At 64.9% G+C, this 56,247-nt stretch carries 51 protein-coding genes, 1 tRNA gene and 2 pseudogenes (1 of these 54 only partly in view); 25 read left to right on the forward strand and 29 right to left on the reverse strand.

Annotated features, from left to right (window positions below; all coding sequences use genetic code 11):
- The 10 genes and pseudogenes from C4S70_RS00005 to C4S70_RS00045 form a co-directional block, all read left to right on the forward strand.
- On the forward strand, positions 1 to 530 hold a 530-nt coding region (locus C4S70_RS00005), incomplete at its 5' end, for a DDE-type integrase/transposase/recombinase (protein ID WP_146064152.1).
- 914 nt (positions 531 to 1,444) lie between these two features.
- Complete coding sequence (locus C4S70_RS00010) at positions 1,445 to 2,209, forward strand: PDDEXK family nuclease (RefSeq protein WP_104006066.1); 765 nt, start codon at positions 1,445 to 1,447, stop codon at positions 2,207 to 2,209.
- Between the two features lie 110 nt (positions 2,210 to 2,319).
- On the forward strand, positions 2,320 to 2,745 hold the full coding sequence (locus C4S70_RS18455; protein WP_146064153.1) for a hypothetical protein: 426 nt from the start codon (positions 2,320 to 2,322) through the stop codon (positions 2,743 to 2,745).
- Positions 2,652 to 3,200 carry a hypothetical protein gene (locus C4S70_RS00015; RefSeq protein WP_146064154.1) on the forward strand — a complete coding sequence of 183 codons (549 nt, stop codon included), beginning with the start codon at positions 2,652 to 2,654 and terminating at the stop codon, positions 3,198 to 3,200. The genes C4S70_RS18455 and C4S70_RS00015 overlap by 94 nt, the downstream gene beginning before the upstream one ends.
- On the forward strand, positions 3,128 to 4,525 hold the full coding sequence (locus C4S70_RS00020) for a Mu transposase C-terminal domain-containing protein (protein WP_146064155.1): 1,398 nt from the start codon (positions 3,128 to 3,130) through the stop codon (positions 4,523 to 4,525). Before C4S70_RS00015 ends, C4S70_RS00020 begins: the two co-directional genes overlap by 73 nt.
- A gap of 25 nt (positions 4,526 to 4,550) precedes the next feature.
- Positions 4,551 to 5,558: a TniB family NTP-binding protein gene (locus C4S70_RS00025; RefSeq protein ID WP_160114827.1), complete on the forward strand. Its 1,008-nt coding sequence runs from the start codon at positions 4,551 to 4,553 to the stop codon at positions 5,556 to 5,558.
- Positions 5,559 to 5,560: 2 nt separating this feature from the next.
- Positions 5,561 to 5,917: pseudogene (locus tag C4S70_RS19440) on the forward strand (TniQ family protein); the annotation flags it as partial.
- A gap of 272 nt (positions 5,918 to 6,189) precedes the next feature.
- Positions 6,190 to 7,404: a hypothetical protein gene (locus C4S70_RS00035; RefSeq protein ID WP_235003626.1), complete on the forward strand. Its 1,215-nt coding sequence runs from the start codon at positions 6,190 to 6,192 to the stop codon at positions 7,402 to 7,404.
- A gap of 376 nt (positions 7,405 to 7,780) precedes the next feature.
- Entirely contained in the window at positions 7,781 to 9,169 is a 1,389-nt protein-coding gene (locus C4S70_RS00040; RefSeq protein WP_160114828.1) for a sensor histidine kinase, read from the forward strand.
- Positions 9,170 to 9,372: 203 nt separating this feature from the next.
- Positions 9,373 to 10,149, forward strand: a complete 777-nt coding sequence (locus C4S70_RS00045; RefSeq protein WP_104006073.1) for an acyl-homoserine-lactone synthase — start codon at positions 9,373 to 9,375, stop codon at positions 10,147 to 10,149.
- Between the two features lie 7 nt (positions 10,150 to 10,156).
- On the opposite strand, the gene C4S70_RS00050 is transcribed toward C4S70_RS00045, so the two are convergent.
- Entirely contained in the window at positions 10,157 to 11,512 is a 1,356-nt protein-coding gene (locus C4S70_RS00050; protein ID WP_235003627.1) for an MATE family efflux transporter, read from the reverse strand.
- A gap of 130 nt (positions 11,513 to 11,642) precedes the next feature.
- Entirely contained in the window at positions 11,643 to 12,668 is a 1,026-nt protein-coding gene (gene ppk2, locus C4S70_RS00055) for a polyphosphate kinase 2 (protein WP_104006075.1), read from the reverse strand.
- Between the two features lie 131 nt (positions 12,669 to 12,799).
- Here ppk2 (C4S70_RS00055) and C4S70_RS00060 point away from each other — a divergent pair, with 131 nt between their 5' ends.
- The 3 genes from C4S70_RS00060 (at position 12,800) to parE (ending at position 16,343) form a co-directional block, all read left to right on the forward strand.
- A complete protein-coding gene (locus tag C4S70_RS00060) occupies positions 12,800 to 13,705 on the forward strand; it encodes an alpha/beta fold hydrolase (RefSeq protein WP_235003628.1) in 906 nt (301 codons plus the stop codon).
- Positions 13,702 to 14,313: a glutathione S-transferase family protein gene (locus C4S70_RS00065; RefSeq protein ID WP_104006076.1), complete on the forward strand. Its 612-nt coding sequence runs from the start codon at positions 13,702 to 13,704 to the stop codon at positions 14,311 to 14,313. Before C4S70_RS00060 ends, C4S70_RS00065 begins: the two co-directional genes overlap by 4 nt.
- 71 nt (positions 14,314 to 14,384) lie before the next feature.
- On the forward strand, positions 14,385 to 16,343 hold the full coding sequence (gene parE / locus C4S70_RS00070) for a DNA topoisomerase IV subunit B (RefSeq protein WP_104006077.1): 1,959 nt from the start codon (positions 14,385 to 14,387) through the stop codon (positions 16,341 to 16,343).
- A gap of 198 nt (positions 16,344 to 16,541) precedes the next feature.
- Here parE and C4S70_RS00075 read toward each other — a convergent pair.
- The 6 genes and pseudogenes from C4S70_RS00075 to C4S70_RS00100 form a co-directional block, all read right to left on the reverse strand.
- Positions 16,542 to 16,759: pseudogene (locus C4S70_RS00075) on the reverse strand (transposase); the annotation flags it as partial.
- A gap of 77 nt (positions 16,760 to 16,836) precedes the next feature.
- Entirely contained in the window at positions 16,837 to 17,607 is a 771-nt protein-coding gene (locus C4S70_RS00080) for an FkbM family methyltransferase (RefSeq protein ID WP_235003629.1), read from the reverse strand.
- 48 nt (positions 17,608 to 17,655) lie between these two features.
- Positions 17,656 to 18,273, reverse strand: coding sequence for a TetR/AcrR family transcriptional regulator (locus C4S70_RS00085; RefSeq protein WP_104006079.1), 618 nt, complete (start codon positions 18,271 to 18,273; stop codon positions 17,656 to 17,658).
- A complete protein-coding gene (gene ppk2 / locus C4S70_RS00090; RefSeq protein ID WP_104006080.1) occupies positions 18,270 to 19,136 on the reverse strand; it encodes a polyphosphate kinase 2 in 867 nt (288 codons plus the stop codon). The genes C4S70_RS00085 and ppk2 (C4S70_RS00090) overlap by 4 nt, the downstream gene beginning before the upstream one ends.
- A gap of 94 nt (positions 19,137 to 19,230) precedes the next feature.
- Positions 19,231 to 20,148, reverse strand: coding sequence for a homoserine O-acetyltransferase MetA (metA, locus tag C4S70_RS00095; RefSeq protein ID WP_104006081.1), 918 nt, complete (start codon positions 20,146 to 20,148; stop codon positions 19,231 to 19,233).
- 56 nt (positions 20,149 to 20,204) lie between these two features.
- Positions 20,205 to 21,083 carry an ATPase gene (locus C4S70_RS00100; RefSeq protein WP_104006082.1) on the reverse strand — a complete coding sequence of 293 codons (879 nt, stop codon included), beginning with the start codon at positions 21,081 to 21,083 and terminating at the stop codon, positions 20,205 to 20,207.
- 78 nt (positions 21,084 to 21,161) lie between these two features.
- Between C4S70_RS00100 and C4S70_RS00105 the strand changes: the two genes are divergently transcribed.
- The gene (locus C4S70_RS00105) at positions 21,162 to 21,977 is read left to right on the forward strand and encodes a fructosamine kinase family protein (RefSeq protein WP_104006083.1); all 816 of its coding nucleotides are present in this window, start codon (positions 21,162 to 21,164) and stop codon (positions 21,975 to 21,977) included.
- A 7-nt stretch (positions 21,978 to 21,984) separates the two neighbouring features.
- Here C4S70_RS00105 and C4S70_RS00110 read toward each other — a convergent pair whose 3' ends face one another.
- Together C4S70_RS00110 and C4S70_RS00115 are read right to left on the reverse strand one after the other, a co-directional pair.
- Complete coding sequence (locus C4S70_RS00110; RefSeq protein WP_104006084.1) at positions 21,985 to 23,859, reverse strand: monovalent cation:proton antiporter-2 (CPA2) family protein; 1,875 nt, start codon at positions 23,857 to 23,859, stop codon at positions 21,985 to 21,987.
- Between the two features lie 19 nt (positions 23,860 to 23,878).
- Entirely contained in the window at positions 23,879 to 24,334 is a 456-nt protein-coding gene (locus tag C4S70_RS00115; RefSeq protein WP_104006085.1) for an Lrp/AsnC family transcriptional regulator, read from the reverse strand.
- Between the two features lie 151 nt (positions 24,335 to 24,485).
- Here C4S70_RS00115 and hppD point away from each other — a divergent pair, with 151 nt between their 5' ends.
- Positions 24,486 to 25,589 (forward strand): 4-hydroxyphenylpyruvate dioxygenase, encoded by a 1,104-nt coding sequence (gene hppD / locus C4S70_RS00120; protein WP_104006086.1) that lies wholly within the window; start codon positions 24,486 to 24,488, stop codon positions 25,587 to 25,589.
- 63 nt (positions 25,590 to 25,652) lie between these two features.
- Here the strand turns inward: hppD and C4S70_RS18590 are convergent, their stop codons facing one another.
- Positions 25,653 to 28,082 (reverse strand): hypothetical protein, encoded by a 2,430-nt coding sequence (locus tag C4S70_RS18590; RefSeq protein WP_160114830.1) that lies wholly within the window; start codon positions 28,080 to 28,082, stop codon positions 25,653 to 25,655.
- 170 nt (positions 28,083 to 28,252) lie between these two features.
- Here C4S70_RS18590 and C4S70_RS00130 point away from each other — a divergent pair, with 170 nt between their 5' ends.
- Positions 28,253 to 28,942 (forward strand): SIMPL domain-containing protein, encoded by a 690-nt coding sequence (locus C4S70_RS00130; protein ID WP_235003630.1) that lies wholly within the window; start codon positions 28,253 to 28,255, stop codon positions 28,940 to 28,942.
- A 144-nt stretch (positions 28,943 to 29,086) separates the two neighbouring features.
- Here the strand turns inward: C4S70_RS00130 and tkt are convergent, their stop codons facing one another.
- Entirely contained in the window at positions 29,087 to 31,108 is a 2,022-nt protein-coding gene (gene tkt, locus C4S70_RS00135; protein ID WP_104006631.1) for a transketolase, read from the reverse strand.
- A 270-nt stretch (positions 31,109 to 31,378) separates the two neighbouring features.
- Between tkt and C4S70_RS00140 the strand changes: the two genes are divergently transcribed.
- From C4S70_RS00140 to C4S70_RS00150, 3 genes are read left to right on the forward strand one after another with little or no spacing between them, the layout of a single operon-like run.
- A complete protein-coding gene (locus C4S70_RS00140; protein WP_104006088.1) occupies positions 31,379 to 32,092 on the forward strand; it encodes a hypothetical protein in 714 nt (237 codons plus the stop codon).
- Complete coding sequence (locus tag C4S70_RS00145; RefSeq protein ID WP_104006089.1) at positions 32,092 to 32,469, forward strand: cell division protein ZapA; 378 nt, start codon at positions 32,092 to 32,094, stop codon at positions 32,467 to 32,469. The genes C4S70_RS00140 and C4S70_RS00145 overlap by 1 nt, the downstream gene beginning before the upstream one ends.
- Positions 32,466 to 32,831 (forward strand): MliC family protein, encoded by a 366-nt coding sequence (locus C4S70_RS00150; RefSeq protein ID WP_104006090.1) that lies wholly within the window; start codon positions 32,466 to 32,468, stop codon positions 32,829 to 32,831. Before C4S70_RS00145 ends, C4S70_RS00150 begins: the two co-directional genes overlap by 4 nt.
- 36 nt (positions 32,832 to 32,867) lie before the next feature.
- Here the strand turns inward: C4S70_RS00150 and grxD are convergent, their stop codons facing one another.
- The 4 genes from grxD to C4S70_RS00170 all read right to left on the reverse strand — a co-directional run bounded on the left by grxD (position 32,868) and on the right by C4S70_RS00170 (position 36,838).
- A complete protein-coding gene (gene grxD, locus C4S70_RS00155) occupies positions 32,868 to 33,230 on the reverse strand; it encodes a Grx4 family monothiol glutaredoxin (protein ID WP_104006091.1) in 363 nt (120 codons plus the stop codon).
- 46 nt (positions 33,231 to 33,276) lie between these two features.
- Positions 33,277 to 33,513 carry a BolA/IbaG family iron-sulfur metabolism protein gene (locus C4S70_RS00160; RefSeq protein WP_104006092.1) on the reverse strand — a complete coding sequence of 79 codons (237 nt, stop codon included), beginning with the start codon at positions 33,511 to 33,513 and terminating at the stop codon, positions 33,277 to 33,279.
- A 79-nt stretch (positions 33,514 to 33,592) separates the two neighbouring features.
- Positions 33,593 to 35,752, reverse strand: coding sequence for a phosphoribosylformylglycinamidine synthase subunit PurL (gene purL / locus C4S70_RS00165; RefSeq protein WP_104006093.1), 2,160 nt, complete (start codon positions 35,750 to 35,752; stop codon positions 33,593 to 33,595).
- 87 nt (positions 35,753 to 35,839) lie between these two features.
- Positions 35,840 to 36,838 (reverse strand): LacI family DNA-binding transcriptional regulator, encoded by a 999-nt coding sequence (locus C4S70_RS00170; protein WP_104006094.1) that lies wholly within the window; start codon positions 36,836 to 36,838, stop codon positions 35,840 to 35,842.
- 165 nt (positions 36,839 to 37,003) lie between these two features.
- Between C4S70_RS00170 and gap the strand changes: the two genes are divergently transcribed.
- Complete coding sequence (gap, locus tag C4S70_RS00175) at positions 37,004 to 38,032, forward strand: type I glyceraldehyde-3-phosphate dehydrogenase (protein ID WP_104006095.1); 1,029 nt, start codon at positions 37,004 to 37,006, stop codon at positions 38,030 to 38,032.
- A gap of 1,300 nt (positions 38,033 to 39,332) precedes the next feature.
- Here the strand turns inward: gap and C4S70_RS00190 are convergent.
- Positions 39,333 to 39,806 (reverse strand): disulfide bond formation protein B, encoded by a 474-nt coding sequence (locus C4S70_RS00190; RefSeq protein ID WP_104006098.1) that lies wholly within the window; start codon positions 39,804 to 39,806, stop codon positions 39,333 to 39,335.
- 7 nt (positions 39,807 to 39,813) lie between these two features.
- Positions 39,814 to 40,392, reverse strand: a complete 579-nt coding sequence (locus C4S70_RS00195) for a YqaA family protein (RefSeq protein WP_104006099.1) — start codon at positions 40,390 to 40,392, stop codon at positions 39,814 to 39,816.
- A gap of 168 nt (positions 40,393 to 40,560) precedes the next feature.
- Here C4S70_RS00195 and C4S70_RS00200 point away from each other — a divergent pair.
- The 3 genes from C4S70_RS00200 (at position 40,561) to C4S70_RS00210 (ending at position 42,730) form a co-directional block, all read left to right on the forward strand.
- A tRNA-Leu gene (locus C4S70_RS00200) sits at positions 40,561 to 40,644 on the forward strand.
- A 126-nt stretch (positions 40,645 to 40,770) separates the two neighbouring features.
- Entirely contained in the window at positions 40,771 to 41,403 is a 633-nt protein-coding gene (upp, locus tag C4S70_RS00205; RefSeq protein WP_104006100.1) for a uracil phosphoribosyltransferase, read from the forward strand.
- A gap of 67 nt (positions 41,404 to 41,470) precedes the next feature.
- A complete protein-coding gene (locus C4S70_RS00210) occupies positions 41,471 to 42,730 on the forward strand; it encodes an SPOR domain-containing protein (RefSeq protein ID WP_146064158.1) in 1,260 nt (419 codons plus the stop codon).
- A gap of 204 nt (positions 42,731 to 42,934) precedes the next feature.
- On the opposite strand, the gene C4S70_RS00215 is transcribed toward C4S70_RS00210, so the two are convergent.
- The 3 genes from C4S70_RS00215 to C4S70_RS00225 all read right to left on the reverse strand — a co-directional run bounded on the left by C4S70_RS00215 (position 42,935) and on the right by C4S70_RS00225 (position 45,999).
- Positions 42,935 to 43,951, reverse strand: coding sequence for a hypothetical protein (locus tag C4S70_RS00215; RefSeq protein ID WP_104006102.1), 1,017 nt, complete (start codon positions 43,949 to 43,951; stop codon positions 42,935 to 42,937).
- A gap of 117 nt (positions 43,952 to 44,068) precedes the next feature.
- On the reverse strand, positions 44,069 to 44,260 hold the full coding sequence (locus C4S70_RS00220) for a YgaP family membrane protein (RefSeq protein ID WP_104006632.1): 192 nt from the start codon (positions 44,258 to 44,260) through the stop codon (positions 44,069 to 44,071).
- 113 nt (positions 44,261 to 44,373) lie between these two features.
- Positions 44,374 to 45,999, reverse strand: a complete 1,626-nt coding sequence (locus tag C4S70_RS00225) for a long-chain-fatty-acid--CoA ligase (RefSeq protein ID WP_104006103.1) — start codon at positions 45,997 to 45,999, stop codon at positions 44,374 to 44,376.
- Positions 46,000 to 46,173: 174 nt separating this feature from the next.
- On the opposite strand from C4S70_RS00225, the gene C4S70_RS00230 reads away from it, so the two are divergent.
- Both C4S70_RS00230 and C4S70_RS00235 read left to right on the forward strand, forming a co-directional pair.
- Complete coding sequence (locus tag C4S70_RS00230) at positions 46,174 to 46,821, forward strand: sulfotransferase family 2 domain-containing protein (protein ID WP_104006633.1); 648 nt, start codon at positions 46,174 to 46,176, stop codon at positions 46,819 to 46,821.
- A 224-nt stretch (positions 46,822 to 47,045) separates the two neighbouring features.
- On the forward strand, positions 47,046 to 47,750 hold the full coding sequence (locus C4S70_RS00235) for a Hint domain-containing protein (protein ID WP_104006104.1): 705 nt from the start codon (positions 47,046 to 47,048) through the stop codon (positions 47,748 to 47,750).
- Positions 47,751 to 47,833: 83 nt separating this feature from the next.
- Here C4S70_RS00235 and C4S70_RS00240 read toward each other — a convergent pair whose 3' ends face one another.
- The 8 genes from C4S70_RS00240 to C4S70_RS00275 all read right to left on the reverse strand — a co-directional run.
- Positions 47,834 to 50,035 carry a 3-hydroxyacyl-CoA dehydrogenase NAD-binding domain-containing protein gene (locus C4S70_RS00240; protein WP_104006105.1) on the reverse strand — a complete coding sequence of 734 codons (2,202 nt, stop codon included), beginning with the start codon at positions 50,033 to 50,035 and terminating at the stop codon, positions 47,834 to 47,836.
- Positions 50,028 to 50,519 (reverse strand): cupin domain-containing protein, encoded by a 492-nt coding sequence (locus tag C4S70_RS00245; RefSeq protein ID WP_104006106.1) that lies wholly within the window; start codon positions 50,517 to 50,519, stop codon positions 50,028 to 50,030. The genes C4S70_RS00240 and C4S70_RS00245 overlap by 8 nt, the downstream gene beginning before the upstream one ends.
- Positions 50,519 to 51,730 carry an acetyl-CoA C-acetyltransferase gene (locus tag C4S70_RS00250; protein ID WP_104006107.1) on the reverse strand — a complete coding sequence of 404 codons (1,212 nt, stop codon included), beginning with the start codon at positions 51,728 to 51,730 and terminating at the stop codon, positions 50,519 to 50,521. The genes C4S70_RS00245 and C4S70_RS00250 overlap by 1 nt, the downstream gene beginning before the upstream one ends.
- 10 nt (positions 51,731 to 51,740) lie before the next feature.
- Positions 51,741 to 52,379 carry a glutathione S-transferase family protein gene (locus tag C4S70_RS00255; RefSeq protein WP_104006108.1) on the reverse strand — a complete coding sequence of 213 codons (639 nt, stop codon included), beginning with the start codon at positions 52,377 to 52,379 and terminating at the stop codon, positions 51,741 to 51,743.
- 294 nt (positions 52,380 to 52,673) lie between these two features.
- The gene (locus tag C4S70_RS00260; RefSeq protein ID WP_104006109.1) at positions 52,674 to 53,831 is read right to left on the reverse strand and encodes an acyl-CoA dehydrogenase family protein; all 1,158 of its coding nucleotides are present in this window, start codon (positions 53,829 to 53,831) and stop codon (positions 52,674 to 52,676) included.
- Between the two features lie 22 nt (positions 53,832 to 53,853).
- Positions 53,854 to 54,066, reverse strand: coding sequence for a hypothetical protein (locus C4S70_RS00265; RefSeq protein WP_104006110.1), 213 nt, complete (start codon positions 54,064 to 54,066; stop codon positions 53,854 to 53,856).
- A 56-nt stretch (positions 54,067 to 54,122) separates the two neighbouring features.
- A complete protein-coding gene (locus tag C4S70_RS00270; RefSeq protein WP_104006111.1) occupies positions 54,123 to 55,904 on the reverse strand; it encodes an acyl-CoA dehydrogenase C-terminal domain-containing protein in 1,782 nt (593 codons plus the stop codon).
- A gap of 64 nt (positions 55,905 to 55,968) precedes the next feature.
- Positions 55,969 to 56,247, reverse strand: partial view of a MerR family transcriptional regulator gene (locus tag C4S70_RS00275; protein WP_104006634.1) — the 3' portion only. The gene runs 123 nt beyond the window's last position; 279 of the gene's 402 nt are visible here — the last part of the coding sequence; the start codon falls outside the window, past its right edge — the gene reads right to left on this strand; its stop codon occupies positions 55,969 to 55,971.

Genomic DNA, 56,247 nt, shown 5'->3' on the forward strand with positions numbered 1-56,247 from the left:
GCTGGGGGTGGTTCTATCTCTCGACCATCCTTGATGACTACAGCCGCTACATCATCGCCTGGAAGCTCTGCACCACGATGAAGGCCGCGGATGTCACCGATACGCTGGAACTGGCGCTGGACGCTTCGGGCTGCAACAACGCGACCGTGGCGCAGAAGCCGAGGCTCCTCAGCGACAATGGCGCGTCTTACGTGGCCGCCGATCTGGCCGAGTATCTCGAAGGCAAAGGCATGGATCATGTGCGCGGTGCGCCACATCACCCGCAGACCCAGGGTAAAATCGAGCCCTGGCACCAGACAATGAAGAACCGCGTGCTGCTGGAAAACTACTTCCTGCCAGGCGACCTGGAACGTCAGATCGGCGCCTTCGTCGACCACTACAACAACCATCGCTACCACGAGAGTCTGGAGAACCTGACCCCCGCCGATGTCTACCACGGTCGCGGGGCAAAGATCCTGAAGATGAGAGAGGAGATCAAGAAAACGACAATCCGAAAACGCCGGTTGCAACATCAAGCCGCTGCCGCCTAAACTCAGACAGAAACCGAACCAGAGCCTCCGTTACGAAACTGCTTGCGCTGTCCGAAAAACTCTGACGACGGACATAACATAGCATATAAGGTGCTGTCCGTGGGGGTACCCACCGGGCTTGTTCACTTTGACCGGCTCGGGAAGCAAGCTTGGTTGTTGACCGGCGAGATTGTAGCGTGTTGCGAAAAAATACACCCCTGGGTTGTTCGGGAAATAAAACGCGAAAAACGAAACTGCCCCTCTTGTATCCACCCACAAGATGAAGCACATGACGGGCGTCGACGGCGCGAAAGCGTCTAGGTAGTGGAGCACGCTACGGCAAAACAGCTCCTCGCCGAATGGACATCGTGATAAGAGAAACGTTCGAAAAGCAAACGGCCCAGCCGTTTCGAAGCTGCAAATGGCAGCCTCATAGCTGATGCGAATCTGATGCGGTGTCCTGGAAAAATCCCATGAGATTCGTGCCATACTGAGATGGCTTGGGCCAAATTGGCCTCAAATCGGCTTTGCTTTTCGGCAAGGCCGATTTTTTTTGGCGCTTTTTCTTGCGCCGATTTTCCTGGGTGAGAGGCAAGTTCTCGCCCCGATGCAACGAAAGGAAGCAAGATGTGGTGTCTGAGATTGCGACTAACGAAGAAGGCGGATTCTTCGCTTTTTCCATTAAAAACAGTGTGTTGACATAGTTCGGCGAGGGTGAAATCGAATTGGGCGTTGGTGCAAGCCGGCGAAACTGAAACCTGAACATAGGAGGGTAGAAAGAAAAAAGCGCGCCCCTGGCAGGACGCGCCCAAGTCAACGACCGCATGCGATCGCTTAGTCAAAGCAACACATAGACCCAAGAAAGGGCAGTTGCAACTCCGCATCCGGTCATCACGCAAATCAACTCGGAACGATGTTCCGGGAACGGAGAAGTCATGTTTGAGAAAACGAAACATAGTGCCGTCAGCGACCAAGAGCCGATCACGCTCCCCGGCGCGTCGCGGGCCATGCGCAATGTGCCGGCCGCTTCATCCGCGCACTGCACCGCGCATGTCGTCCTGGGAGACGGGGTCGGTCAGCGCGCGCAAGCGGAAAGCTGGTTGGAGCTCAGCGCGCTGTTTGTGCTGAACGCCATTCCGAATGTGGTCGCGATCCAGGAACAGGTCCGGTTTTTCTACGGGTGGAAACCCGAGGAACAGAGCCAGCATGTTTTCGATATCATCGCCACCCTGCGGGACGGCCGGAAGATCGGGTTCACGGTCAAGCCGGAGGCGCGTCTGGTTTCCGGGCGCTTCCTCGAGGAAATGCAGGAAGTTTCCTGGTGGGCGGTCGAGAAAGGATTTGTCGACGAAGTTCGGCTCATTACCGAACGAGACATCGACAGTACCGATCTGCGGAACGCAAAGGTGTTGGCCGCGGTACGGGAAGCTGATCCCGAGGCAGATGCCTTGGCGCTGTCGTTCATCGACGGCCTGCCGGAGGGGGCTGGTCAGAGCCTGCGTCGCCTCACCATCGATATCGGGATGCAGGGGCGGGGTTACCGCGCGCTCCTCCGGCTCATCCGGAACGGAATGTTGCGGCCGATGAGCCGGGGTCTGATCGGGCCGGAAATGGTCGTGGCCCGTACGGACGCCCGGCCCGAAGATCTGACCGTAGGAGACACGCACGTGGCGTCTGCCGACGAACTGATCGCCGCCTAACACCCCACCAAATCGAGAGAAAAACACCCGCGCGAAATTCTACGCGCGGGACCGGTACCGGCTTGCCCAACGGCAGGCTCCATCATGTCGCAACAAAAAGGATCGACACAATGCCCAGAGACTTCACAACCGAATTCGCAACTTTCAGCCTCGACATGCACCACATCTACAAGATGAACGGTGAGGAATGGCGTTTCGCCTACAAAAGCAATGGCCAGGCGATCTTCTCGCTGATTGATGATCCGGCCACCAAGGTGACCTACGAGTTGGGCACTCTGAACCGCATGAACGCAGCAGGACTGATTGACCTGAAACCTTTCGGCCTGATGCCGGAACATCTGCGGCCGGCGCCCGTTGAAGATTACGACGACGTTTTTCTTTCTGATTGTCACCGGCTCAACGCAACCGTGTCAACGCTCGGCACGCAATGGTGCGCAGCTTCATGGAGCTCTACGAAGCGAAGAAGATCAAAGGTACGGACCAGTCGATCACATTGGCAATGGAGGACATTGTCGACAACGCCGCTGCCTATCTGAAAAAGGAATTGCCGGACCCGGAGGAGGACCTGGCGATTAAACTTTGGAAAGAGAAAAAGGGCATTAAACCTAAGACCAAGGGTAGTGTGACACGCCCTGATGAGGTTGCTGCACGGACGCTGCGAAACTGGGTCCGCCTCTACAAAAAAGGAGGCAAGACCGCGCTGGTGGATAAGTGTGCGAACCAGGGGAATCGCAACAGCTATTTCACGGCTGAAGAAATGAAGTTGCTGGCTGAGGTTGTTCGTGACGAGTACCTGACCTTGCAGCGCAAGCCGGTTTCGGCGGTGGTTCTCGACGTGAAGCGTGTCTTCCGCCGGGAAAAAATTAGCGCCGTGAAGCTGCAAGCGAGGCAAAACTGCGGATCCCGGGGCGCGAAGCCGTGCGCCTTTTCATCAAGCGCCTCGACAAATTCCGCGTGTTGGTCGCCCGATACGGCGAACAGGAAGCCATGAAGACGATGCGGGCGGTCAAATCCGGCATCGATGTCTTGCGTCCGTTCGAACGGGTGGAAATGGACGAATGGAAGATCGACCTTCTGACCATCATGGCCAAGAGCGGCCTGCTCGCCATGTTTTCCAAAGAAGAACTGGAAGCCTTGGGACTGGACAAGCGCACCACGCGCTGGTGGCTGGTGGTGGCAATCGATTGCCGTACTCGGTGCATCGTCGGGATGACCCTGACCTCCAATCCCAAGACCAGCAGTGCCGTCAAATGCCTGCGCATGGTGACGAGCTACAAGGGACAGTTTGCCGACCAGGTCGGCGCCTTGGCGCCGTGGCCCATGATGGGCAAGCCCGAACTTCTGGCCGTCGACAATGGCAGCGCGTTCAAGTCGGATATCTTCACATCGACCTGTGCGGACCTGGGGATCACCAAACAGCAGACGATCGCCGGAGAGCCTTCGATGCGCGGCCGTATCGAGCGCGTCTTCCATACCCTGATCATGAGCCTTCTTCCGAGGCTTTCGGGGCGGACCTTTGGCGATGTCCTGGAGCGCGGGGATCATCCGTCCGAAAAGCGGGCGTGCCTGACCATCGAGGATCTGTCTTTCGCCCTGGTTCGGTGGGCCGTGGATATCTATCACAACACGCCCCACGAAGGGCTCAACGGGCGCACCCCGCTCCAGCAGTGGGAGGCCGATCTCGAGGACGGGAACTATCCTCTGCACAGCCTGCCGACCGCTCGCCAAAAGCGGATCGCGTTTGGCTTGCCGCTGAGCCGCGTTGTCCAGAAGGACGGCATTCGGGCCATCAACGTGCGTTATCACTCGAAGGAGCTTGCGCGCTGGTACCTGAAACACGGTGAGCGCCCGGTCAATGTGCGTTGGTTCGACGAGAATATCGGCAGCATCGAGGTCCAATTGGACGGAGTCTGGGTCGAAGTGCCGGCCGTGTCAGAGGCGTTCCACGATGTGGATGCGTCAACCTGGGCTGCGGCACGACGCGCCCTGCGGGCCAAAGATGCGAAACGGAAAGAATGGGAAGAGGAGGCCATCTTCCAGGCCATTTCCGACATCGAGGCAATGAACGCCGCCCGGCAGCTGTCTTACAGGATCACGGATCACGCCTGTACGGAAAAGCGTTTCAAGGCCGTCGAGAATGAGGCCGTTTCGAACTTCGAGGTGGTGCCGACCGCGCAGAAACTCGCCGACAACCCCGGGGGCATTGGTCGTTCCATCGCGCCTCGCAAACCGGTGAAGCCGTCGGCGGTGAAGGACGCGCTGGAGGAGTCCGCCAGCGAAACGCCGGCCAATGGTGGCTGGGATTTCGGTGAATAAGGTCAAGGGAACACGGAGAGTACCAATGTCAAAGACAGCCTACGAGATCGCCGCAACGCTCAAGATGCTGCGCAATCACCACGTCGTCACCGAGCGCGATCGTGACTTTGAAGCCCTGCTTGCCGACCTTCTCGAGGTCGATGAGCAGGGGCAACTCACCCATGTGCCAATCAGGGAGACAGGCGGCACGGAGACCCGCGGTATTACCCTGATCGAGGGGTCGGGTGGCGGAAAGACCACCACAATCCTGAGGGCATTGCGCGGGTGCCCTCCGCTTCAGAACAACCCCGAAACCGGGTTGCCTCGGTATCTGCACGTCAAGGTCGAAAGCCCGGCGACCCTCCGGAGCCTCGGGGCCGAGCTTCTGCGGAAGCTGGGTGTCGATACCGTCAGTGAGCGGGCAAAGGTCTACGAAATCCGGGCCATGGTCCGGCACAGGCTGGCAGTCATGGGGATCAGCGTTTTGTGGCTCGACGAGGCCCATGACATGTTCAAGTCCGCTACCTCGGCTGAGACCGACAACATGTTCAAGATGCTCAAGTCGCTTATGCAGGGGGAACACCCTGTCATCCTGGTCTTGAGTGGCACAGAACGTCTTTCTTTGATCACGTCGATCGATGCCCAGGTGAACCGGCGTTTCAGCAAGTTGCGGCCTGCGGAACTGAAGTTCGGCGTGGACAACAGCAGGCTGAAGTCCCTTGTCGAGTTCTACGCCCGGAAAGCCGAACTCAAGGCGGAGATCGACGAAGACACCGTTGTCCGCCTGATCCATGCAGGCCGCCATCGGTTTGGTCGCTGTGTCCGAATTCTGATCGGCGCAATCCGATGCGCCCTTCAGGATGGGTCCGACAAGCTCCGGCAGGAACATTTCGAAATTGCCTGGGGGCGTGAAGAAGGATGCGACATCGCGCAGAACGTATTCGCAGCCTCCGATTGGCAATCGATCGAGCTCGCGGATGTAGATGACGAAATCTACGAGCGCGAACGCGCGGCGCAGCAGAAGAAATCCAGAAAGAAGTCGAAGGCCGCTTGACCATGACGCTGCTCCCGGTTCTTCCCGTGCTTTCAGGCGAAAGCCTCACGTCCTACGTCAACCGCGCGGCCTACGCGCATGGCAATATCGACATCTTTCGTTTCCTGTCGTTTCTCGAGCTGCCGCAGGGTGCGATCATGTCTCCCAAGAGCGATCAGCTTGACCGGATCGCGCAGCTGTTCGGCCTGCCCGTTGAACAACTTGGGCGCATGGCGTTCCTTCCGGAAGGTGGACGGATGCGGTCCATCTGCGGAGAGAGGGTGCATGCGGAATTCGCCTATCTGAACAAGACCAGCTATTGCCCGGCGTGTTTGCTGGCCGATGCCGACCCGTGCGGTCCATCCCATGGGCGGCGGGTCGGTCGGATTGCCTGGCAGATCGAAGCTGTCAGGACGTGTCCGCATCACGGCATCGCCCTCTTTCGTCGCAAGAATACCGATCACTCGGAGAACTTGCAGATCATGTCCAGGGTGGCGCCCGGTGACGCGGAGCTTCGAGAGCAGGTGCATGCATCCATGCGCCGCATGCCGTCCAACCTTCAGACCTACATCGAGAGGCGGCTCTCGCGGGAGATCGCCAGTCTCCCTGGTTGGACAGTCAGCCGATCGATCTCGCATCCCGCGCCTGCGAAATGCTGGGCGTCGTCATCACGGCAGGAACTCATTGCGACCTGCGCAAGGTGTGTGATGACCAATGGAACGAGGCGGGGGACGTTGGGTATTCCTATGCCCATCGCGGGGAGGCAGGGATCCTCGAGGCGCTCGAAATCGTGCGCCAGGATGCGATCCGGCGCCGTACCAAGGGCGGCCCCCAGAAGGTCTTGGGTCGCCTTTACCAATGGCTGCAGTTCAACAAGAACAACAAACCACATGGTCCTATCCAAGGAGTCGTCAGGGAGTACATCCTGAATCATTTTCCGATCGAGGCCGGATCCCAGCTCTTTGGTGAAATCGTCGTGGAACAACGCGTGCACACGGTGCACAGCCTGGCCCGGAAGACGGGCGACCACCCCAAGACCATCAATCGCGCGGTCATCGCGGCGGGGCTTTGCGAGGGAGACCCGGATCGCGCTCAGGCGCTGGCGGTCTTCGACCTAGAAACAGGTGAACGGTTGATGAGCCGCGTCCGGAACTCGATCCCGGTCAGCGCACTTCCAGGATATCTGAACTGCAACCGGGTTAAGGCTCAGCAACTCGTCCACGGTGGGTTTATCCCGCGCCTGGTGCCGGAAAACCCGAACGCCACAGGTGTTCTGAAACAGGTCGCAGTCGAGGATGCCGATCGGTTTCTCGCACAATTCCTTGGAATGGCAAAGAACGTCAAGGTTGCGTCGGAAGGGCTTATGGACCTGGTATCTGCCGCGGAACTTTCCAGGTGGCCGGTGATCGACATCATTGCTGCTGTGCTGTCGGGCAGCTTGGGCCGGGTCGAAATCGTGGACCCGGCACTGAAGTTCAAGGGCGTGCTTGTGGACCCCACGGAGGTTCGGGAGGTGCTGTCGCGCCAGGGGCGTGAGGGTCTGGTCGGGCCGGACGAAGCCGGCAGGATCAGCGGATTGTCGCGCCCCGCGCTGAATTCCCTGACGCGCATCCGGCGCCCGAGCGGGCGGCCGTGGCTGACCGCGCACCAGATGGTCAATTCCAAAGGCGCGCCGGTTCGCTTGTATTCTGCGCAGGAACTCAAAGAGTTTCTGGACCGTCATGTTTCGCTGAGGGACTATGCCGCGCAACACGGGATCTCTGCAAAGGCGATGAAGCAAAGATTGGAGAGCTGCGGGATTGAACCCATCGCCGATAACCATTGCCTCGGACGATTCTACTATGAGCGGTCGGTGTTGAACTTGTAGCTCATCACCTGCCAGCGAACCCTCAAACGCCGCCCTTCGGGGCGGTTTTTTTGTGCCTTTGTGAACTTTCGCTGGCAGAAAATGGGTAGGTCAGGTGGCAGATTTGCCCGCCGAAGGAAATCGCGAAGACCTTTAAAACAAGGGCTTTGAGAAATTGGGTGGCAGTAAAATGCTTGGTTTTTCAGGTGAAGGCAAGGATCGGCTGCCCTTGCGGCCGATCCTTTCATTTTTCAGGATTCGACAGTGCCGCGAGCGGGCCGGGGCCGGACGTCGATCAGATCCGTTTGCCCAATATTCACCAGATTGCGGACCTACTGTTTCCAAACTGTCGATCTATCAAATTGGCAACACGACCCTCAGGGAAAGCGAGATTCGCATGGTGTATGTTGACAAGCTGTTGAAAATGAACAGCAAGTGGTTGCGTGGTGATCTGCTGGAACGGCAGCTGAAGGATTATTTCGCCAACACGAAGAACCTGATGCTGCAACGCCAATCGATTTTTTTCGCGGCGACGACCCTGACCGCCTTCTACTTCGATCCGGTCATTTCGTTCATGTGCTACGGTCTGGTTCTGCTGACCGAAGCGATCGATCTGTTCCTGACGCGTCGGGTCGACAAATGGAAGGACGGTGATCCGGCCAAGGCGCGCATGTTCCTTCTTTGGGCGGTGGTGAATACTGTCTTCAGCGCTGTTGCGATCTCGTTGTTCGTCATCCTGATCGCGGTTCAGGAAGGGGACGACGGGCACTTCACCCCCCTGTTCTTTCTCTTTGCCGCGGCGGTGTTCGCGGCCATGTACAACCATCAGCTCGTGCCGGCGCTTATTCTGCGGCTGTCCATCTATGCCGGTGCCTTTCTGTTCATCGCGCTTCTCGATATCTGGCGCTACAGCCCGCCGATCGATTCCGAACCCTGGCTGCGGTTCTTCACGGTCATCTTCGTGATGTATTTCGTGGTCGATTGTTCGTTCATGTTCCTGCAACTGTATCGGAGCAACCTGAGACAGATGGAACGGCTGCGCCGCGAACATCAGAAGGCGATGGCCGCCTACAAGGTCAAGTCCCAGTTCGTCTCCGTGGTCAGCCACGAGCTGCGCACGCCGCTGACCTCGATCAAGGGATCGCTGGATCTGCTGAACTCGGGCGCGATGGGGCCGGTGCCCGAGACCATGAAGCCGCTGATCGACCTCGCCGGCAAGAACAGCCAGCGCCTGGCCACGCTGATCAATGACATCCTCGACTTCCAGAAGATCGAGGCTGGCGAAATGACCTACAATTTCGATGCGCTGGAGGTGCGAAAACTGGTGGTCGACGCGGTCGAAACGAACAGGGGCTACGGAGATTCGCTGAACGTTTCGTTCAAGCTGGATCTGCCCGAGGAGGACGACGGCGCCAAGGTTCTGGGTGACGAGACGCGGTTGATGCAGGTTCTGTCGAACATCCTGTCCAATGCGGCCAAGTTTTCGCCTGAAGGCGGCGAGGTGACGGTGGGCTATCGGATCCTGGGTTCGACCGTGCGGATCTTTGTCGAAGATCACGGCGAAGGCATTCCCGAGAACTCCAAGCACAAGGTGTTCGACCGCTTTACGCAGGTGGACAGCTCGGATCAGCGCAAGGTCGGCGGCACCGGGCTTGGCATGAATATCTCGAAACAGATCGTCGAACAGCACAATGGCGAGATCGACTACGTCAGCGAACTGGGGGTCGGGACAGTCTTCTTCGTGACGCTGGATCTGCTGGAAGAAAGTGAGTCGCTCGCCGCGTGATTCCGCTGCGCGGGGAGAACTGCGAATTGTTCTCTTGCCACAACGACTTTGGGCGGAAAATTGCCGCTTTTCCCAAGAGTGTTGCGTCATTGCACGACTCGCGCCTTGATTGAGCGAATTTGGCGAAACTTTGGCAAAAACGGGTAGACATGGGGGCAGGGCTTCGGTTCTGATCGTGGAAAAGAACGCGATGAGAGCAGGCCATGAAGCATTCGAGGCAGCCGTCCGGGCAAGGGGCGGCAGCGTTGGCATTTCCGGAACTGACCCCGGTCGAACCTTCGGCGCGCCGGGCCCGAGGGCACCCGTTGGGCGAAAGCTCCGAGATCCGGGTGCGGCCCAAGGGCCTGCCCAAACCCGGTCGCCAGCCGGATTCCAAGATACGGGGACATCTGCGCGCCAGTGTCCTGTCGTTTACCAACATGCACGAATACGGCGAGTTGCTGGTCAACTACCTGCGGGCGCGACATGAGGTGTTCATCGAGCGGCTCAAGTGGAACGTTCCCGAAACCGAGGGCATGGAATTCGACCAGTATGACACGCCGATGTGCCGCTGGGCGATCGTCCACGAATATGGCGAGGTTCTGGCCGGCGTCCGCATGATGCCGACCACGGCGAAATGCGGCATCTACACCTATATGCTGCGCGACGCCCAGCGCGGTCTTCTGGAAGGCATTCCCAACGACGTCCTGTTCTTCGAAGCCCCCGTCGAAAATCGCGTGTGGGAAGCCTCGCGGCTGTTCATCACCGATGCTGTCCCGGCGCATCGGCGCCATGTGGTGCAGGCGATGCTGATGGAGCAGATGAGCAGCATCGCGCTGCAAAACGGCGCGACTCATGTGATCGGCATCGTTCCGGCCGTGTTTTCCCGCTGGTTGCGGCGGTTGGGGCTGGACGCCGTTCCGGTCGGCCCCCGGTTTCAGATCGACGGCACGTCCAGTCAGGCCGCATTGTTCGCGGCCAGTCAGATGGTCCTGAACTGAAGCGTTGTCACTCGGCCGGTATCGCGCCGACCAGGGGCAGGGCGAACCTCCAGAAGCGCAGGGACAGCAGGATGCCGGCACAGCCTAGGCCCAGAACGAGGCCCAGCCAGACTCCGATGCCGTCAAACCCGAAGGTGAACCCCAGAAGATAGGAGGCCGGGATCCCTACCGCCCAATAGGCCAGCGCGGCGATCACCATGGGCACGGCGGTATCCTGCACCCCGCGCAGCAGGCCCAGCGCGATGACTTGCGCCCCGTCCACCAGCTGAAACAGGGCCGCCACAGCCAGCAGTCCGACGCCGATGGCCAGGATTTCGGGGCGGTCCGGGTCGTCGGCATCCATGAACAGCGACAACAGCGTCTCGGGGATCGTGAGAAAGAGCGTGATCGTCGCCGCGGCCATGGCCAGGGACATGCCCGTCACCACTGCTGCGCCCCGCGCCATGTGTTCGCGGTCGCGGCGGCCATAGGCGTTGCCGGCGCGAACGGTTGCGACGTTGCTCAGCCCCAGATGGACCATGAAGGTGGTGCTTGCCAGCTGCACCGCGATGCCGTGCGCGGCCAGCGGGATCGTCCCAAGCCACCCCATCATCAGCGCCGAGGCGGTGAACAGGCTGGTTTCGCTCAGGCTGGTCAGGCCGATCGGCAGGCCCAGCCGGAACACCCGCGCCAGCATCTCGCCATCGGGGCGCCACAGGCGCCGGAACAGGTCGTGCTGGGGCAGGGCGCGCAGGGTGTAGGCCACGACCGCGATCAGCGACACCGCCTGGGTCACGATCGACGCAATCGCCGCCCCGGCCAGCCCCAGCCGCGGCGCGCCCCACTGGCCGAAGATCAGCGCATAATTCGCCGCCGCGTTGACCAGGGCGGCGATGACCATGATGGCCAGCACCGTCCGAGTCCGCTCCAGCGCCGCGAGGTAGGATTTCAGAACCATGACCAGCAGCGCCGGAAACATGCCCCAGCCGGCGATGCGCAGATAGTCGCCCGCCATCGCCGCGACCTGCGGTTTCTGGCCCAGCGCGCGAAGGATCGGTTCGGACCACCACAGCGCCGGCATCACCGCCACCGCATATCCGATCGACAGCCACAGCCCCATGCGAGTGGACCTGCGAATACTGGTTTCGTCGCCTTCCGCCTCGGCCGCTGCCACCAGCGGCATCACCGCCCAGCCAAAGCCCGAGCCCATCAGGAACAGCACGAAAAAATAGCTGCTGGCCAGCGTCACCGCGGCCAGCGCCTCGACGCTGAACCACCCCAGCATCACCGTGTCGGTCAGCCCGATCGCCAGCTGCGCCAGGTGTCCGCCGATCAGGGGCAGCCCCAGCGTGACGACTGCGCGCACATGCCCCAGATATGTCATTCGCCGATCCATCAGTCCCGATTACGGGCGGCGCGGCAGCGTGGCAAGAGCCGTTTGCCCTGGCCCGAAAAGACAGGCGGCGGTCGGCCCCCGGAGCCGCCGCCGCCTACCCCTCCCCGTCAGGGCCGGACTATCTGTTCAGCCGCTGATCCGGGTGCAGGGCCGCGCCGAGGATATGGTCGGCGCGGTGAATGACATGGTGAGCCTGTCCCACGATCAACGGGTCGGGCTGGCCCACGACCTCTTCATCCTTGTCCGGATAATCCAGCGATGCAAGGAAATGCTTCATGCAGTTGATCCGGGCGCGCTTCTTGTCGTTCGACTTGATGATGGTCCAGGGCGCGTCGGCGGTGTCGGTATAGAAGAACATCGCCTCCTTGGCCTCGGTGTAGTCGTCCCACTTGTCGAGGCTGGCCTTGTCGATCGGGCTCAGCTTCCACTGTTTCAGCGGGTCGGTCTCCCGGCTCTTGAAGCGGCGCAGCTGTTCGTCCCGCGTCACCGAGAACCAGTATTTGTAAAGGCGGATGCCCGAGCGCACCAGCATCCGCTCCAGTTCCGGGGTTTCGCGCATGAATTCCAGATATTCGGTCGGCTTGCAGAAGCCCATCACCCGTTCCACGCCCGCGCGATTGTACCAGGAGCGGTCGTAGAACACCATTTCCCCGCTGGTGGGCAGGTGGGTGATGTAACGCTGAAAGAACCACTGGCCGCGTTCTTCGTCGGTGGGCTTGTTCAGCGCCACCACGCGCGCGGTCCGGGGGTTGAGGTGCTCCATGAACCGTTTGATCGTGCCGCCCTTGCCGGCCGCGTCGCGCCCCTCGAACAGCAGCACGAATTTCTGGCCGGTTTCCTGCGCCCAGAGCTGGACCTTCAGCAACTCGGCCTGAAGCTTGGCTTTCTCCGCCTCGTATTCGCGGCGGCCCATTTTTTTCTTGTAGGGGTAGACGCCGTTCTCAAAGGCCTCGCGGACGAATTCCTTGCTCGGTTTCGGCTCTTCGTCCGACTTTTTTCTGGGTGCGGCCGCCGTCCTGGCCTTGGCGGCTGCGGTCTTGTTCGCCGACTCACCCTTCGGTTTGGACCCGTTCACCTCGGTCGGGGTGACCGGCACGATCTTGTCATCTTCGGGTTTGACGGTTTCGGCGGAAGGTCCAGCCATGCGCGTTCCTCCTTTTCCTGGTTTGAGGCTTGTTTCACGGGCTCGCTAACACATGACGCCACGAAACGCTTTGATCGGGGTCAAAAAGGCGAAAAAAACACTCAGCTTTTTCAGACGGGAGGACGCGCGCCATGAAAGCCGAGATGCGCGAGGAAACGGTCGAGCTGGACGGTCACCCGTTTCATCTTCGCCATTGGGGCGATCCGGTCGCACCGGTCCTGCTGATGCTGCACGGGTTCCCCGAATATGGCGGCGGCTGGGGCGACCTGGCCCCGCACCTGGCGCAGCGGTTCCATTGCGTTGCTCCCGACCAGCGCGGATACGGGCGCAGCTGGGCGCCGCCGGATGTCGGCGACTACGCGACCTCGAAGCTGGTGGGCGACATGGCCGCGCTGATCGGCGCGATGGGCGGCGGGCCGGTCACGGTGCTGGGGCACGACTGGGGCGCGGCGGTGGCCTACGGGCTGGCCATGTTCCGCCCCGAACTGGTCGAGCGTCTGATCGTCGCCAACGGGGTGCACCCGGTTCCGTTCCAGCGCGCGATGGCGGCGGGCGGGGCGCAGTCGGCGGCGTCGCAATACATCAATCTGCTGCGGCGGGAGGGGGCGGAGAAAGACCTGGCCGCCAACGACTTCGAAAGACTGGTCGAGATGTTCCTGGCTCGTTACCGTGACGGCTGGCTGACCGACGACAAACTGGCCGCATACAAGGCCGAATGGGCGCGGGGCGGACGGTTGCGGACCATGCTGAACTGGTATCGCGCCTCGCCGCTGCGGATCGCGCGGCCGGGCGAGCCGCTGACCGATCTGCCCGACCTGCCGCTGGACCGGCTGCGCGTGCGCTGTCCGCACCTGCTGATCTGGGGCGAGGGCGACACCGCGCTGTTGCCCGAATCGACCGAGGGGCTGGAGGACTTCGCCCCGGATCTGACGCGTGTCACCGTCAAGGGCGCCGACCATTGGCTGCATCACCAGAAACCGGCCGAGGTCGCGGCGGCGATCCTCGACTGGCTGCCCGAAGGGAAGGAAACCCCATGATCGTCGTCCATCACCTGAATCGCTCCCGGTCCCACCGCATCCTGTGGCTGCTGGAGGAGCTGGGCCTCGACTACACGGTGAAACGCTATGAGCGCGACGCCCGCACCAACCTGGCCCCGCCCGAGCTGCGCGAGGTGCACCCGCTGGGCAAGGCGCCCGTGGTCGAGATGGACGGGCGGCGCATTGCCGAAAGCGGCGCCATCGTCGAGGCGATCTGCGCCGCCCATGCCCCCCACGTGGTGCCCGAGGCGGGGTCGGACGACTGGCTCACGCATCTGGAGCTCATGCACTTTGCCGAAGGCTCGGCGATGACGCCGATTCTGCTGAATCTCTATGTCGGGCTGCTGGGCGAGGCCGGCGCGCCGCTGCATCCGCGCATCCAGTCGGAACTGGACAGCCATTTCGCCCATATGGAACGGATGCTGCGCCCGTCGGGTCACTTTGTCCTGGATGATCTGTCGGCGGCCGACATCATGTTGAGTTTCCCCGCGGAAATCGCGGTGCGGCTGGGGCGCGGGGACGATTTCCCCCGGCTGGCCGCCTTTGTGGACCACATCCGGTCGCGGCCCGCCTACGTGCGCGCGACGGCGGCAGGGGGCGGAGACTGAGCGGCCCCCTTTCCTCGGCGCGGGCGACCTGTCATAATCCGGGCAAAACCGGAAACCAGAGCAGTCAGCCCATGCCAGAGGATCTTTTGTCCAGCGCCGCGCACGACGACTACAACGCCGCCTCTATCGAGGTGCTCGAAGGGTTGGAGCCGGTCCGCCAGCGGCCCGGCATGTATATCGGCGGCACCGATGAACGGGCGCTGCACCACATGGTGGCCGAGATCCTCGACAACGCGATGGACGAGGCCGTGGCCGGCCACGCCAACCGGATCGAGGTGGAGCTGCACGCCGATTACGCCGTCACCATCCGCGACAACGGGCGCGGCATTCCGATCGACCCGCATCCCAAGTTTCCCGACAAATCCGCGCTCGAGGTGATCCTGTGCACGCTGCATGCGGGCGGCAAGTTCTCGGGCAAGGCCTACCAGACCTCGGGCGGGCTGCACGGGGTGGGCTCGTCGGTGGTCAACGCGCTGTCGGATTCCATGGTGGTGCAGGTGGCGCGCAACCGCGAACTGTTCGAGCAGCGGTTTTCCCGCGGCAAACCGCTGGGCCCGGTGCAGAAGGTCGGACAGGCCCCCAATCGGCGCGGCACCACCGTCACCTTCCACGCCGACGAGGAAATCTTCGGCCATCACCGGTTCAAGCCGAAGCGGCTGTTCACGCTGGCCCGGTCCAAGGCCTATCTGTTCTCGGGCGTCGAAATCCGCTGGAAATCCGAGATCGACGATGGCGAAACCCCGACCGAGGCGGTGTTCCACTTTCCCGGCGGGCTGGCGGACTATCTGAAAGAGACGATGAACGGCGCCTCCACCTATGCCGACGCGCCATTTGCCGGCCGGGTGGAGTTCCGCGAGAAATTCGGCGAACCGGGCTATGTGGAATGGGCGATCAACTGGACGCCGTCGCGCGACGGCTTCACCCAGTCCTATTGCAACACCGTGCCCACGCCCGAAGGCGGCACCCATGTCCAGGGGTTCTGGGCGGCGATCCTCAAGGGGATCAAGGCCTACGGCGATCTGGTGGGCAACAAGAAGGCCGGCCAGATCACCCGCGACGACCTGATGGGCGGCGGCTGCGCGCTGGTCAGCTGCTTCATCGCCGATCCGGCCTTTGTCGGCCAGACCAAGGACCGCCTGTCCACCGAATCGGCGGCACGGATGGTGGAACAGTCGGTGCGCGACCATTTCGACCACTGGCTGGCCTCGGATACCAAATCTGCCGGCGCGATCCTCGACTTCCTGGTGCTGCGGGCCGAGGAACGGCTGCGCCGCCGGGCGGAAAAGGAAACCGCCCGCAAGTCCGCCACCAAGAAGCTGCGCCTGCCGGGCAAGCTGGTGGACTGTTCGTCGCAATCGCGCGAGGGCACCGAGATCTTCATCGTCGAGGGCGACAGCGCCGGCGGTTCGGCCAAAATGGCGCGGGACCGGCGCACGCAGGCGCTCCTGCCGCTGCGCGGCAAGATCCTGAACGTGCTGGGCGCGGCCTCGTCCAAGCTGGGATCGAACGCCGAGATCCGCGATCTCACCCAGGCGCTGGGCGTGGGGCTGGGGACCAAGTTCAACATCGACGATCTGCGCTATGAAAAGGTCATCATCATGACCGACGCGGATGTTGACGGGGCGCATATCGCCTCGCTGCTGATGACCTTCTTCTTCACCCAGATGCGGCCGTTGATCGACAAGGGGCACCTGTATCTGGCCTGCCCGCCGCTCTATCGCCTGACGCAGGGGGCGAAACGGGTCTATGCCCAGGACGAGGCGGAGCGCGACTATTGGCTGGAACGTGGTCTGGGCGGCAAGGGCCGGATCGACGTGAGCCGGTTCAAGGGTCTGGGCGAGATGGACGCCAAGGATCTGAAGGAAACCACCATGAACCCCGAGACGCGCAAGCTGATCCGGGTGACGATCGACGAGGATGAGCCCGGAGAAACCGGCGATCTGGTCGAACGGCTGATGGGGAAAAAGCCTGAACTGCGGTTTCAGTATATCCAGGAAAACGCCAGATTCGTCGAGGAACTGGACGTCTGATCCGGGCAACCGGGGAAAGGGGCGCGAACGGGCGGCCGACGAGGCCGCCTTGTTTCATTTTGGCGACTCACGTCAACGACTTGACGCCAAACTGCCCGCGAGGGGCCTGACGTTTGTATCCGGGCCGTGCTGCGGCGGGGCATGGCGGTCGGGCCGGCGCCGACAGGGCGCCCCAACTCGCGGAGGGTGCGGCCCTCTGGTCACGCTGTCATCCCCGCTCACGGCGATGCTCCCTCCCTCGAAGTTCAAGTTGCGTCAACGATATGACGGGTTGGCGCCACGCCGTTGCGTCGGGCGACAGTCGAGATGCTGTCGTGACCTTGCAACGATTCTTCGACGATCCGCAACTTGACGGCCGCCGACCCGCGCCGCCTGTGGCCACAATCGGCGATGATTTCAATATCGGACATGAGCATGGCTTCGGGCCTTTGCCCAAGCCCTTCTTGGTTGGGCTTGGGTGTCCGGTCGAAATGGGGTCGGTTCTGTTGCCGGATCAGCTGTCCTTCACATACCAGTCGTCAAAACGCGAAACCTCTTCCATGACCCGCCTGTATCCATGCGCGCTCAGCAGCGCACGGACTTCCTCGCGCTGCGGCGTGTAATTGTGCTCGACCGTCAGGACGCGAAAGCTCCAGCGGTCGAAATCCACGGCATCCAGAATCTCCAGTTCGGTGCCGCCCGTGTCCATCGACAGGTAGTCGATCACCTCCGGCGCGCCATGCTCTTGCAGCAGATCGTTCAGCGACACGGTTTCCACCTCGTGGCGGATCCCGCCCGGGCGGGCAGGGGGCGTGTCCGGGTCGCTCGCGGGGGCGGGCGTTTCCGCAATTTCCTGCATCCCGCCGCTTTCGCTCCAGACGCTGCGGGTATCAATGATGCAGTTGCGGTTGCGCCTGAGGGCGTCGTGCCACTTCGGCGCCGGTTCGGCCAGAATGCCGGTCCAGTCGAAATCCTTCTCCATCAGCCAGGTGTTGGAGCATTCCACCCCGTCGCCGGCATTGAAATCCACGAAATATCCGCCCTTGAGGAAATCCAGCTGCGCCAGCGCGAACAGATCCTGCCGGGCCTGCGACCGGGATCGGTCCAGAAGGTCGATGCAGTCGTTGCGATGGGCGCGGTCGATCGCCTTGATGAATTGCAGGTCGAAATATCCGCGTTCGCGTTCCTTGAGCTGGTGCAGGCGGTCCCGTCGAATGATCGTGGTGTTGGTCAGCTGATGAGAAATGGCTCCGCCTCCCCGCTGTCGGTCGCTGCGTCCGGGCAAACTCTGAAGGAAGGCGCCGGTTCCGTCAACGGCATCCGCCGTCGCGCGTCAGTCGTCCGGCGGGATCAGCCCCAGGCCGCGCAGGTAGATACCGATTCCCGACTCCAGCAGATCCTCGGGCGGAAAGGGCGAGGCCGTGCCGGGGCTGTTGCGGGCGAAAAGTTCCACCACGCCGTGGCTCATCGCCCAGATATGGGCGCTGACCATCGCCCCCGGCGGGCGCTTGTCGGGGGGGACGCGCTCGGACAGCTCTCCCGCGGCCCGTTCCAGGATTCCGCGCGCGCGGGCCGAGGCGGCGGCCAGTTCGGGCGTGCGGTTCACCGAGATGCCGCTTTCGAACATGGCGATGTAATGGCCGGGATACTTGCGCGCAAAGGCCAGATAGGCCCGCCCCGTCGCCTCGAACGCCTCCAGCGCCGAAGGCTGGCTCTTGTCATAGGCATACTGCATCAGGTCCGCGAACATCTCATAGCCCTGGCGGGCACATTCGGCGATCACGTCCTCGCGCCCCTCGAAATGGCGATAGACGGCCGCCGGGGTGACGCCGGCCTGCTTGGCCGCTTCGGAAAGGGTAAAGCCGGCGGGGCCCTTCTGCTCGATCAGGCGCAGGGTGGCCTCGACCAGGGCCTGCCGCAGATTGCCGTGGTGATAGCCGCGCTTGCTCATTCCCAGATTTCGGGGCCTCCGCAGATCAGGGGGTCGGGCGCACCGATCGCGCGCGCGTCCTTGTGGTCATAGTCCAGCGCAGTCAGCACGTGCCGGATCGACGCCAGCCGGGCGCGGCGCTTGTCGTCGGAGCGCACCACGGTCCAGGGCGTGGTGTCGGCGTGGCTGCGGGTTAGCGTCTCGCGGATCGCGCCGGTGTAGTCGTCCCAGCGCGCCAGCCCCTTCACGTCGATCGACGACAGTTTCCATTGTTTCAGCGGGTCGCGCTCGCGCGCAAGGAACCGCCGCAGCTGCTCGGCCCGGCCCACGTTCAGCCAGAACTTGAACAGGCGGATCCCGTCATCCACCAGGGCGCGCTCGAACGGCAGAACCTGGCGGAAGAACCGTTCGCGCTCGGCGTCCGAGCAGAAGCCGAATACCTTTTCCACCACGCCGCGATTGTACCAGCTGCGGTCGAAGAACACGATTTCCCCGCCCGAGGGCAGGTGGTCGATGTAGCGCTGGAAATACCACTGGCTGCGTTCCTGCTCGGTCGGCTTGGGCAGGGCCACCACCCGCGCGCCGCGGGGGTTGAGGTTCTCGCGGAACCGCTTGATCGTGCCGCCCTTGCCGGCGGCGTCGCGCCCCTCGAACAGGATGGCGATGCGCTGGCCGGTCGCCTTCGTCCAGGCCTGAAGCTTGACCAGTTCGATCTGCAGCTTTTTCAGATCCTTTTCATAGGGTTTCCGGGCCAGGCGCTCGGAATAGGGGTAGGTCGGGCTTAGAACGTCGTGCCTGTCCGCCCGCCGGATCGCATCGCGGATCTCGCGCGGGGCGTCCTGTTCGAAATAGCGGCTGATCGCGCCGTCGAAGGGAAGATCCATCTGCCTGCCTTTGTTTCCTGTCGTCCAGCGCCACTATGGAATGCGGCCCGGTTGAACGCAAACCCGCCGGGCGCCCCTCATTACGCGCAGGGCTTCAGCCGCCGATCTCGTTCAGATCGTAGGGCGTGGACTGGTAGATCTCGTTGATCCAGTTGCCATAGAGCAGATGCGCATGGCTGCGCCAGCGGTTCTGCGGTGGTTTGCTGGGGTCGTCGTCGGGATAGTAGTTCACAGGCACGTTGATCGGCGTGCCGTTGGCCACGTCCCGGTCATATTCCTGCTTGAGCGTGTCGCTGTCATATTCGAAGTGGTTGAAGATGTAGAGCGCCCGGTGGCAGGGATCTTCGACGAGGCACGGCCCGACCTCTTCGCTACCCAGCAGTGTGCGCAGCCCCGGCACGGCGTCGATTTCTTCCTGCTTCATCTCGGTCCAGCGGCTGACAGGGATCAGCAGGTCGTCGGAAAACCCGCGCAGATAGGGCGAGGCGGGGGCGAGGTTCTGATGCCGGAAACAGCCGAACGCCTTGCGCTCCAGCATGTGCTTGGGCACGCCGTGGAAATGGTTGATCATCGCCATGCCGCCCCAGCAGACGCCAAAGGTGGAATGCACGTTGGTCTGGGTCCAGTCGAACACCTCGCGCAGCTCGTCCCAATAGGTGACCTCGTCGAACTCCAGATGCTCGATCGGCGCGCCGGTGATGATGAGCCCGTCGAACTTTTCGCTCTTCACCTCCTGGAACGGGCGGTAGAACTCGGCCATGTGCTCGGCCGCGGTGTTGCGGGTGCGATGCTCGGTCATGCGGATCAGACTGAGTTCGATCTGCAGCGGCGTCGCCCCGATCAGCCGGGCGAACTGGTTTTCCGTCTGGATCTTCTTGGGCATCAGGTTCAGCAGCCCGATCCGCAGCGGGCGGATGTCCTGGCGCAGGGCCACGTCCTCGGACATGACCATCACACCTTCGCGCTGGAGAACCTCGTAGGCGGGAAGGTTTTCGGGGAGCTTGATGGGCATGTCGGTTGGTCCTGTCTGGGATCGTTCGGGGTCGGATGATGCGGTAGGTGGGAGTTCTAGCCGTCCTTGTCCAGCGCGCGCCGCTCCAGCGCCCGCGCCACGAGGTCGTCGAAATCGGCGGGATTGCGCACTTGCGCGACTTCGTCGGCGGTCACGGTCACGCCCCAGTTGCGGGCCATCGCCTCGTAGCGGGGCTGGCGGTGGGCCAGCGCCTGCGCATAGGTCCAGCGGATGAAGTCATCGGGATCGACCTCGTCCTCCTTCACCTTGTTCCGGCGCAGATATTCGTCCCAGACACGGGTCAGGAATTCGGGCTGATAGGCCATCGGCTTGGGCGCCTTGTCGAACCGCCGGATCAGTTCCTCGGTATGCGCCGCGTCCCCCTTGATCCAGATCATCAGCGTGTGGCGGTGCAGCTCCTTCAGCACCGGATCCTGAGGGTTTTCCGGGTCCACCCATTCGCAGATCGAGCCGCCTGTGTCGCAGACGAAATGCGGATAGCCATAAAGCCGTTCGGCGCGTTCGATGAAATATTCTGTATCCAGCAGCGCATGGATCTCGGCCATGCGGAACTGTTCCTGCCGGCGGCGGTATTCGGCCATCGGGAGGCCGCCGCGCGCCGGGTCGCCGGGCTTGCCCAGATAGGCCGAGACGGGCGTGAGGTTGTGAAAACTGATGTTGGAGCCGATATAGATCGAATCCGACAGCAGCAGGTCGCGCAGGAACGGCACCTTCATCGCCTCGGCCTTGGCGTTGTCGGCGATGTATTCGCCCATGTAGCGGGTGCCGATCCGGTAGTCGATCGAGTAATGGAACCATCCGCCCGCTTCCCGCAGCATGTTGCTGACATGGGTCTTGCCCAGCCCCGACATGCCGAAGAACAGCACCCGCTTGCGCGTGGCCGCGCGCCAGTCCTCTGCCGAAGCGTAAAGCATGTCCGCCTTTCCCTTGTTTTTCCTTCTGCTAATGGCGCAGGCTGGCAGCGTCAACGCCGGGATGACGGGGGATGGGGCATGGCCGAGGATCTGGCACGGGCGGGCGCGGCGCTGCTGGGGGCGGAGCTGGCGGATTGGCGCGCGGTCGCCGGCGGGGATCTGAGCACGGTGGTTCGCGTCCGGCTGGCCGGCGGGGGCGAGGCCGTGTTCAAGACCGGCCCGGACCCCCGGGCCGAGGCTGACATGCTGCGCGCGATCGCTGCCGCGGGCGTGCCCGCGCCGCGCGTTCTGGCGGCTTCCGAAAGGGTCCTGGCGCTGGAAGCTCTGCCGGAGGACGGGCGCGGGCTGTCGGCCGAGGGCTGGGCCGAACTGGGCGCGGCGGTGCGTCGGCTGCACAGGGCGACCGGGCCGGGCTGGGGCTGGTCGTGCGACTATGCCTTCGGCGCGGTGGAGATCCCCAACGCCCCCGTTCCCGACTGGCCCGCATTCTGGGCCGAACGGCGGCTGTTGCCGAGCCTGCCCGCCTTGCCCGCCGACCTCGCCCGGCGGCTGGAGCGGTTGGCGGCGGATCTGGGCAACCGCCTGCCGCGCGACCCAGCCAGATCGCTGCTGCATGGCGATTTGTGGTCGGGTAACGTTCTGGCCCGAGGCGGGCGCTTTACCGGGTTGATCGACCCGGCGTGTTATCACGGCCATGCCGAGGTGGACCTGGCCATGCTGCACCTGTTCGGATCACCCGGCGCGGCCTTTGCCGACGGATACGGGCCGCCCGAACCCGGCGCGAGCGCGCGCCGCCCGATCTATCAACTCTGGCCCGCGCTGGTGCATGTGCGGCTGTTCGGCGGCGGCTATCTGGGGCTGGTGGCGCGGCTGCTGGACGCCGCCGGCGTCTGAGCCCGCCTCACGCCGGTTTCTTCTCTTCCTCGGCAGTCAGCGCCAGCAGGGCAGTTTCAAGCTCTTTTTCCAGCTCCTTGGCGCGCTCGATGTATTCGGTGTTCTCGGTGGTCGGGATGGAGGGATCCCAGACCTCGGCCAGCTCCTTCAGCGCATAGCGGTCATGTGCATAGAAGGTCTGTTCGGCTTGCGCGGCTTCGTACTCGCTGAGCCCGACATTTTCCAGAACATAGCGCCCGGCCCGCAGAGAGCTGTCGAACACCTCGCGCACGATGTCGTCGGCGCCGGCCTTGAACAGCTCGAAAACGTGGTGCCGGTCGCGGGCGCGGGCGATGATGTGGAGATCGGGGCGCTCCTGCCGGGCATAGCGCACCAGCTTGGTGACCTCTTCGGGATCGTCCATCGCCGCGACCAGCACGCGGGCCTTGTCGAGCCCCGCCGCCCGCAGCAGTTCCGGCCGGGTGGGGTCGCCCAGGAACCCCTTGACCCCGAACCGGCGCATCAGCTGGATCGTTTCCATGTTGCTGTCCAGCACCACGGTCTTGAAACCGCTGGCCCGCACCAGCCGGTTGACGATCTGCCCGAACCGGCCGATCCCGGCGATGATGATCGGCCCCTGTTCGTCAATCTCGTCGGGCTCCAGCTTTTCCGCCCGGTCCGGCGTGCGTCGGGCCAGAGCCTCGTAGAGCAGGAAAAGAAGCGGTGTCAGCAGCATGGTCAGCGCGATCACCAGAAGCAGCTTGTTGGTCAGAGGCACCGAAAGCACGTTCATCTGCGCGGCAAATCCGAGCAGGACAAAGCCGAATTCCCCCGCCTGCGCCAGCCCCAGCGTGAACAGCCAGCGGTCGCGGCCACGCAGGCCGAAGACTCGGGCCAGAAGATACAGGACCAGCCCCTTGGCCAGCACCAGCAGAACGGCAAGCCCCAGCAGATCGCCGAAATCGGCCCAGAGCGCGCTCAGGTTGATATCCGCGCCCACGGTGATGAAGAAAAGCCCCAGCAGCAGACCCTTGAACGGGGCAAGGTCGCTTTCCAGCTCGTGCCGGAATTCGCTGTTGGCCAGAACCACGCCGGCCAGAAACGCCCCCAGCGCGGGCGAAAGCCCCACCGCCTCCATCAGAAAGGCGATGCCCACCACGATCAGCAGCGCCAGCGCCGTATACATCTCGCGCAGGCGGCTGCCGTGGATGAAGCGGAATACCGGCCGCACCAGATAGATTCCGGCCAGAATGATGAAGACGATGGCGGCGATGGTGACAAGCGTCACCACCCATCCCGGCAGGCCTTCGACCAGGGACAGCCCGTGCGGGGCGCCGTGTCCAGTGCCGCCGCCCATCCGGATCGAACCGTCATTGCCGAACTGCATTTCGGGCGCAGCCGCCAGAAGCGGCAGAAGGGCGAGAATCGGGATCACCGCGATGTCCTGCGTCAGCAGCACGGAGAACACCGACCGTCCACCGCGCGTCTGCATCAGCCCCTTTTCCGCCAGCGTCTGCAGCACGATTGCCGTGGACGACAGCGCCAGAGTCAGCCCGATGGCCAGCGACATCTGCCAGGTCTTGTCGGCCAACACCGCCACGCCCATCAGCACCAGGGTCGTCAGCGCGATCTGCAGCCCGCCCATGCCGATCAGCCGGTGCCGCATGTCCCACAGTGCCCGCGGCTCCAGTTCCAGCCCAATCATGAACAGCATCATGACCACGCCGAATTCGGCAAAGTGACGCAGGTTTTCCGTGTCGCCCACCAGCCCCAGAATCGGCCCGATCACCACCCCCGCGGCCAGGTAGCCCAGCACCGACCCGAATCCCAGCCGCGCCGAGATCGGCACCGCGATCACCGCGGCGGCCAGGTAAATCGTGGCCTGAAAGAGAAATCCTTCCATCGTCGATCCTTCGCGGGGTTCAGGTGGGCAGGGGCGCGTCGCGCTTGATCTGGTCCATCACGATCTGGCTGTGCACCCGCGCCACCGCAGGGTGGGGCAGAAGCACCTCGTGAATCAAGCGGTTGAGCGCGGGCAGATCGGCGCAGTAGACGCGCAGCAGGTAGTCGGCCTCGCCCGTCATGGTCCAGGCGCTGGTGATTTCGGGGCGCGTCTGAACCAGCCGGGCAAAGCTGCGGGCGTGGTCCGGCCCGTGCGTGCCCAGCTGCACCTGCACGAAGCCCTGCACATGCAGGCCCAGCCGGTCCGGATCGAGCCGCGCGGAATAGCCTTGGATATATCCTTCGGCCTCCAGCCGCTGCCGCCGCCGCCCGGCCTGGCTGGGCGACAGGTTCAGCATCTCGCCCAGCTGGTGCGAGGTCAGATGCGCGTTTTTCTGCAACGCGGCCAGCAGTTTCTTGTCAGTGTCGTCCAGCATATGCGGAAGATTCCCGTCTTTCCTTGAACCTGTGCGCAAATCCCGCGGAATTGAAGCCCGGCGGGCGGAATTTCGCGCAAAACATGCGCGCATCACCCACTATTTTCGGTTCAGCGAACAGAATTGCCCTTTCGAGTGAGGAGATACCGCAATGGGTCCGTTCCCCCATAATGCCCCCCGTGCCCAGATCACGGCCGAGAATCCCGCCGGCACCGACGGTTTCGAATTCGTCGAATTCGCCCATCCCGAACCGCAGGAGCTGCGCGAGTTGTTCACCAGGATGGGCTTTGAACTGGTCGGCCGGCACAAGACCAAGGCGGTGGAGCTCTGGCAGCAGGGCGACGTCACCTATCTCCTGAACGCCGAACCCGGCAGTTTTGCCGCCCGTTTCGTCGAGGAACACGGCCCCTGCGCGCCGTCGATGGCCTGGCGTGTGGTGGACGCGAAACATGCCTATGAACACGCCGTCGCCAACGGTGCCGAACCCTATGACGCCGACGACAGGACCGTGAACTGGCCGGCGATCAAGGGCATCGGCGGGTCGCTGATCTATTTCACCGATCAGTATTACGACACCTCGCCCTATAACGCCGAATTCGAATGGCTGAAGCCGTCGAAGCCGCGCGGCGTGGGCTTCTACTATCTCGATCACCTGACCCACAACGTCTACAAGGGCAACATGGACAAGTGGTTCGAGTTCTATGACCGCCTGTTCAACTTCCGCGAAATCCGGTTTTTCGACATCGAGGGCAAGTATACCGGCCTCTACAGCCGCGCGCTGACCTCGCCTGATGGGCGCATCCGCATTCCGATCAACGAGGATCGCGGAGAGAAGGGCCAGATCGTCGCCTATCTCAAGAAATACAACGGCGAAGGCATCCAGCACATCGCCATCGGCACCGATGACATCTACGATTCGGTCGATGCCATCGCCGAGCGCGGCCTGAAATTCATGCCGGGGCCCAACGATCTCTACTACGAGATGTCGAAAGAGCGGGTGAAGGGCCATGAGGAGCCGCTCGACCGCATGAAGAAGCACGGCATCCTGATCGACGGCGAAGGCGTCGTGGATGGCGGCGAAACCCGGATCCTGCTTCAGATCTTCTCAAAGACCGTGATCGGCCCGATCTTCTTCGAGTTCATCCAGCGCAAGGGCGATGACGGGTTCGGCGAAGGCAACTTCAAGGCCCTTTTCGAATCGATCGAGCGCGAGCAGATCCTGAACGGCGAACTGGGCGACGTGGCCGCCGAATAGGCAGGCCCGCGGCGCAACCATCAGCGGCAGCCGTCCCTCGGGGCGGCTGCCGTCATTTCGGGCTCAGCCCTTCGGCATTTTCAGCACGACGTTTCGGCTGCCCTTCCGGTAGCGCAGTTCGTCATCGCCGATGGCGATGATCTGGCCGCCATCGATGCGATCGCCGACCTTGACCTTCTTGTAGCGGCCGCTGGACAGCCGCACCAGCGCCCGCCGATTGGCCGAGGTGCCATAGACGCCGATCAGCGTGACGTCCCGCAGCCGGATCGCGTTCTTCACGGTCGCCCGCCGCGTGACCGTGGCCGCCGAAGGCCTGTTCGGCTTGAACGCGGCGCTGGCCGGGACGGCGGGGCCGGTGGCTGCCGCACCGCCCGATTGCGCGCTGGCCAGCGCCCGTTCGACGGCGGCCGAGAAATTCCGTGGCCGCGCCTTCGGCCGATAGGCCGTCGCCACCGCCTGCGCGGTCGCGGGGGCATCCGGTTCGGCTTGCGGGATATCACGCTCCGGACGCAGTCTGGGGCGCAGCTTGCCCAGCTCGGCCCGGCTGCGGCCGCCCAGATTGGCACGTTCGTTCGCCTCGATCAGGTCGCCGGGGCGGGCCCTGGGCCGGATCTTGGCCAGCCGCGCGTCGCGCTCCTGCGCCTCTTGCTCCTGTCGGGCCACTTCGGGACGCTCGGGAGTGGGGGGCGGCACCACGGGGGGTTTGCCCAGATGGACCAGGATCCCTTCGGGTGTCAGCGTGCCCTCGGGCGTGGGTTCGACGAGGCCCCGATCGTCCAGCGCGAATTCGGTGCCCGCCGCCGCGGGAGAGGCCCGAACGGCCAGCGGGGCATCGGTGTCCAGAGCCTCGGCGCCCGGCAGGACAACGGCGTCGCTGAACAGGTCGGTCCGGTCGATCGAGGCGACGTAGAGATCGTTGAGCGTAATGATCGACGGCGCTTCGGGGACGGCGGGCGGCGTCTGCCAGATGCCGGATGCGGCATAGAGCGCCTGATCCTGCGGCGCGGCGCCGTCATTGCCGGCGGGCGCTTCCGCGTCGGGCGCTTCCCCGGCAGGCGTTCGCAATGCCTCGAGCACTGCCGCGTCGGTTTCCGTCAGGGTCTCTTCGGCGCGGGCGTCCTTGTCAGAAGACGGCTGGCGAGGGGCTGCCGTCGGCGCGGGCAGAGAGGCGATGCTTGGCAGGACGGGATCGACAGGGGCCGGCCTCGGCGGCGTCGGTGCCGGGGTGGCCGGCTCGGCGGCTTCGATCTGCGCGGCGGGGGCCGGGGCGGAATCTGGCAGGGCAGTTGCGTCTTGCGGTTCGGGCGACGGCGTGTCCGCGGGCGGCGTATCAGCGGAAGCCGCGTCGGGCTCTTCCGCCTCGGGCGGCTCGATGGCGGTGATGACCACATCGCCGTCGCTCCTGCCGCGAAACAGCCCCGCGATGCCGTCCTCGAGGAATATCATCGCCCATATCGCCACGGCCGCCAGCACCAGAAGCAGAGCGACCGACAGCACGAGGCCGAGGTGCCGCCAGGCCCCGACGGCCTGCGGGGCCTGGCGCGCGCCGAACACGGTCAGGCGCGCGGATTCGTCGTCGGGCGGCAGATCGTCGATGCGCGGCGACGGCGGGGCAACGGGGATGGTCGTCCGCTGCGCCGTGACCGCGGAATCGGGCACGATTGGCTGTGGCACCGGCTGTCTTGAGGTGCCGTCTTTGGCCTCCGCGATGATCGACTCGGCCGCGTTGGCCGGAGTATCCGCCGGGGAAACCGGCTGGTCGTCCTGAATGATCGTCAGCCGCCGCTCGACCTCGGGGGCGGATTCGGGAACGATCTTCGGGGCATCGGCCGTGCCCGCCGGATCCATCCCGTCGGTTGCCTCGCCCGCGGCGCGGTCGGCCTTGGCACGCCGGCTGGCAAAACCGGGAATCGCCGCGTCCTGCGGCTCGGGGGCAGGTGGCTCTTCGACCTCTCCGATGACCACGACGGCCATCTCGTCGGGCGTGACCTGCGCGCCGTCCGTCAGATCGGGGGCAAGGGTCGTGACACCAAAGAACGGCTCGCCCGCAAAGCTTTCGTCCTCGGGCACGGCGACAAAGCTGACCGGGTTGAAACCGTGGTCGTTGGCAAAGCTCTCGGCCTCGTCCAGCGTCTCTCGCGCCACGGCGGCGATATGGGTGAATTCGCCATCGGCCGACACGTCAAACGCCAGTTCGTCCAGCGCATAGGGCGTGGCCCCGTCCAGCGCGGCGGCCGCCGCCTCGCGGCGTTCGCTCTCGCTGACGCGCCCGGTCCTGATCGTCATGTAGCGGATCTGGTCATTGGGGATGAGCAGCTTGCAGCGGACCCCCGCAGGGTCCAGCGCCTCGGCCCGTCCCCGCAGATCGGCGAGTTCCCCCGCCAGATCCGCGGCATCCAGCGCCACCGACCCGACGCGCCGCCACCCGCCCCCTGCGCGATGCAGCAGAGTTATTCCGTCAAAGGAAAGGGATAGCGCGAAATTCGGTTTCATCCGGCGATTGCGTTGACTGCCTGCGCCCCCTGCGGGGCCAAATCCGGCAAAACCATAAAGCAGGACCGCCCCGAGGGAAAGGAAAACCGGCGGCGGGAATTTGCCGAGGCGGTTGACCATGACCGCCGTCCTTTCCCATCTCTTGAGCGGACAGGAAAGGAGAAGCGACCGTGAAACGATGGATTGCAGCCTGCATGGCGGTGGTGGTTCTGGCAGTGCCGGCAGCCGCCGAGGAAACCCCGCGCCATATTTCCGTGACCGGCGAAGGCCGGGTCGAGGCGGTGCCCGACATGGCCACCCTGTCGCTGGGAGTAAGCAAGGCCGCCCCCGAGGCCGGGCCGGCGATGGCGGCGGCAGCGAAGGCGGCGAATGCCATCATGGACCGGCTGGCGGCCATGGACATCCCCGCCCGGGACATCCGCACCAGCCGGGTTGCGCTCAGCCCCGTATGGTCGGATCGCGACGACGGCCGGCCCCGGCGGATCACGGGCTATCGCGCCGATTACGGCGTGACCGTGCGGATCCGCGATCTGGACAAGGTGGGCCCGGTGATCGATGCCACCGTGCAGGCCGGCGGAAACGACTTTGGCGGGCTGTCCTTTTCGGTTCAGGATGACGGGCCGCTTCGGGATGCGGCGCGGCAACAGGCGGTGAGGGACGCAACGGCCAGGGCGGAGCTTCTGGCCCAGGCCGCCGGCGTCACGCTCGGGCCCGTGGTGACGATCAGTGAAGGCGGGGGCGCCACCCCGCGTCCTTACGAGATGCGCGCCGCCGCCGCGATGGCCGACACGATCCCGGTCGCGCCGGGCGAGATCTCCGTTACCGCGCGGGTCGATATGGTGTTCGAGATCACCGACTGAGTCGGCCACGTTCCGACCACCCGCGCAAACGCCCCTTCATCTTGCCTGAAATACTCCGGGGGGCGCGGGGGGCAGCGCCCCCCGCTCCGGTCGGATCGGCCTCGCCGATCCGAAACCGAAGAGTCCAAGGCTCCGCGCGGCGTCTCAGCCCAGCAGGGCGCGCACCTTGTCGGCCACCGCCTGCGCGGTGATGCCGAACTTTTCATAGAGCACATCTGCAGGCGCCGAGGCGCCAAAGCTTTCCATGCCGACAAAACCGGCCTTGGCCTCGCGGCCGCGCTCGCCCAGAAGCCAGCGATCCCAGCCGCCCAAGCGCGTCGCGGCCTCGATGCCCACGCGCACCGGCCCGGCCGGCAGCACGCGACGGCGCCAGGCTTCGTCCTGCTGGGCGAACAACTCCATGCAGGGCATGGACACGACGCGGGTGCCGATCCCGTCGGCCTCGAGCATCTCGCGCGCCTCCAGCGCGATCGACACCTCCGATCCGGTCGCAATCAGGATCGCCTGCCGCTTTGCTTCGGCCTCGGCCAGCACATAGGCGCCACGGGCGGTCAGGTTGGCGGTCTTGTGCCGGGTGCGCACGGTCGGCACGCCCTGCCGCGTCAGCGACAGCACCGACGGCGTTTCCTTCGACGACAGCGCCAGCTCCCAAGCCTCGGCGGTTTCCACCATGTCGGCGGGCCGGAACACATACGTATTCGGCGTGGCCCGCGAAATCGCCAGATGCTCGACCGGCTGGTGGGTCGGGCCGTCCTCGCCCAGACCGATGGAGTCGTGGGTCATCACGAACACGGTAGGGATCTTCATCAGCGCCGCCATCCGCATCGCCGGTCGGGCATAGTCGGTGAACGCCATGAAGGTGCCGCCATAGGGGCGGATCCCGCCATGCAGCGCCATGCCGTTCATCGCCGCGGCCATGCCGTGTTCGCGCACGCCCCAATGGACATAGCGGCCCTTGCGGTTGTCCACGTCAAACACCGTCATGTCCGACGATTTCGTGTTGTTCGACCCCGACAGATCGGCCGAACCGCCCACGGTTTCCGGCATCACAGGGTTCACCGCCTCCAGCACCTTCTGCGAGGCCTGGCGGGTCGCCATCTTGCCCCCGGCCTCGCTGGCCTCTTTCTTCACCGCGCGGATCGCCGCCGACAGACGCCTGGGCACCTCGCGGGCGAATACGCGGTTGAACTCGGCCTGACGGCGTTCGGACAGTTCGGACAAACGCGCCTCCCACGCCTCGCGCTCGGCCGCGCCGCGTGCGCCGATCGCCTCCCAGGCGGCCTTGACCTCGGCAGGCACATGGAAGGGCTCGGGGCTCCAGCCATAGGCGGCCTTGGCATCGGCCAGCTGCTGCGCGTCGGTCAGCGCGCCATGGCCCTTGGAGGTGTCCTGCGCGGCATGGCCCAGCGCGATATGGGTCTTGCAGGCGATCATGCTGGGTTTCTTCGTCGCCTTCGCCTTGGCGATCGCCGCGTCGATGGCGGCCGGATCATGGCCGTCGATTTCCTGCACATGCCAGCCCGACGCCTTGAACCGCGCCACTTGGTCGGTGCGGTCGGCCAGATCCACCGTGCCGTCGATGGTGATGTTGTTGTTGTCCCACAGCACGATCAGCCGACCCAGCTGCTGCCGTCCGGCCAGCGCGATCGCCTCCTGGCTGACGCCCTCCATCAGGCACCCGTCGCCGGCGATGACATAGGTGTAGTGGTCCACGATCTTGCGGCCGAAGCGGGCGCGCAGCATCTCTTCGGCCATGGCAAAGCCGACCGCGTTGGCGATGCCCTGTCCCAGCGGGCCGGTGGTGGTTTCGATCCCGCGGGCGTGGCCATATTCGGGGTGGCCGGCGGTGCGGGCGCCCCACTGGCGGAAGTTGCGGATCTCGTCCAGCGTGATGTCGGGGTTGCCGGTGAGATACAGCAGCGAATAGAGCAGCATCGAGCCATGCCCGGCCGACAAGATGAACCGGTCGCGGTCGGGCCATTCGGGATGGGCGGCATCGAATTTCAGGTGCTTTTCGAACAGAACGGTCGCGACGTCGGCCATGCCCATCGGCATGCCGGAATGGCCGGAATTGGCCGCCGCGACGGCATCCAGCGTCAGTGCGCGGATGGCGGTCGCCTTGGCCCAGTGATCGGGATTGGCGGTGCGCAGGGGGGTGAGGTCCACGGGGATCTGTCCTTCGTGTTGCAGCAGGGATGGGCGCGTGAATAGCAGCCGCGCGGCGAAGATCAAGCACTACCGGGCGCGCGGTTCGAGCAATGGTTGAAACCCCGCGCCCAAGTGGTTGAAAGCAAAGGCAGGGGTATTCCGTGCCGCCACGCCGTGGTCTAGCATCGGTGGGAACATCGGGCCGATTCGGCAGAAACCGCGGCATTCTGCGGGTGCGGTCGAAACCGAAGATCATCCGGCCGGAAGACACTGGGGAAGGTGACAGGCATGAGCCAGATCGAGGAATTGCAGAGCCGTCTTGTTGCGGCGCTGGAGCGGATCGGTGCGGGGGCCGAGGCGCTGGCGCAGCGCGCGGCCTCGGCTGCGGCGCCGGAGGCCACGGACGGCGCGGACGATGCCGACCTGGCTGCCGCGCTGGAGGAAGAGAGGATCGCCAATGCCCAGCTCGAGGAACGGCTCAAGACGCTGAAGGCGCGGCACGAAAAGGAACTGGCCGAACTGCGCGCCGAGCGGCAGAGCGGCGAGGATGTCGAGGCGCTGAAATCCGAACTGGAAACGCTGCGGCAGGAAGCCGACACCCTGCGCCAGCAGGTCGAGGCGTTGCAGGCGGAACTGGCCGAAGCCAAGGCGCAGGGCGGCGAGGCCGACGCGCTGCGGGCCGAACTGGAGGGCCTTCGGGCCGAACTGGAGGCCGCGCGGCAGGAAAGCGCCGCCCAGGCCGAGGCTATGGGAAAGCTGGATGCCGAACTGCAGCGGCTGCGCAGCGCCAACGACCAGCTGCGCGACGTGAACGGCCAGCTGCGCGCCGCCAATGCCGAAGGCGTGGGCGACGCCGAACTGGTCAACAAGGCGATGGCGGCGGAACTGGAGGGGTTGCGCGCCACGCGCGAGGCCGAAACCGCCGAGGTGAACGCCGTGCTGGCCCGGCTCGATTCGGTTCTGGCCAATGCCCGGAACCTGCCTGAAGGAGAGGAAGTCTGATGCCCGAGGTGACGATCCATATTGGCGGCCGGAGCTTCGAGGTGGCCTGCCAGGCAGGGGAAGAGCAGTATCTTGAGGCCGCGGCGAAGATGCTGGATGACGAGGCGCAGGTGCTGTCGAACCAGATCGGCCGGATGCCCGAAGCGCGGATGCTGCTGATGGCGGGGCTGATGCTGGCCGACAAGACCGCCGCGATCGAGGACAAGCTGCGCCAGGTGGAGGAGGAACTGGCCCAGTTGCGCGAGGCGGCCCCGCCCGAGCCCGAGCGGATCGAGGTGCCCGTGGTGCCCGAAGCCGTGACCGAGACGCTGGCGGAACTGGCCGCGCGGGCCGAGGCGCTGGCCGCCGAGATCGAGGAAAAGGCAGCCGCGGAATGAGCCCCGTCCGGGCGCTGATCGGCGCGGCAATGGCGCTGCCCCCGTGCGCCGCCCATGCCGGCACCGAGGTCGTGGAAATCGTCTATGAATGCGAACAACGCGGCGTCCGGTTGCCGGTCGTGTTCGTCAATACCGAGGGCGGGCCGGGACTTGCCGTCATGTCCATCGAGGGCAAGCTGGTCACGATGCGGTCGACGCCCAACGGATCGGGCGTGCGCTATGTCGCCATCGACGAACAGGACAGCTATCGGCTGCATGCCAAGGGCGAGACGGCGTTCGTCACATGGCTGGCGGCCGATCACACCGCCGATGAGATCACGATCCTGCGCGACTGCTGGATGATAGACGAAAAAGGCCGCTGACGATCGCAGCGGCCTTCCTGAAGGGGTTCGGCGGGCTCAGGCGTTGGCTTCGCGGATCTTTTCCGCGGCTTCCTTGCTGTAGGCCACGCCCTTCTTGTCGAACAACTCGTCCAGCTCGCCCGAGAGCGTCATTTCCGTGACGATGTCGCAGCCGCCGACGAATTCGCCCTTCACATAGAGCTGCGGGATCGTCGGCCAGTCCGAAAATTCCTTGATGCCCTGGCGGATTTCCTCGTCGGCCAGCACGTTCACGTCCTGGTATTCGACGCCCATGTAGTTCAGAACGCCCGCCACGCGCGAGGAAAACCCGCATTGCGGCATGGTCTTGGTGCCTTTCATGTACAGCACCACGTCGTTGCCTTCGATGGTTTCGCGGATGCGGTCTTTCATGTCGGTCATGTCGGTCTCCGTTGGAGTGTGTTCAGGTTGTGGGCCGCCGCGGCGTTCAGTCCGGGGCCTTGGTGGTCAATGCCAGCGCGTGCAGTTCGCCGTTGGGGCCGTCCATCTTGCCCTTCAGCGCGGCATAGACCATGCGCTGTTGTTCGACCCGGTTCTTGCCGCGGAAGCTTTCGTCGATGACGACGGCGGACATGTGCACGCCATCGTCCCCCTGCACGGTGATCTGGGCGTTGGGAAAGCTCTGCCGCAGCAGCTCTTCGAGTTCGTGGGCGTAAATTGCCATGCGCGTTCCTCTTTGGTCGTCGGGGTAGAGATAGAGCGGCCCCCGCGCCTTCGCAAGGGCCGAGGCGGTGGCGGGCGCGTCAGCCCACCGCCGCTTCGAACGCGGTCCGGTAGAGGCGGGAGAGTTCCTCCAGCGGGGCCTCTGACCCGCCCAGCCGCACGGTATCGCCGCCGAACCGCCCGACGGCCTGGATCGGCACGCCCTCCTGTCCGGCCGCGGCCATCAGCGCCTCGGCCTGGTCGAAGTTGCAGGCGATCAGATAGCGCGCCTGGTCCTCGCCGAAGAGTTGGCCCATGTCGTCGGTGTCGATCTGCACGCCCACGCCCGAGCCTTCGGCCAGTTCGAACGCCGCCAGGGCCAGCCCGCCGTCGGAAAGGTCGGTGCAGGCGGCGATCCATTCGCGATGCGCGCGGATGAAGTCGCCGTGGCGGCGCTCGGCCTCCAGATCCACATGCGGGGCGTCGCCTTCTTCGCGGTTGAACACCTCGGCCAGCAGCGCGGACTGGCCCAGATGGCCGGTGGTCTCCCCGATCACCAGCGCCACATGGCCGTCGCGCACCTGGGTGCCGATGATCTCGTCGGCGCTGGCCAGCAGGCCTACCGCGGCGATGGTGGGGGTGGGCAGGATCGCCTCGCCGTCGGTTTCGTTGTAGAGTGAGACGTTGCCTGACACGATCGGCATGTCCAGCGCCTTGCACGCCGCGCCGATGCCCTGGATGGCGCCGACGAACTGGCCCATGATATCGGGCTTTTCGGGGTTGCCGAAGTTCAGGTTGTCGGTCGAGGCCAGCGGCTTTGCCCCTACGGCGGTCAAGTTGCGGTAGGCTTCGGCCACGGCCTGCTTGCCGCCCTCGACCGGGTTGGCGCGCACATAGCGCGGGGTCACGTCCGAGGTGAAGGCAAGGTGCTTGTCCGTCCCGTGCACCCGCACAATGCCCGCGCCCAGCCCCGGCGTGCGGGCGGTGTCGGCCATGACCATCGTGTCGTATTGTTCATAGACCCACTGTTTCGCCGCATGGTTGGGCGAGCCGATCAGGGCGCGCAGCCCGTCGATCGGGTCCACCTGCGGCACCTCGCCCAGCGGCGCGGGCGCGGGCGTGGGCACCCAGGGGCGGTCGTATTCGGGGGCCTCCGAGGACAGTTTCGACAGCGGCAGGTCGGCCTTGACCTCGTTGCCCTGCATGATCAGGAACCGGTCCTCGGCGATGGTTTCCCCGACGATGGCAAAATCCAGATCCCATTTCTCGAACACTGCCCGCGCCTGCGCCTCCTTTTCGGGGCGCAGCACCATGAGCATCCGCTCCTGGCTTTCGGACAGCATCATCTCGTAGGCGGTCATGCCCTCTTCGCGCTGCGGCACATGGTCGAGTTGCAGCTTGACGCCCAGCCCCCCCTTGTCGCCCATTTCGACCGCCGAGCAGGTGAGGCCCGCCGCGCCCATGTCCTGGATCGAGATCACGGCGCCGGTCTGCATCAGCTCCAGACAGGCCTCCATCAGACGCTTTTCGGTGAAGGGGTCGCCGACCTGCACGGTGGGGCGCTTTTCCTCGATCGTGTCGTCGAACTCGGCACTGGCCATCGTCGCTCCGCCAACGCCGTCGCGGCCGGTCTTGGCGCCGAGATAGACCACCGGCATGCCGACGCCGGATGCGGCCGAGTAGAAGATCTTGTCCGCATCGGCCAGCCCCGCGGCAAAGGCGTTCACCAGACAGTTGCCGTTATAGGCGGGGTGAAAGCGCACCTCGCCGCCCACCGTGGGCACGCCGAAACAGTTGCCGTAACCGCCGATCCCTTCGACCACGCCATGCACCAGATGCCGGGTCTTGGGGTGGTCGGGCGCGCCGAAGGACAGGCTGTTCATCGCCGCGATGGGGCGCGCGCCCATGGTGAAGACGTCGCGCAGGATGCCGCCCACGCCGGTCGCCGCGCCCTGGTAGGGCTCAATATAGGAGGGGTGGTTGTGGCTCTCCATCTTGAACACCACCGCCTGGCCATCACCGATATCGACGACGCCCGCGTTCTCGCCCGGGCCGCAGATCACCTGCGGGCCCTCGGTCGGCAAGGTGCGCAGCCACTTTTTGGACGATTTGTAGGAACAATGCTCGTTCCACATCGCCGAGAAGATGCCGAGTTCGGTGAATGTCGGCTCCCGTCCGATGATATCGAGAATGCGGTCGTATTCTTCGGGCTTCAGGCCGTGGCTCTCGATCAGTTCGGGGGTGATGGCGGGCTCTTGCATCGCGTGTCCTCGGGCAGCGTGGCGGAAGTCAGGCGCCTTTTAGGGCAAGCGGGCGGGCAGCGAAAGGGGGATGCGCGCCGCAGCCGGTCAGAGCGATTCGCCCGGCGACAGGGTGGGGGTCAGCGCCTCGATCGCCGGGGACGCGTCGCGGTCGCGGCGCTCCAGCACGATCCGCGCGGCGCGGCGGCCGATCTCGTGGCGGTGCGAATCGGTCGTGGCCAGCCGGACCGGCATGCCCCGAAGCAGTTCCAGATCGTTGAACCCCGCCAGCGCCAGATCGTCCGGCACCGAAAGGCCGCTGGCCAGGCAGTGCATCAGCCCGCCGATCGCCATCAGGTCCGACGAGTAATAGATGCAGTCCAGATCGGGGTGCCGCTCCAGCATTGCCGCCGTCAGGTTGCGCCCTTGTTCGACAGAAGAGCCGCCGGAATAGGTGTCGGTCGCTGCCAGCTCCAGCCCTGCCGCGGTCAGAGCGGCGGTGAACCCGTCGAGCCGTTTGCGCGCGCGGAAGTCCTGCGGCATCTTGGTGCCGATAAAGCCGATGCGCCGGTGCCCGCGGGCGACGATCTCGCGCCCCATGTCGTGACCGGCCTGACGGTGCGAGATGCCGACGCAATGCGACACGGGCGTGCCGTCCACGTCCATCACCTCGACCACGGGGCAGGGGGCGCCTTCCAGCAGCCGCCGGCCGGCCTCGGAATGTTCCAGTCCCGCCACGATCAGCCCCGAGGGCTTCCAGCTGAGCATTTCGCGGATCACCTCGGCCTCTTCGTCCAGATCGTATCCCGTGACCCCCACGAAGGGCTTGAGCGGCGAGCCCTCGAGTGCGGCCGAGATGCCCGACAGCACCTTGGGAAAAACGAGGCTTTCCAGCGAGGGCACCACCACGCCGACCAGGTTCGAGGCATGCGACGACAGCGCCCCGGCGATGCGATTCGGCACATAGCCCAGCTCGCGCGCGGCCTGCATGACCTTTTCGCGGGTTCTGTCCGACACCTCTGCCGCCCCCCGCAGGGCGCGCGAGGCGGTCATCATGCTGACCCCGGCGCGGGCCGCGACATCGCTCAGAACCGGCTTTTTCGTCATGGCGCGATGCTGACGCAGAACCGCGTGCCCCGCAAGCCCGCAGGCGCGGATGCCGGCGCGGTTTCCGCGACATTGACTTTTCGCCGCAATCGGCTATGGTAGCGATACCGGTAACGATACCGGCGCCGCGCGTGCGCCGGCATCCATTGCTCTGGAGGGAGAGCCATGACCCTGAAGATCGGTATCAACGGTTTCGGCCGGATCGGGCGCGGCGTATTGCGGGCGCTGATCGAATCCGGCGCCGATGACGTCGAAGTGGTCGCGATCAACGACCTCGCTGCGCCGGACCATCTGGCGCATCTGCTGAAATACGACAGCGTGCATGGCCGCCTGAAGGCGCGGGTGCGGGTCGAGGGCGACACGCTTTTTGTGAACGACCGCGCGATCCGCGTCACCGCGCTGCGCGACCCGGCGAAGCTGCGCTGGGCGGATGTGGACATCGCGATGGAATGCACCGGCAAGTTCACCGAACGCGACAAGGCCGCGGCGCATCTGGCAAACGGATCCTCGCGGGTTCTGATCTCGGCCCCGGGCAAGAACGTGGACCGCACCGTTGTCTACGGCGTGAACCACACCGACCTGACCGCTGATGACGTGATCGTGTCCAATGCCTCCTGCACCACCAACTGCCTTGCGCCGATGGCGATGGTGCTGGACCGCGCATTCGGCATCCGCACTGGCTACATGACCACCGTGCATGCCTATACCGGCGACCAGCCGTCGCATGACACCGACCACCGCGACCTTTATCGGGCGCGGGCTGCGGCGCTGTCGATGGTGCCGACTTCGACCGGGGCGGCGCGGGCGATTTCCCTTGTTCTTCCGCAGCTTGAAGGACGTCTTGAAGGTTCCGCCATTCGCGTGCCCACCCCCAACGTGTCGCTGGTGGATCTCAGCTTCGTGCCCGAGCGTCCGGCCACGGTCGAGGCAATCAACGACGCGATGCGCGCCGCCGCCGAGGGCGAACTGGCCGGGGTGCTGGCCTATGAGGAAGACCCGCTGGTGTCGGTGGACTTCAACCACGACCCGCATTCGTCCTGCTTTGCCGCGGCGCAGACCACGGTGACGCGCGACGGGCTGGTGCGCGTGGTCAGCTGGTATGACAACGAATGGGGCTTTTCCAACCGCATGATCGACACCGCCCGCCACATGGGCGCGGTGATGGCGGCGTCGGCCCCGCTGGCGGCCGAATAGGCGGGTGAAGGACCAGAGCGCGGGCCGAGACGGCGACTCCGTCGGCCCGTGCTACCACCGCTGGCCGACATGGATATACACCAGCTCTTCGCCTTCGTGGTTGCGACTGTAGTCGATCGAAAGTCCAGAGGAAACTTCTTCGACAGCCTGTATCGTGCGCCGATGCCTGCGGCGGCGTGATTGCCGGTTGCGTCCAGCCGGCCAAAGCCCGGCCCGACGCCGCCGATCCCGGCAAACAGCACCGCGCCGAAGCGCCGGCCCAGCCGCTGGCGCATCTCGACCTGCGCCGAGGCGGCATGGCTGTCGATGAACCGGGTAGAGGGGAAACCCCGGAACTTGTCGTTCAGGCCCAGCGCGCAGCTGTCAAAGAACGGCGCCCGGTCCGAGGCGGCGCAGACCGAGGCGCGGGCGGCCAGCACCGCGTCGTGCCACAACGGCACGAAGGCGTCGGCGTTGACGAACCCCTTGGCATAGCTGCGGTCCGGCCCGTCCAGCGTCTGGCCGCGGAACGCGGTCGCGACTATCCGGCTGCCTTTGGTGGGGTAATCGGTGTCGTCGCGCGTGCCCCATTCCGCCACCGCGCCCAGCGTGCCCAGCTTGAGATTCGCGTCGGGCTGCAACTCGGGCGGCAGCAGTCCGCCCAGATCGGTGGTGATGGTCGTGTCCAGATAACGCGCGGTGATGCCCAGAGAGATGTCGGGCGAAAAACCGTATCGCAGTTCCAGATTGGCAATCTCGCCGGTTTGGCGGATCGCCAGTGGCCCAAGTCTCGTGTAGACGTCATGGCTCAGGTCAGCGTGGCCCAGAAACAGGCTGGCCTGCCAGCGGTTCGAGACCAGCGCGACCGATGTCGAAATGCCATAGCCGAAACTGCCATTGTCGGTCTTGAAACCCCCAGCGCGAGATGGGACGACTTCGACTCCTCGTCCGAGCGGAACACATAACCGCCGCCAAGGGCCAATCCGTTGCCGATCAGCGGGCTCTTGAACGGGATCGGCGCGGCGATGAACGATCCCTGCCCAAACCCGAAGCGGGCGGCGGGATGGGGCAGGTCGGCGTTGCGCTCGGCCAGTTCGGCGGAACTGGAGCCGGTCACCTCCTCTGCGCTGGCCGACGGCGCACAGGCGACCATCCCGGCGGCAATCCAGACCAGCGCAGTGCGGCACAATGAATTCACAGAGTTCATCGCCAAAGCCCCCGCCAGGTTCTTGCCATCAAGAGGCCGGAGCGCCGGAAAGGCAAGAGGCAGTCTTGCCACGCCCATGCCTTTCGTTCCGATCGCGGCACCCCGTGTCGGGATTCAGTCGCGAACCGACCGCGCCGCCGCCATCAGCCACAGAACGGCCAGGCCCGCCGAGGCCACCGCGTTCCAGGCCGCCATGCTCAGCCCGAACATTTCCCACGGTATCTCGTCGCAGCGCACCAGCGGGGCCGACATGATCTGCTCCAACAGCTGTTCGGGGCTAAGCCCCCCGACCGGACCGGTGGTGCAGATCCTTGGCCCCTCCCACCAGTGCTGTTCGACACCGGCGTGGTAGACGCCGATCCCGGCGGTCGTCAGCGCGGCCAGCGCGCCCAGAAGGGGCAGGCCGCGACCGGGGATCATCAGCGCGATCCCCCCGATCAGGATCGCTGCGCCATGCGGCCAGCGTTGCCACAGGCACAGCTTGCAGGGCGCCATCCCGCCCAGATACTGGAACCCGAACGCCCCCAGCAGCAATGCGGCCGAGCCGCCCGCCGCGGCAAGGATCAGAAAGTTGCGGCTCAGAGGCATGGCGTCCTCACAGGTATTTGACCAGAAAGAAGCTGCCGATCAGCAGCACGATGAAGACGGTGAACACAAGGCCCAGCCGGTGTTCGATGAAATCCCGGATCGGCGCGCCGAAAATGCGCAGCAGCGCGGCCACCACGAAGAACCGCAGCGCACGGGCGAGAATCGAAGTGGCGACGAAGGTCGGCAGCGGCATCGCGGTCCAGCCGGACATGATGGTGATGACCTTGTAGGGAAACGGCGTCACTCCCGCGGTCAGCACCGCCCAGAATCCGAAATCGTTGAACCGCTGGTTGAACTCCGCCATTGCGTCGGCCTTGCCCATCGCGGTCAGGATCGGGGCGCCGATGCTTTCATAGGCGAAATATCCGATGGCATAGCCCAGCATGCCCCCAAGGACCGAACCCGCCAGCGCTACGGTGGCCACGCGCCAGGCGTTTTTGGGATGGGCCAGAATCATCGGGATCATCAGCGTGTCGGGCGGAATCGGAAAGAACGAGCTTTCGACAAAGGCCACGACGAACAGCACCCACATTGCGTTGGGGTGGTCGGCATAGGCCATGGTGGTGTCGTAGAGACGTCTTATCATGCGATGCTGTCCGTGGCCGCCCCGGCGCGGCAATGAGGGCAAACCACGCGAGGGCGGGCAGGTCAACCGCGCTTTGCCCGGCGGTGCCGTTTTGCCTCTGGACCTCGGCGCGAGGGGGCGCTAATCGGTTAGTGTCCGTTCCGATGCGGCCCAGAGGGGCGATACCGTGCGGGTGTGGCGGAATGGTAGACGCGAGGGTCTCAAACACCCTTTCCGAAAGGAGTGTGGGTTCGACTCCCACCACCCGCACCACGGCCTGACCTTCCGCCCGCCGATTGCGCGCCGCGGCCGGTGTCGTGGGGCCGAAAACCGTCAGACCGTTCTTGCAGATGCAGCCCCGGTGATCCATGAAGGGGCAGCACAAGTCACGAGGCCCCCATGTCTGGAAACGTCACCGTCGTCGATCATCCTCTGGTCCAGCACAAGCTGACGCTGATGCGTCAGAAGGAAACGCCGTCGGCGCTGTTTCGCCAGCTCTTGCGCGAAATCACGCTGTTGCTGACCTACGAAATCACGCGCGACATGCCGCTGACCACCGCGCATATCGAAACCATGCTCGAGCCGATGGAGGCGCCCGTTCTGGCCGGCCCCAACCCGGCGGTGATCTCGATCCTGCGGGCAGGCAACGGGATGCTGGACGGCGCGCTGGAGGTGCTGCCGCAGGCGCGTGTGGGCTTCGTCGGGCTCTACCGGGACGAAGAGACGCTGAAGCCCGTGAAATACTACTTCAAGGTGCCCAACCGGCTGGACGAGCGGCTGGTGATCATGGTCGATCCGATGCTGGCCACCGGCAATTCCTCGGTTGCCGCCGTGGACATGCTGAAAGAGGCCGGCGCGCGGCAGATCCGGTTCCTCTGCCTTCTGGCCGCGCCCGAAGGCGTGGACACGATGTACAAGGCGCACCCGGACGTGGAAATCGTTACGGCTTCGATTGATCGGCAGTTGAACGACAAGGGCTATATCCTGCCCGGGCTGGGCGATGCGGGTGACCGGATCTTCGGGACGCTCTGACGAACTGCGCGCTGGACTCGAAGGGTGAATCGCGGCATCCTGCCACAAAATGTTGTGGGGGATGTTGATGAGACCTACGAGGATTGTTGCGCTGGCCATCATGTTGGGGTCCATCGCGATGGCCTCGTCAAACGCCCAGACCCTGCGCGAGGCGCGGCCGCCCGCCGAATTTCCGCCGGCGTCCTTCAAGGGCAAGCAATATGTGGACAGCCGCGGCTGCATCTACATCCGTGCGGGCGTCAACGGCAACGTCACCTGGGTGCCCCGCGTGACCCGCGACCGCAAGCAGCTGTGCGGATACAAGCCGACGCAGGTCGCCGGTGCCACCAGCGCGCCACCTGTGCCCCGAGCGACCAGGCCGTCCACGCTCATCACCCTGGCGCCGGCCGATCGGGTGGACGCAAAGCCGGCAGCAGCGCCCGCGCCCACCGTCGTTGCAGACGCTCCGGCGGCCAAACCGGGACAGGCGTCGTCGGTCGCTCGGGCGTCTGCGGACAAGCCCGCAGCCCGGACCCGGCCGCGCGTGCCTTCGCCCGCGCCGGCACCGACGGTGTTCGTCAATTCCCCCAAGGATGATGGCCCGGCCCGGACGCCGCCCAGGGGGCGAGCCGCGGTCAAGGTCGCGAAGGCGCCCGCGACACCCCGCCGCGTGCCCTCGCCGGCGCCCGAGCCGACAGTGTGGGAGAATCCGCAGCCGAACAAGACCGCTCCGGTCATCGCTCCCCGCAGGTCCCGAACGGCCACACCGCCCAAGGTGGTGTGCCCGAACGCCTCGCCCTTCAGCCAGCAGTTCATCAACGAAGGCGCCCGCTGTGGTCCGCAACAGGTGCCCCCGGTCCCGTCGCAGGCCGCAACGCGCCGGGGCGCGGTCGCTCTGGCGCCCGACACGAGGATCATTCCCCGCCACGTCTACGAGAACCGCCAGAACACGACCAATGTTTCGGTGCCCAAGGGCTATCGCCCGGTCTGGAAGGATGGCCGTTTGAACCCGCACCGGGCCGAGCGCACCGCGCGCCCCAGCCGGATCTCCGCATCCGCCGTCATACCACGGGGATTCCGGCGCGTGGATCGCGGGGACGACCGCTACAACACGCGCCGCGGCAAGGGTGCGGCGCAGGGCGATGCGCAGACCGATCTGATCTGGACCCGCACGGTGCCACGGCGGCTGATCCGCAAGCCGATCAAGGCACATGCCGTTACACTGCCCGACAGCGTGCTGGTTTCACCGGCCGAAGCCGAACCACCTCTGCGTTTCCGGATTTCCACCCGGTCGGCCCCGGCCTCGCCATCCGCGAAAGGCCCGGCCGGGGAGGGTGGCGGACGCTGAGCCGCCTGCGCTTGCCGCGCGGGTCTGGATCTATTGCCCGCTCCCACGCAATCCGCGCCATCCGACAGACCCGCGGGCGCTTCTTCATCTTGCCGAAAATACTCCGGGGGTCCGGGGGCAGAGCCCCCGGCCGGTCGGATTGGCGCAGCCAATCCGAAAACCGCCGGATCACCGCCCGGTTCGTTTGACAGGCTTCGCCCCCTGCTATCCGGCGCAGATGTTCTGCAACAAGACCCAGTCCCGGTCCGGCAACAACGGCTCCAGGTCCCGGCCCGCCATCGGGTCGGCCTCGATCAGCCCCAGGACGGTCTCGCCGGTCCTGTCCACGGCATAGGCATAGGGCCGGGATGACACTTCCATCCGTGCGAACATCGCCAGAACCGCCTCCTCAGGCGGCGGCGCGGGGCGGGGGCGGGCCAGCAGGTCTTCGGCATGGGAAACCAGCATCTCCGGGGACAGCGCGCCCGTGGTCAGCAACCGCACTGTGGCGCCAATCCCCAGGTTCTTCAGCATCGCGTCCAGCGGATCCTGCAGCCCGGCCCGGGCGCGCTCGACCAGGACATATCCCGCCATGACCGAAGGATCCTCGTAATCCTCGACCAGCTTGCGGTTCACCACGGCAATTCCACCGGGCAACAGCAGGCTGTCAGCGACGCCGTCCCGCAGCACCACCAGTCGCGCTACGCCGATGCGTCGGGCCAGCCGGTCCAGCACGGCCTCCGATTCGGGGGTGCGGCAGGGCGGACCGGCAACACGGCCGATCCGGGAGAGAATCGCCTGGCCGATCTCCTGGCGCTGGATCTGCGGCACCACATTGACCGCATGGCGCCGCATCGCGCCGGGCAACCAGAACACCATCAGCGCGATGAAAACCGCCATGACCAGCAGCACCAGCCCCCCGCGCAGCCGGCCCGGATGTGGCCGCGTGCGCTCGACCGCGTGACGGAGATACTCGATCGCTTCGATCATCTCCGACTCGCGCTCGTCCAATTCGAGCGTCTCGCCCGGATCGCCGTCGGGGTGAAAGATCGCCGGCAATTCGTCAGGATTGGCCCGCTGAATCGCGGCCAGCGACCAGTGACTCAGCGCCCGGTCGTTCATGTCGGAAATGGTGAGCGTCGCGTCGCCGATGGAAACGATGACCTCGCGCCGCTGGTCCTCGGGTGTGGGGCGCCACAAACCGGACGCTTCGATGCGTTGATACCTGGTCAGCGCGGTCATTGAGTCTGCCGGAAAAGGTTCTGCCTGTCTTGCCGGCAAACTAGCACGGCACCGGCGCCGGCGGCAAACGGTTCGGCCGCGGGCGTCGGTGCCGCGATAGGGGAGGAGGAGACGGTATCAGGCGGACTTGAACCCCAGCATCCGGAAGAAGCTGGCCGCCGGGCAGAACCCGGTAAAGGCCGACTGGAACAGGTTGGCGCCGACGAACACGGTCAGCCACACGAACAGCGGCGACACATAGACGGTCAGAACCACGGACAGAAGAACCATGAATCCCGCAAAGGCGGTGACGGCTTGGTTGACGGTCATCGAAACATCCTCTCGCATGTTGCGCGCCCTCGTCGGCGCAATCGCATTCCAATATGGGAATATGATTGCGCCTGGCAAGAGGGTGTCGAAAAAAAGCCGGCAGTGCCCTTGCGTCACAAGGACTTGGCGACTTCGCGCAGCCGGAATTTCTGGATCTTGCCGGTCGAGGTCTTGGGCAATTCGCGGAACACCACTTTCTTGGGCGCCTTGAACCCGGCGAGCGTTTGGCGGGAAAAGGCGATCAGCTCCTCTTCGCTGACGCTTTGGCCCTCCTTCAGCTCGACAAAGGCGCAGGGCACCTCGCCCCATTTCTCGTCCGGTTTCGCCACCACCGCGCAGAGCAGAACGGCCGGGTGCTTCATCAGCACGCCCTCGACCTCGACCGAACTGATGTTCTCGCCGCCCGAAATGATCACGTCCTTGGCCCGGTCGGTGATCTTGATATAGCCGTCCTCGTGCATGAAAGCGACGTCGCCGGAATGGAAATAGCCCCCCGCAAAGGCCTCGGCCGTGGCCTCGGGGTTCTTGAGGTAACCCTTCATCACCGAATTGCCGCGGATCATGATCTCGCCGGTGGTGTGGCCGTCCCAGGGCACCTCGTTCATGTTCTCGTCCATCACCGTGATATGTTCCATCATCGGCATGAGAACCCCGGTGCGGGCCTTGATGGCATAGCGTTCCTCGTCGGGCAGGTCGTCCCATTCCGGCCGCCAGAGGCATTCGGTGACATGGCCGAAGGTTTCGGTCAGGCCATAGACCTGTGTGACGTTGAAGCCCAGGGGCTCGATCGCGGCGAGCGTCGCGGCGGGCGGCGGGGCGCCGGCGGTGAAGACCTCGACCACATGGTCGAAGGGGCGGCGTTCGTCGTCGCGGGCGTTGACGATCATGTTCAGCACGATCGGCGCGCCGCCGAAATGGGTCACGCCTTCGTCGGCGATGGCGTCATAGATGCCCTTGGCGGTGATGTCGCGCAGGCAGACCAGCGTGCCGCCCATCATCGGCATCAGCCAGGTGTGGTTCCAGCCGTTGCAGTGAAACAGCGGCACGATGGTCAGATAGACCGGCCGTAGCGTCATGCGCCAGCTGACCACGGTGCCAAAGCACAACAGATACGCCCCGCGATGGTGATAAACCACGCCCTTGGGCCGGCCCGTCGTGCCGGAGGTATAGTTCAGCGCAAGGCTTTCCCATTCGTCCTGCGGCATGATCCAGTCGAAATCCGGGTCCGCCTGTGCCAGCACGTCTTCGTAGGTGGGATATTTCCCGCTGGCGGGGTAGCCGTGCGCCGGATCGGGCACCTCGATGATGTGCGGGCCGTCGCCCTCCATCGCCTCGATCGCCGCCTCGGCAAGGCCGAGGAACTGGGTATCGACCAGCGCCACCCTGGCCTCGCCATGGCCGAAGATGTAGGACACCGTGTCCACGTCCAGCCGGATGTTGATCGTGTTCAGCACCGCCCCGCAGGCGGGCACGCCGAAATGCGCTTCGGCCTGGGCGGGGACGTTGGGCAGGATGGTGGCCACCACCTCGCCCGGCTTCACCCCCATCGCCGCCAGCGCCGAGGCCAGCCGGGTGCATCGGTCGTGATATTCGGAATAGCTCTTGCGGTGGTCCCCATAGACCACGGCAAGGTCGTTCGGAAACACGCAGGCCGCGCGTTTCAGAAACGACAGGGGCGTGAGCGGCACGTAGTTGGCCGCGTTCTTGTCCAGACCGGTTTCGTCCGCCATCCAGCCCATTGGTTCTCCTCCCTGGTTCTCCTCCCTTGCATCTGCGTGCGTGTCGCGACGGAAGCGCATATTGCGCAGCGCCAACCTGTTTGAAAAGAGCCGATCGTATCCCGCGACAAATCCGCGCCCGTGCGGGCGCGGCGCATCTGGAACCGCGCCCTGCGCTGGGCTAGCCTGCGGCCCATGATCCTCAGTCCTGGGCGCGGTTACGTCTTCATCCACATCCCGAAAACGGGGGGCACCTCGCTGGCTCTGGCGCTCGAGGCGCGGGCGATGAAGGACGACATCATGTTGGGCGACACCCCCAAGTCCCGCAAGCGCCGCCGCCGGCTGCGGGGGGCGCGGGCACGCGGGCGGCTGTGGAAACACTCCACCCTCTCGGACATCGAAGGGCTGGTTCCCGACGCGGTGCTGGACGGCCTGTTCGCCTTTACCTTGGTCCGCAATCCGTGGGACCGGGCGGTGAGCTATTACCACTGGCTGCGCGGGCAGGAATTTGACCACCCGGCGGTCGGTCTGGCAAAGGCGCTGGATTTCGCCGCCTTCCTGTCGCACCCGCAGATCCGCGCGGCGTTTCGTGCCATGCCCGCCGGCGCCTACATGCGCCGGTCGGACGGGCGCGAGCAGTGTGCGGCCTTCATCCGCATCGAACATTTCGACGAAGACGCCGCGCCGCTCTTCCGGCATCTCGGGTTTGCGCTGACGCTGGGGCGCGCGAACGCGTCCGACCGGGGGCGGGACTGGCGCGACTATTACGACGAACGGACCGCGGCGATCGTGGCCGAGGACTGCGCCGAGGACATCGCGCGGTTCGGCTATCGTTTTGGCTGAGGAAACGGGGTGGGCCGGGCAGGACCGACGGGGCCGGGGACCGGCCGATTGTTGCCGGTTTTGGCACAAATGCGCCCGCTGCGATCAATTGTGCGGTCTCGCCACGGCTATGTCACAATTTCGCCCTTTTGCCGGCCTTCGGGGGGCCATCGAATCGGGTTGAATGGCCTGGAGGAGGGGCGCCCGGTCGCGCCCCGATACTGCAGGAGGCAGGAGGTCCGGGCATGTTCGGCTGGATGGAAATGATCGGCCAGAAGCCGTCGGCGGATATCGAGGATGCCGAAGGCGTGATGCAGGGGATGATGATCACCGGGCGGGCCGGGATCATGTCGGACATGGCCGTTGCGACCGATCACGGCTGGCGCCGGGCGGCGGCGCTGCGGGTGGGCGACAGGGTTCTGACCTTCGACAACGGGTTTCAGCCGGTCCGCGACATCCAGCGCGAAACCTTCCGTCTGGCCGAGGGAAGCACGCTGCGCCCCGTGGTCATCCCGAAGGATGCGCTGGGCAACGATGCCGAACTGCAACTGATGCCCGAGCAGGGGATCATGGTCGAAAGCGACACGGTTCAGGACATTCTGGACGATCCCTTCGTGGTGATCCCCGCCCACACGCTGTGCGGGTTCCGCGGCATCCATGGCGGTGAACCGGACGAGGAAATCGGCGTCACCACGCTGGCTTTTGCCGAAGACCAGGTGATCTATGTCGAAGGCGGGTTGCTGGCCTATTGCCCTTGCCCGCGCGACCTTCTGGCCAGCGGCACCGAGACGATCGCCGCGCCGCTCTATGAGGTCATCGGCGCGCGCCCCGCGACCTATCTGGTGCGTTGCCTGATAGTGGACGACGACGTGAAGGCGCTGGTCTGCGACCCCGAGGAGCTGGCCGAGGTGGCCAGACGCAGCCGCGAGGCGGCCGGGGTTCCGGCCTGACCGGATGGCCCGTTACCGGCACGACACGAACAGAGGCGCCCCGCGGGGCGCCTCGCTGCGTTTCGGGGATCTGCCTGACCGGGTCAGGCGGCCTTGGCCTGTTCGCCGAAGCGGCCGTAGAAGGTCTGGCCCTTCTCCGCCATCTCGCGCAGCAGGGCGGGGCACTTGAACCGCTCGCCATATTTCGCCTCGAGCTGGTCGCAGCGCTCGGCGGCATAGGCCGCACCGACGATGTCGAGCCAGCTGAACGGCCCGCCCGACCAGGGCGCAAAGCCCCAGCCCAGGATCGCGCCCACGTCGCCTTCGCGGATGTCCATCAGCACGCCTTCCTCGAGCGCGCGCACCGCTTCCAGCACCTGCGCGAACATCAGCCGGTCCTGCACCTCGCGCAGGCTGGGCTGTTCTGCGGCCAGCGGGTATTTCTCTTCGATCCCGTGCCAGTAGCCCAAGCGCTTGCCCTTTTCGTCATACTCGAAGAACCCGGCCTTGGCCTTGCGGCCCAGCCGCCCGATTTCCTCCATCCAGAAGATCAGGTCGTCGGCGGGGCTTTCGGGATAGGCATCCCCCATCGCCGCCTTGGTCGCGCGCGCGATCTTGGCACCCAGGTCGATCGAGGTCTCGTCGTTCAGCTGGATCGGACCCACCGGGAATCCCAACTGCTCGGCGGCGTGGTCAATGAGCGGCATCTTCACGCCCTCGGTGACCATTCGCAGCCCCTCGTTGATATACGGGATGATGCAGCGGTTGGCGTAGAAGAACCGCGCGTCGTTCACCACGATCGGGGTCTTGCGGATCTGGCGGACATAGTCCAGCGCCTTGGCCACGGCCCGGTCGCCGGTTTCGCGGCCCTTGATGATCTCGACCAACGCCATCTTTTCAACGGGCGAGAAGAAGTGGATGCCGATGAACTGATCGGGGCGCTTGGATGCCTTGGCCAGTTCGGTGATCGGCAGGGTCGAGGTGTTGGAGGCAAAGATGCAGTCCTCGGGGATGATCGCCTCGACCTTTCGGGTCATGTCGGCCTTGACGGCGGGATCTTCGAACACCGCTTCGATGATCAGGTCGCAGCCTTCCAGCCGCTCCAGATCCGGGGTCGCGGTGATGAGGTTCAGCATCGCCTCTTTCTTTTCCGCGGTGACCTTGCCGCGCTTCATGCCCTTGTCGAGGTAAGCCTCGGTATAGGCCTTGCCGCGGTCGGCGCTTTGCTGGTCGCGGTCGATCAGGACAACCTCGATCCCCGCCTGCGCGCTGACCAGGGCGATGCCGGCGCCCATCATGCCCGCGCCCAGAACGCCCAGCTTCTTGACCCGCTGGTCGGGAATGCCTGCGGGACGGACGGCGCCTTTCTCCAGCGCCTCTTTGTTGACGAAGAGCGACCGCACCATGGCCGACGACGACGGGTTCATTAGCAGGTTGGTGAACCAGCGCGCCTCGATCCGCAGCGCGGTGTCGAAATCCACCAGCGCGCCTTCATAGACCGCGCTCAAGAGCGCCTTGGGCGCGGGGTAGGCGCCCTTGGTCTTGCCGTTGACCATGACGTTGGCGCCGACGAAGGTCATGAAGCCCGCCGGGTGGTAGGGCGCGCCGCCGGGCATCTTGTAGCCCTTGGCATCCCACGGCTTGACCAGATCGGAATCCTTGGCGTTCAGCACCCATTCGCGGGCGGCGGCCACGGGATCGTCAACCACCTCGTCGATCACGCCGGCGGCCTTGGCCTTTTCGGGCGTCATCATCTTGCCTTCCAGCAGCAGCGGCGCGGCGGCCATCGCGCCCAGCTTGCGCACCAGACGGGTGGTGCCGCCACCGCCGGGGAAGAGGCCCACGAGGATCTCGGGCAGGCCGATTCGCGCCTTGGGGTTGTTGGCGGCAAAAATGCGGTGGCAGGCCAGCGGCAGTTCCAGCCCGATGCCGGCGGCGGTGCCGGGCAGGGCCGCGGCGATCGGCTTGCCGCCCTTCTTGGTCTTGGGGTCCATGCCGGCGAGCTCGATCTTGCGCAGCATCTGGTGGCCCTGCATCGTGAAGTCAAAGAGCGCCGCCGCCGGGTCGTCGCCGGCCTGGTCGCGGATCACGGCGAGCTGGGTCAGGTCCATGCCGCCGGCAAAGGAGCCCTCTTTGCCGCTGGTGATGACGATGCCCTTCACGCTGTCATCGGCCAGCGCCTCGTCGATCAGCGCGTTCAGTTCGCGCATTCCGTCGAAGCGCATCACGTTCATCGACTTGCCGGGCACGTCCCAGGTGATGATGGCGACGCCGTCGTCGCCCTTGGTCATTGTGAAATCAGCCATGTTTGGTTTCTCCGATCTGGTCAGCCGTCAGCGGGCTGCCGTCCTTGCGGGTGAATTTCGATCCGGTGGCGTCCTGCACCACCTTCATGTCAATGTCGCTGTAATGCGCGGTCTCGGTCGGGGTCCGCGTGCCGATCACGAGGAAGGCGGCCGGCGCGTCGGTCCGGTTCACCAGATGGTGCCCGTTGGGATCGCCCGCCGGAAAGGCGGCGCAGTCGCCGGGGTGCATCTGATGTTCGCCATCGTCGTCGATCAGGGTGCAGACGCCTTCAGTGACCATCACGAACTCGTCCTGCTGCTCGTGCCAGTGGCGCAGTGAACTTTTCGCGCCGGGCTCCAGCCGGACGAGGTTCGCGCCGAACTGGGTCAGGCCCCCCGCATCGCCCAGCCGCTGCGACGAGCGGCCGACGACCTCCTCCGCCAGCCGGCCCGGATAGCCCGAGCCGGTGCGGAAGGGGGTCTGCGACAGGTCGAGCTTCGGCATCAGACGCGCTCGATGATCGTGGCCGCGCCCATGCCCGAGCCGATGCACAGCGTTGCCAGGCCGGTTTCCTTGTCCTGACGCTCCAGCTCGTCCAGCAGGGTGCCGATGATCATCGCCCCCGTGGCGCCCAGCGGGTGGCCCATGGCGATCGCGCCGCCGTTCACGTTCACCTTGGCCGGATCCACGTCGAAGGACTTGAGGAACAGCAGCACGACGGCGGCGAAGGCCTCGTTGACCTCGAACAGGTCGATATCGCCGATCTCCATGCCGTTTTCCCGCAGGATCTTTTCGGTCACCGGCACGGGACCGGTCAGCATGATGGTGGGGTCGGTGCCGATCTTGGCGGTGGCGCGGATGCGGGCGCGGGGTTTCAGCCCGTATTTCTTGCCGAATTCCTCGTTGCCGATCAGCATGGCGGCGGCGCCGTCCACGATGCCCGAGGAGTTGCCGGCATGGTGGATGTGGTTGATCCGCTCCAGTTCGGGGTATTTCAGGATCGCCACGTTGTCAAAGCCGGGCATCACCTCGCCGATCTGCTGGAAGGACGGGTTCAAGGCACCCAGCGTCTGCATGTCTGTTTCGGGGCGCATGTATTCGTCATGATCCAGGATCGGCAGGCCGTTCTGGTCGCGCACGGTGATGATCGACCTGGCGAAACGGCCCTCGTCCCAGGCCTTCTTGGCGCGTTTCTGGGACTCCACGGCAAAGGCGTCGGCCTCGTCCCGGGTGATGCCGTATTTCGTGGCGATGATGTCGGCGCCGATCCCCTGGGGCACGAAATAGTTGTCGATCGCCAGGCTGGGATCGGCGGCGATCGCCCCCCCATCCGAGCCCATCGGCACGCGGCTCATCATCTCCACGCCGCCGGCGATATAGGCGTCACCCGCGCCGCCGCGCACCTGGTTGGCGGCCAGGTTCACCGCCTCCAGCCCCGAGGCGCAGAAGCGGTTGATCGAAAGGCCCGGAATGGATTCGTCCAGATCCGAGGCCAGAACGGCCGTCCGCGCCAGACACGCGCCCTGTTCTCCGATCGGGGTCACGTTGCCCCAGACCACGTCCTCGACCGCGTGGCCATCGAGGTTGTTGCGCTCTTTGACCGCGTTCAGTGTGACGGCCGACAGGCGTGCGGCGGTCACCTCGTGCAGGCTGCCGTCCTTGCGGCCCTTGCCGCGGGGCGTGCGCAGCGCGTCGTAGATATAGGCGTCTGTCATGATGCTCTCCTTACGTTCGGTCCGACGGATTGCCGGGCATCAGGTCATAGGGATGTTTCCAGCCGGGCTGTTCGCTGATGCGGGTCAGCCAGGCGTCGATATTGGGCCATTCGGCGCGATCAAAGCCGAAAGGCTCGGGGTAGTAGAGATAGCCGCAGCAGCTGAGATCGGCGTTGGTGATGCCGTCGCCCACTATCCAGTCGCGGCCCTCGAGATGGCTGTTCAGGATTTCGTAAGCCGCCTTGAGGCGCCCCTGATTGAACGCGATTACCTGCTCGGGGCGCTTGTCCTCGGGCAGAAAGTTCATCAGGAACCGGGTCATGCCGGCCATCGAGCTGAGCTTGTGGTTGTCCCACAGAACCCAGCGCAGAACCCCGTAGTTTTCTTCCCGCGTGGCGCCGCCGAACTTGCCGGATTTCTCGGTCACGTAGGCCTGAATCGCGCCGGACTGGCTGATCCGGAAGTCGCCGTCCACCAGCACCGGGGCCTCTCCCAGTTCGTTGACCTTCTCACGGTATTCCGGGCTGCGGGTTTCGCCGTTGAAGAAATCGACAAAGACTGGCTCCCATTCCAGTCCGCTCAGTTGCAACGCCAATGCCGCCTTGTAGGAATTTCCGCTTTCGCCGAAGCAGTAGAGCTTGATCGTCATGGGTTGCCTCCCTTTGGCTTCTGTCGGAGCGGGGGTTTCACACCCCCGCACCCCCGTGGAGTATTTCTCGCAAGATGAAGTTCCGGTTACCAAACATTAACTTTGAACGATCTACGGTCGGAGCGCGGTACAGGCTGGAGAGCCGATGACCGCGCAAGGTGAAGCCCTGTCCCGCCGCGTCCCGCAGCCCTGAGGCAACGCGGGGCAGGGTGACCCGCCAGGTTGCTTCATCTTGCTCCAAATACTCCCGCCGGAGGCTCCCGAAGCCTGAAGCGGGCGCCAAGGTCAGCGGTGTCACAGCGCCCTCGCAATCAGTTCCTTCATGATCTCGTTGGTGCCGCCGTAGATGCGCTGGACGCGGGCGTCGGCCCACATCTCGGCCACGGCATATTCCTGCATGTAGCCGTAGCCGCCATGCAGCTGGACGCAGTCGTCGATCACCTCGCACTGGGTGTCGGTGGTCCAGTATTTCGCCATCGCCGCCTTTTCGACGGACAGCTCGCCCCGCAGGTGTTCGCTGATGCATTCGTCCACAAAGGCGCGCGCCACCTTGGTCCGCGTCACGCATTCGGCCAGCTTGAAGCGCGTGTTCTGGAACTGCGTCAGCGGGCCGCCGAAGGCTTCGCGTTCCTTGCAGTAGTCGATGGTGCGTTCCACTGCGCCCTCCATCGCGCCGACCGCGCCGCAGGCGATGATCAGACGCTCCTGCGGCAGCTGCTGCATCATCTGGTAGAAGCCCTGGCCCTCGACCCCGCCCAGGATGTTCTCGGGCGGGATTTCCACGTTGTCGAAGAACAGTTCCGACGTATCCGCCGCGTGCAGGCCCACCTTTTCCAGGTTCCGCCCGCGAGAGAAGCCCTCGGCATTGGCCGTCTCGACCACCACCAGCGTCGTGCCCCTGGCGCCTTGGCTGGGGTCGGTCTTGGCGGCGACGATGATGAGATCGGCGTGCTGGCCGTTCGAGATGAAGGTTTTCTGTCCGCTCAGCCGGTAGGCGTTGCCTTCCTTGATCGCGCGGGTCTTGATCGCCTGCACGTCCGAGCCGCCCGAGGGTTCGGTCATGGCCAGCGCCGCCACCATCTCACCCGTAACCATCTTGGGCAGCCAGCGCCTCTTCTGCTCTTCGGTGCCATAGGCCAGGATGTAATGCGCCGCGATGCCGGAATGGATCGGGTTGCCCCAACTGGCAATATTGGCGCGCGGTGCCTCCATCATGATCACCGCCTCGTGGCCGAAATCGCCGCCGGCGCCGCCGTATTCCTCGGGGATCGACGGGCACAGCAGGCCCAGCTCGCCCGCCTGGTTCCAGATCTCGCGGTCCATCTGGCCCTGCTTGCGCCAGCGCTCGAAATGCGGTGCCCATTCGGTGTTGATGAACTGAGCCGTCATCTCGGCGAGCATCCGGTGCTCGTCGGTCATCCAGGCGGAGTTTCTGGGGAATATCTCGGACATGGGCTCCTCCTCCCGGGGCGTCTCAGCGCTTGCGGTCCTCGAGTTCGGAATTGAACAGCCGCAGGCGGTGGGTCAGGTTTTCGTGGTCGGTGACGCTGTCGAAATGTTCGAACAGAAAGGACAGTGCCTCGCCTTCGTCCAGCCCCGCCTCCTGCGCGAAACGGCGAAGCCGGCGATAGCCGTCTTCGGTCATGGCGATGGGAAAGCGGCGGGTCAGGCGAAAGCGTTTGGGCATGTCTCCTCGCAGGTCGGGATGGCGGGCAGGGCGGGCGCGGGGCCCGCCCTCACCGCTCAGAAGTTGTCGGCGTCCAGCGCCATCACCGGGTCGGCGCCGCTCTGGATGCGGGCCAGGTGCATGGCCGTTGCCGGCAGCCGGCGTGCCATGTAGTAGCGCCCGGTGGCCAGCTTTGTCTCGTAGAACGCCGCGTCAGAGGCGCCGCACTCGAGCGCGGCGCGCGCGGCCTTGGCCATCTGCGCCCACATCAGCCCCAGGCAGACATGACCGAACATGTGCATGAAGTCATAGGATCCCGCCAGCGCGTTGTCGGGGTTCTTCATGCCTTCGGCCATGAAATACATCCCCGCCGCCTGCAGATCCTTGGACGCCGCCTTGAGCGGCTCGATAAAGTCGCGGTCATAGGCTTCGTCCTGCCCGGCGTTTTCCTTGATGAAGGATTTCACCAGGTCAAAGAAGGCCATCACATGCTTGCCGCCGTCCTGGGCCAGCTTGCGGCCCACCAGGTCCAGCGCCTGCACGCCGTTGGCGCCTTCATAGATCATGGCGATCCGGGCGTCGCGCACGAACTGCGACATGCCCCATTCCTCGATATAGCCGTGCCCGCCATAGATCTGCTGGGCCTGCACGGTCAGGTCGAAGCCCTCGTCGGTGAGAAAGCCCTTGATGACCGGCGTCAGCAGCGAGATCAGTCCGTTCGCGGCCTCGTCTCCGCCGCGAACGTGGCGGTCGATGAGCGTCGAGCCCCACAGCAGGAACGCGCGCGCGCCCTCGGTAAAGCTCTTCTGGTTCATCAGCATGCGTCGCACGTCGGGGTGCACGATCAACGGATCGGCCGGCCCGTCGGGGTTCTTGGGCCCCGTGACCGCGCGGCCCTGCAGGCGGTCACGGGCATAGGCCAGCGCGTTCTGATAGGCCACTTCTGCCTGGCTCAGGCCCTGCATGCCGACGCCGATCCGGGCTTCGTTCATCATCGTGAACATCGCCCGCATGCCCTTGTGTTCCTGGCCCAGCAGCCAACCCACCGCGCCGTCATAGTTCATCACGCAGGTCGAGTTGCCGTGGATGCCCATCTTTTCCTCGATCTTGCCGACCGAGACGCCGTTGCGTTCGCCCAGCGTGCCGTCGGGATTGACGAGGAACTTGGGCACGATGAACAGCGACACGCCCTTGATGCCCTCGGGGCCGCCGGGGATCTTGGCCAGAACGAGATGGACGATGTTCTCGGCCATGTCGTGTTCGCCGGAGGAGATGAAGATCTTCTGCCCGGTGATGCGATAGCTGCCATCCGCCTGCGGCTCGGCCTTGGTGCGCATGAGGCCGAGGTCGGTGCCGCAATGGGGTTCGGTCAGGTTCATGGTGCCGGTCCATTCGCAGGACACCATCTTGGGCAGCCAGGTGTTTTTCTGCTCTTCGGTGCCATGCGCCAGGATGGTCGAGGCCGCGCCGTGGGTCAGGCCCTGATACATGGTCAGCGAATGGTTCGCGGCACTGAACATCTCGCCGACGGCGGTGCCGATCACATAGGGCATGTTCTGCCCGCCATATTCCTCGGGCATGTCGAGCCCCGGCCAGCCGCCCTCCTTGATCTGTTCGAACGCCTCCTTGAACCCCGGCGGCGTGCGCACCACGCCGTTCTCGAGCCGGCAGCCCTCGCGGTCGCCGACCACGTTCAGGGGCGCCATGACCTCGGATGCGATCTTGCCGGCCTCTTCGAGGATGGCGTTGGTGAAATCGGGCTCCAGTTCCCCATAGCCGGGGATGTCGGCCTCGGTCACCTTGAGAACCTCGTGCAGAACGAACTGCAGATCCTTGGTCGGGGCTGTGTAGCTGGGCATTGGCGTCTCTCCGTGACGTTGATTGCGTTTCGGGGATTGCGTTTCGGGCGGTCGCAAGGGTGACCTATTCGGCCGCCTTCTTCGTTTCCTCCATCGAGGCGAGCATCTGTTCGCCCCATTTGAGCTGTTCCTTCAGATCCGCGATCGCCTCGTCCAGTTCGGCGCGCTGGCGTTCCATGTCGGCCAGCCGCTCCAGCGCCACGTCATAGGCGCGCTGCAGCTGCGTGCGCTGCTGGTCGCCCACATGGTAGAGGTCCAGAAGCTGGCGGATCTCTTCAAGGCTGAAGCCGAAGCGCTTGCCGCGCAGGATCAGTTTCAGCCGCGCCCGGTCGCGCCGGGTGAA

The sequence above is a fragment of the Jhaorihella thermophila genome (assembly GCF_900108275.1).
In the GTDB taxonomy this organism is placed as follows: domain Bacteria; phylum Pseudomonadota; class Alphaproteobacteria; order Rhodobacterales; family Rhodobacteraceae; genus Jhaorihella; species Jhaorihella thermophila.

Coding starts and splice junctions, on each gene's coding strand:
- C4S70_RS00010 (WP_104006066.1), top strand. CDS start 1,445: ATGTTTGAGAAAACGAAACATAGTGCCGTCAGCGACCAAGAGCCGATC.
- C4S70_RS18455 (WP_146064153.1), top strand. CDS start 2,320: ATGCCCAGAGACTTCACAACCGAATTCGCAACTTTCAGCCTCGACATG.
- C4S70_RS00015 (WP_146064154.1), top strand. CDS start 2,652: ATGGAGCTCTACGAAGCGAAGAAGATCAAAGGTACGGACCAGTCGATC.
- C4S70_RS00025 (WP_160114827.1), top strand. CDS start 4,551: ATGTCAAAGACAGCCTACGAGATCGCCGCAACGCTCAAGATGCTGCGC.
- C4S70_RS00035 (WP_235003626.1), top strand. CDS start 6,190: ATGCTGGGCGTCGTCATCACGGCAGGAACTCATTGCGACCTGCGCAAG.
- C4S70_RS00040 (WP_160114828.1), top strand. CDS start 7,781: ATGGTGTATGTTGACAAGCTGTTGAAAATGAACAGCAAGTGGTTGCGT.
- C4S70_RS00045 (WP_104006073.1), top strand. CDS start 9,373: ATGAAGCATTCGAGGCAGCCGTCCGGGCAAGGGGCGGCAGCGTTGGCA.
- C4S70_RS00050 (WP_235003627.1), bottom strand. CDS start 11,512: ATGACATATCTGGGGCATGTGCGCGCAGTCGTCACGCTGGGGCTGCCC.
- ppk2 (WP_104006075.1), bottom strand. CDS start 12,668: ATGGCTGGACCTTCCGCCGAAACCGTCAAACCCGAAGATGACAAGATC.
- C4S70_RS00060 (WP_235003628.1), top strand. CDS start 12,800: ATGAAAGCCGAGATGCGCGAGGAAACGGTCGAGCTGGACGGTCACCCG.
- C4S70_RS00065 (WP_104006076.1), top strand. CDS start 13,702: ATGATCGTCGTCCATCACCTGAATCGCTCCCGGTCCCACCGCATCCTG.
- parE (WP_104006077.1), top strand. CDS start 14,385: ATGCCAGAGGATCTTTTGTCCAGCGCCGCGCACGACGACTACAACGCC.
- C4S70_RS00085 (WP_104006079.1), bottom strand. CDS start 18,273: ATGAGCAAGCGCGGCTATCACCACGGCAATCTGCGGCAGGCCCTGGTC.
- ppk2 (WP_104006080.1), bottom strand. CDS start 19,136: ATGGATCTTCCCTTCGACGGCGCGATCAGCCGCTATTTCGAACAGGAC.
- metA (WP_104006081.1), bottom strand. CDS start 20,148: ATGCCCATCAAGCTCCCCGAAAACCTTCCCGCCTACGAGGTTCTCCAG.
- C4S70_RS00100 (WP_104006082.1), bottom strand. CDS start 21,083: ATGCTTTACGCTTCGGCAGAGGACTGGCGCGCGGCCACGCGCAAGCGG.
- C4S70_RS00105 (WP_104006083.1), top strand. CDS start 21,162: ATGGCCGAGGATCTGGCACGGGCGGGCGCGGCGCTGCTGGGGGCGGAG.
- C4S70_RS00110 (WP_104006084.1), bottom strand. CDS start 23,859: ATGGAAGGATTTCTCTTTCAGGCCACGATTTACCTGGCCGCCGCGGTG.
- C4S70_RS00115 (WP_104006085.1), bottom strand. CDS start 24,334: ATGCTGGACGACACTGACAAGAAACTGCTGGCCGCGTTGCAGAAAAAC.
- hppD (WP_104006086.1), top strand. CDS start 24,486: ATGGGTCCGTTCCCCCATAATGCCCCCCGTGCCCAGATCACGGCCGAG.
- C4S70_RS18590 (WP_160114830.1), bottom strand. CDS start 28,082: ATGAAACCGAATTTCGCGCTATCCCTTTCCTTTGACGGAATAACTCTG.
- C4S70_RS00140 (WP_104006088.1), top strand. CDS start 31,379: ATGAGCCAGATCGAGGAATTGCAGAGCCGTCTTGTTGCGGCGCTGGAG.
- C4S70_RS00145 (WP_104006089.1), top strand. CDS start 32,092: ATGCCCGAGGTGACGATCCATATTGGCGGCCGGAGCTTCGAGGTGGCC.
- C4S70_RS00150 (WP_104006090.1), top strand. CDS start 32,466: ATGAGCCCCGTCCGGGCGCTGATCGGCGCGGCAATGGCGCTGCCCCCG.
- grxD (WP_104006091.1), bottom strand. CDS start 33,230: ATGACCGACATGAAAGACCGCATCCGCGAAACCATCGAAGGCAACGAC.
- C4S70_RS00160 (WP_104006092.1), bottom strand. CDS start 33,513: ATGGCAATTTACGCCCACGAACTCGAAGAGCTGCTGCGGCAGAGCTTT.
- purL (WP_104006093.1), bottom strand. CDS start 35,752: ATGCAAGAGCCCGCCATCACCCCCGAACTGATCGAGAGCCACGGCCTG.
- C4S70_RS00170 (WP_104006094.1), bottom strand. CDS start 36,838: ATGACGAAAAAGCCGGTTCTGAGCGATGTCGCGGCCCGCGCCGGGGTC.
- gap (WP_104006095.1), top strand. CDS start 37,004: ATGACCCTGAAGATCGGTATCAACGGTTTCGGCCGGATCGGGCGCGGC.
- C4S70_RS00190 (WP_104006098.1), bottom strand. CDS start 39,806: ATGCCTCTGAGCCGCAACTTTCTGATCCTTGCCGCGGCGGGCGGCTCG.
- C4S70_RS00195 (WP_104006099.1), bottom strand. CDS start 40,392: ATGATAAGACGTCTCTACGACACCACCATGGCCTATGCCGACCACCCC.
- upp (WP_104006100.1), top strand. CDS start 40,771: ATGTCTGGAAACGTCACCGTCGTCGATCATCCTCTGGTCCAGCACAAG.
- C4S70_RS00210 (WP_146064158.1), top strand. CDS start 41,471: ATGAGACCTACGAGGATTGTTGCGCTGGCCATCATGTTGGGGTCCATC.
- C4S70_RS00215 (WP_104006102.1), bottom strand. CDS start 43,951: ATGACCGCGCTGACCAGGTATCAACGCATCGAAGCGTCCGGTTTGTGG.
- C4S70_RS00220 (WP_104006632.1), bottom strand. CDS start 44,260: ATGACCGTCAACCAAGCCGTCACCGCCTTTGCGGGATTCATGGTTCTT.
- C4S70_RS00225 (WP_104006103.1), bottom strand. CDS start 45,999: ATGGGCTGGATGGCGGACGAAACCGGTCTGGACAAGAACGCGGCCAAC.
- C4S70_RS00230 (WP_104006633.1), top strand. CDS start 46,174: ATGATCCTCAGTCCTGGGCGCGGTTACGTCTTCATCCACATCCCGAAA.
- C4S70_RS00235 (WP_104006104.1), top strand. CDS start 47,046: ATGTTCGGCTGGATGGAAATGATCGGCCAGAAGCCGTCGGCGGATATC.
- C4S70_RS00240 (WP_104006105.1), bottom strand. CDS start 50,035: ATGGCTGATTTCACAATGACCAAGGGCGACGACGGCGTCGCCATCATC.
- C4S70_RS00245 (WP_104006106.1), bottom strand. CDS start 50,519: ATGCCGAAGCTCGACCTGTCGCAGACCCCCTTCCGCACCGGCTCGGGC.
- C4S70_RS00250 (WP_104006107.1), bottom strand. CDS start 51,730: ATGACAGACGCCTATATCTACGACGCGCTGCGCACGCCCCGCGGCAAG.
- C4S70_RS00255 (WP_104006108.1), bottom strand. CDS start 52,379: ATGACGATCAAGCTCTACTGCTTCGGCGAAAGCGGAAATTCCTACAAG.
- C4S70_RS00260 (WP_104006109.1), bottom strand. CDS start 53,831: ATGTCCGAGATATTCCCCAGAAACTCCGCCTGGATGACCGACGAGCAC.
- C4S70_RS00265 (WP_104006110.1), bottom strand. CDS start 54,066: ATGCCCAAACGCTTTCGCCTGACCCGCCGCTTTCCCATCGCCATGACC.
- C4S70_RS00270 (WP_104006111.1), bottom strand. CDS start 55,904: ATGCCCAGCTACACAGCCCCGACCAAGGATCTGCAGTTCGTTCTGCAC.